51 protein-coding genes and 1 tRNA gene (1 of these 52 running past the window's edge) are annotated in these 56,726 nt (G+C 72.5%); 27 read left to right on the top strand and 25 right to left on the bottom strand.

All coding sequences use genetic code 11. The features are described 5' to 3' along the window. From AB0H82_RS20435 to AB0H82_RS20410, 6 genes are all read right to left on the bottom strand, one after another. Positions 1-269, bottom strand: partial view of an ABC transporter ATP-binding protein gene (locus tag AB0H82_RS20435; RefSeq protein ID WP_362994727.1) — the 5' end (the start) only. It extends 1,615 nt beyond the left edge of the window; only the first 269 of its 1,884 coding nucleotides appear in the window; it begins with the start codon at positions 267-269; its stop codon lies beyond the left edge, outside the window. Positions 270-304: 35 nt separating this feature from the next. Next, a complete protein-coding gene (locus AB0H82_RS20430) occupies positions 305-2,032 on the bottom strand; it encodes an ABC transporter ATP-binding protein (RefSeq protein ID WP_362994591.1) in 1,728 nt (575 codons plus the stop codon). Positions 2,033-2,158: 126 nt separating this feature from the next. Then, complete coding sequence (locus AB0H82_RS20425) at positions 2,159-2,278, bottom strand: SapB/AmfS family lanthipeptide (RefSeq protein WP_362994589.1); 120 nt, start codon at positions 2,276-2,278, stop codon at positions 2,159-2,161. A 63-nt stretch (positions 2,279-2,341) separates the two neighbouring features. Further along, positions 2,342-4,981: a class III lanthionine synthetase LanKC gene (gene lanKC / locus AB0H82_RS20420; RefSeq protein ID WP_362994587.1), complete on the bottom strand. Its 2,640-nt coding sequence runs from the start codon at positions 4,979-4,981 to the stop codon at positions 2,342-2,344. A 219-nt stretch (positions 4,982-5,200) separates the two neighbouring features. Further along, the gene (locus AB0H82_RS20415; protein ID WP_362994585.1) at positions 5,201-5,434 is read right to left on the bottom strand and encodes a ferredoxin; all 234 of its coding nucleotides are present in this window, start codon (positions 5,432-5,434) and stop codon (positions 5,201-5,203) included. Next, entirely contained in the window at positions 5,434-6,930 is a 1,497-nt protein-coding gene (locus tag AB0H82_RS20410) for an aldehyde dehydrogenase (protein ID WP_362994583.1), read from the bottom strand. Before AB0H82_RS20410 ends, AB0H82_RS20415 begins: the two co-directional genes overlap by 1 nt. A gap of 175 nt (positions 6,931-7,105) precedes the next feature. Here AB0H82_RS20410 and AB0H82_RS20405 point away from each other — a divergent pair, with 175 nt between their 5' ends. The 7 genes from AB0H82_RS20405 to AB0H82_RS20375 all read left to right on the top strand — a co-directional run bounded on the left by AB0H82_RS20405 (position 7,106) and on the right by AB0H82_RS20375 (position 15,126). Then, positions 7,106-8,167, top strand: a complete 1,062-nt coding sequence (locus AB0H82_RS20405) for an MBL fold metallo-hydrolase (protein ID WP_362994581.1) — start codon at positions 7,106-7,108, stop codon at positions 8,165-8,167. Between the two features lie 307 nt (positions 8,168-8,474). Further along, entirely contained in the window at positions 8,475-9,704 is a 1,230-nt protein-coding gene (locus AB0H82_RS20400; protein ID WP_362994579.1) for a prenyltransferase/squalene oxidase repeat-containing protein, read from the top strand. Further along, the gene (locus tag AB0H82_RS20395) at positions 9,701-10,366 is read left to right on the top strand and encodes an SCO2322 family protein (RefSeq protein WP_362994577.1); all 666 of its coding nucleotides are present in this window, start codon (positions 9,701-9,703) and stop codon (positions 10,364-10,366) included. Before AB0H82_RS20400 ends, AB0H82_RS20395 begins: the two co-directional genes overlap by 4 nt. Before the next feature lie 65 nt (positions 10,367-10,431). Further along, a complete protein-coding gene (locus AB0H82_RS20390; RefSeq protein ID WP_362994575.1) occupies positions 10,432-11,766 on the top strand; it encodes an energy-coupling factor transporter transmembrane component T in 1,335 nt (444 codons plus the stop codon). After that, on the top strand, positions 11,763-13,475 hold the full coding sequence (locus AB0H82_RS20385) for an ATP-binding cassette domain-containing protein (RefSeq protein ID WP_362994573.1): 1,713 nt from the start codon (positions 11,763-11,765) through the stop codon (positions 13,473-13,475). The genes AB0H82_RS20390 and AB0H82_RS20385 overlap by 4 nt, the downstream gene beginning before the upstream one ends. Then, complete coding sequence (locus AB0H82_RS20380; protein WP_362994571.1) at positions 13,472-14,326, top strand: ECF transporter S component; 855 nt, start codon at positions 13,472-13,474, stop codon at positions 14,324-14,326. Before AB0H82_RS20385 ends, AB0H82_RS20380 begins: the two co-directional genes overlap by 4 nt. Before the next feature lie 344 nt (positions 14,327-14,670). Further along, entirely contained in the window at positions 14,671-15,126 is a 456-nt protein-coding gene (locus AB0H82_RS20375) for a transglycosylase SLT domain-containing protein (RefSeq protein ID WP_362994569.1), read from the top strand. A 110-nt stretch (positions 15,127-15,236) separates the two neighbouring features. Here AB0H82_RS20375 and AB0H82_RS20370 read toward each other — a convergent pair whose 3' ends face one another. Continuing rightward, positions 15,237-16,406, bottom strand: coding sequence for a steroid 3-ketoacyl-CoA thiolase (locus tag AB0H82_RS20370; RefSeq protein ID WP_362994567.1), 1,170 nt, complete (start codon positions 16,404-16,406; stop codon positions 15,237-15,239). A 276-nt stretch (positions 16,407-16,682) separates the two neighbouring features. Between AB0H82_RS20370 and AB0H82_RS20365 the strand changes: the two genes are divergently transcribed. Both AB0H82_RS20365 and AB0H82_RS20360 read left to right on the top strand, forming a co-directional pair. Continuing rightward, positions 16,683-17,942, top strand: a complete 1,260-nt coding sequence (locus tag AB0H82_RS20365) for a cytochrome P450 (protein WP_362994565.1) — start codon at positions 16,683-16,685, stop codon at positions 17,940-17,942. Between the two features lie 118 nt (positions 17,943-18,060). After that, the gene (locus tag AB0H82_RS20360; protein ID WP_362994563.1) at positions 18,061-19,692 is read left to right on the top strand and encodes a hypothetical protein; all 1,632 of its coding nucleotides are present in this window, start codon (positions 18,061-18,063) and stop codon (positions 19,690-19,692) included. Here the strand turns inward: AB0H82_RS20360 and AB0H82_RS20355 are convergent. Next, positions 19,643-21,685, bottom strand: coding sequence for a bifunctional glycosyltransferase 87/phosphatase PAP2 family protein (locus AB0H82_RS20355; RefSeq protein WP_362994725.1), 2,043 nt, complete (start codon positions 21,683-21,685; stop codon positions 19,643-19,645). The two genes, AB0H82_RS20360 and AB0H82_RS20355, sit on opposite strands and share 50 nt — an antisense overlap. A 568-nt stretch (positions 21,686-22,253) precedes the next feature. Here AB0H82_RS20355 and proP point away from each other — a divergent pair. Further along, positions 22,254-23,660 carry a glycine betaine/L-proline transporter ProP gene (gene proP, locus AB0H82_RS20350; protein ID WP_362994723.1) on the top strand — a complete coding sequence of 469 codons (1,407 nt, stop codon included), beginning with the start codon at positions 22,254-22,256 and terminating at the stop codon, positions 23,658-23,660. 336 nt (positions 23,661-23,996) lie between these two features. Next, positions 23,997-24,674, top strand: a complete 678-nt coding sequence (locus tag AB0H82_RS20345; RefSeq protein WP_362994561.1) for an O-methyltransferase — start codon at positions 23,997-23,999, stop codon at positions 24,672-24,674. Between the two features lie 33 nt (positions 24,675-24,707). On the opposite strand, the gene AB0H82_RS20340 is transcribed toward AB0H82_RS20345, so the two are convergent. After that, positions 24,708-25,100 (bottom strand): FHA domain-containing protein, encoded by a 393-nt coding sequence (locus AB0H82_RS20340; RefSeq protein WP_362994721.1) that lies wholly within the window; start codon positions 25,098-25,100, stop codon positions 24,708-24,710. A gap of 237 nt (positions 25,101-25,337) precedes the next feature. On the opposite strand from AB0H82_RS20340, the gene AB0H82_RS20335 reads away from it, so the two are divergent. The 3 genes from AB0H82_RS20335 (at position 25,338) to AB0H82_RS20325 (ending at position 26,845) form a co-directional block, all read left to right on the top strand. Then, positions 25,338-25,985, top strand: coding sequence for a hypothetical protein (locus tag AB0H82_RS20335; protein ID WP_362994559.1), 648 nt, complete (start codon positions 25,338-25,340; stop codon positions 25,983-25,985). After that, positions 25,978-26,430 carry a hypothetical protein gene (locus AB0H82_RS20330; RefSeq protein WP_362994557.1) on the top strand — a complete coding sequence of 151 codons (453 nt, stop codon included), beginning with the start codon at positions 25,978-25,980 and terminating at the stop codon, positions 26,428-26,430. Before AB0H82_RS20335 ends, AB0H82_RS20330 begins: the two co-directional genes overlap by 8 nt. A gap of 88 nt (positions 26,431-26,518) precedes the next feature. Beyond that, positions 26,519-26,845, top strand: coding sequence for an antibiotic biosynthesis monooxygenase (locus AB0H82_RS20325; RefSeq protein ID WP_362994555.1), 327 nt, complete (start codon positions 26,519-26,521; stop codon positions 26,843-26,845). A gap of 177 nt (positions 26,846-27,022) precedes the next feature. Here the strand turns inward: AB0H82_RS20325 and AB0H82_RS20320 are convergent, their stop codons facing one another. Beyond that, positions 27,023-29,092, bottom strand: a complete 2,070-nt coding sequence (locus AB0H82_RS20320; protein WP_362994553.1) for an MFS transporter — start codon at positions 29,090-29,092, stop codon at positions 27,023-27,025. A gap of 422 nt (positions 29,093-29,514) precedes the next feature. Here AB0H82_RS20320 and AB0H82_RS20315 point away from each other — a divergent pair, with 422 nt between their 5' ends. Then, positions 29,515-30,399, top strand: a complete 885-nt coding sequence (locus tag AB0H82_RS20315; RefSeq protein ID WP_362994551.1) for a peptidoglycan-binding protein — start codon at positions 29,515-29,517, stop codon at positions 30,397-30,399. A gap of 76 nt (positions 30,400-30,475) precedes the next feature. On the opposite strand, the gene AB0H82_RS20310 is transcribed toward AB0H82_RS20315, so the two are convergent. Both AB0H82_RS20310 and AB0H82_RS20305 read right to left on the bottom strand, forming a co-directional pair. After that, positions 30,476-31,159, bottom strand: a complete 684-nt coding sequence (locus AB0H82_RS20310; protein ID WP_362994549.1) for an HAD-IA family hydrolase — start codon at positions 31,157-31,159, stop codon at positions 30,476-30,478. 226 nt (positions 31,160-31,385) lie between these two features. Next, positions 31,386-31,964 (bottom strand): TMEM165/GDT1 family protein, encoded by a 579-nt coding sequence (locus AB0H82_RS20305; RefSeq protein WP_362994547.1) that lies wholly within the window; start codon positions 31,962-31,964, stop codon positions 31,386-31,388. A 507-nt stretch (positions 31,965-32,471) separates the two neighbouring features. Here AB0H82_RS20305 and AB0H82_RS20300 point away from each other — a divergent pair. From AB0H82_RS20300 to AB0H82_RS20285, 4 genes are all read left to right on the top strand, one after another. Continuing rightward, on the top strand, positions 32,472-33,125 hold the full coding sequence (locus AB0H82_RS20300) for an HNH endonuclease family protein (RefSeq protein ID WP_362994545.1): 654 nt from the start codon (positions 32,472-32,474) through the stop codon (positions 33,123-33,125). A gap of 112 nt (positions 33,126-33,237) precedes the next feature. Continuing rightward, entirely contained in the window at positions 33,238-34,899 is a 1,662-nt protein-coding gene (locus AB0H82_RS20295; protein WP_362994543.1) for an alkaline phosphatase D family protein, read from the top strand. A gap of 272 nt (positions 34,900-35,171) precedes the next feature. Beyond that, on the top strand, positions 35,172-37,061 hold the full coding sequence (locus AB0H82_RS20290; protein ID WP_362994719.1) for an FAD/NAD(P)-binding protein: 1,890 nt from the start codon (positions 35,172-35,174) through the stop codon (positions 37,059-37,061). 79 nt (positions 37,062-37,140) lie between these two features. Beyond that, a complete protein-coding gene (locus AB0H82_RS20285) occupies positions 37,141-37,599 on the top strand; it encodes a DoxX family protein (RefSeq protein ID WP_362994541.1) in 459 nt (152 codons plus the stop codon). 87 nt (positions 37,600-37,686) lie between these two features. On the opposite strand, the gene AB0H82_RS20280 is transcribed toward AB0H82_RS20285, so the two are convergent. Continuing rightward, entirely contained in the window at positions 37,687-38,268 is a 582-nt protein-coding gene (locus tag AB0H82_RS20280) for a superoxide dismutase family protein (RefSeq protein ID WP_362994539.1), read from the bottom strand. 258 nt (positions 38,269-38,526) lie between these two features. On the opposite strand from AB0H82_RS20280, the gene AB0H82_RS20275 reads away from it, so the two are divergent. Further along, entirely contained in the window at positions 38,527-39,150 is a 624-nt protein-coding gene (locus AB0H82_RS20275; RefSeq protein ID WP_362994537.1) for a VTT domain-containing protein, read from the top strand. 621 nt (positions 39,151-39,771) lie between these two features. Here the strand turns inward: AB0H82_RS20275 and AB0H82_RS20270 are convergent. Further along, positions 39,772-39,993 (bottom strand): DUF2277 domain-containing protein, encoded by a 222-nt coding sequence (locus AB0H82_RS20270; RefSeq protein ID WP_362994535.1) that lies wholly within the window; start codon positions 39,991-39,993, stop codon positions 39,772-39,774. Positions 39,994-40,110: 117 nt separating this feature from the next. On the opposite strand from AB0H82_RS20270, the gene AB0H82_RS20265 reads away from it, so the two are divergent. Beyond that, a complete protein-coding gene (locus AB0H82_RS20265) occupies positions 40,111-40,461 on the top strand; it encodes a hypothetical protein (RefSeq protein ID WP_362994533.1) in 351 nt (116 codons plus the stop codon). 83 nt (positions 40,462-40,544) lie between these two features. Next, complete coding sequence (locus AB0H82_RS20260; protein WP_362994531.1) at positions 40,545-40,844, top strand: hypothetical protein; 300 nt, start codon at positions 40,545-40,547, stop codon at positions 40,842-40,844. Between the two features lie 152 nt (positions 40,845-40,996). Here the strand turns inward: AB0H82_RS20260 and AB0H82_RS20255 are convergent, their stop codons facing one another. After that, positions 40,997-41,860: a PRC and DUF2382 domain-containing protein gene (locus tag AB0H82_RS20255; protein WP_362994529.1), complete on the bottom strand. Its 864-nt coding sequence runs from the start codon at positions 41,858-41,860 to the stop codon at positions 40,997-40,999. A gap of 286 nt (positions 41,861-42,146) precedes the next feature. Beyond that, positions 42,147-42,218 (bottom strand) — tRNA-Val (locus AB0H82_RS20250). A gap of 175 nt (positions 42,219-42,393) precedes the next feature. Between AB0H82_RS20250 and AB0H82_RS20245 the strand changes: the two genes are divergently transcribed. The 4 genes from AB0H82_RS20245 to AB0H82_RS20230 all read left to right on the top strand — a co-directional run bounded on the left by AB0H82_RS20245 (position 42,394) and on the right by AB0H82_RS20230 (position 46,487). Beyond that, positions 42,394-43,206: a DUF4097 family beta strand repeat-containing protein gene (locus AB0H82_RS20245; protein WP_362994527.1), complete on the top strand. Its 813-nt coding sequence runs from the start codon at positions 42,394-42,396 to the stop codon at positions 43,204-43,206. A 260-nt stretch (positions 43,207-43,466) separates the two neighbouring features. Beyond that, positions 43,467-44,750 carry a hypothetical protein gene (locus tag AB0H82_RS20240; RefSeq protein WP_362994717.1) on the top strand — a complete coding sequence of 428 codons (1,284 nt, stop codon included), beginning with the start codon at positions 43,467-43,469 and terminating at the stop codon, positions 44,748-44,750. A gap of 100 nt (positions 44,751-44,850) precedes the next feature. Then, the gene (locus AB0H82_RS20235; RefSeq protein WP_362994526.1) at positions 44,851-45,483 is read left to right on the top strand and encodes a bifunctional 4-hydroxy-2-oxoglutarate aldolase/2-dehydro-3-deoxy-phosphogluconate aldolase; all 633 of its coding nucleotides are present in this window, start codon (positions 44,851-44,853) and stop codon (positions 45,481-45,483) included. Beyond that, positions 45,483-46,487: a sugar kinase gene (locus AB0H82_RS20230; RefSeq protein ID WP_362994524.1), complete on the top strand. Its 1,005-nt coding sequence runs from the start codon at positions 45,483-45,485 to the stop codon at positions 46,485-46,487. The genes AB0H82_RS20235 and AB0H82_RS20230 overlap by 1 nt, the downstream gene beginning before the upstream one ends. A gap of 165 nt (positions 46,488-46,652) precedes the next feature. Here AB0H82_RS20230 and AB0H82_RS20225 read toward each other — a convergent pair whose 3' ends face one another. The 4 genes from AB0H82_RS20225 to AB0H82_RS20210 are packed head-to-tail and all read right to left on the bottom strand — an operon-like array spanning position 46,653 to position 51,395. Beyond that, positions 46,653-46,871, bottom strand: coding sequence for a zinc ribbon domain-containing protein (locus tag AB0H82_RS20225; protein WP_362994522.1), 219 nt, complete (start codon positions 46,869-46,871; stop codon positions 46,653-46,655). Positions 46,872-46,880: 9 nt separating this feature from the next. After that, the gene (locus AB0H82_RS20220) at positions 46,881-47,693 is read right to left on the bottom strand and encodes an HAD family hydrolase (RefSeq protein WP_362994520.1); all 813 of its coding nucleotides are present in this window, start codon (positions 47,691-47,693) and stop codon (positions 46,881-46,883) included. Next, entirely contained in the window at positions 47,690-50,152 is a 2,463-nt protein-coding gene (locus AB0H82_RS20215; RefSeq protein ID WP_362994518.1) for a phosphoribosyltransferase, read from the bottom strand. The genes AB0H82_RS20220 and AB0H82_RS20215 overlap by 4 nt, the downstream gene beginning before the upstream one ends. Before the next feature lie 58 nt (positions 50,153-50,210). After that, positions 50,211-51,395 (bottom strand): HpcH/HpaI aldolase/citrate lyase family protein, encoded by a 1,185-nt coding sequence (locus tag AB0H82_RS20210; RefSeq protein WP_362994516.1) that lies wholly within the window; start codon positions 51,393-51,395, stop codon positions 50,211-50,213. A 247-nt stretch (positions 51,396-51,642) separates the two neighbouring features. Here AB0H82_RS20210 and AB0H82_RS20205 point away from each other — a divergent pair, with 247 nt between their 5' ends. Next, a complete protein-coding gene (locus AB0H82_RS20205) occupies positions 51,643-52,518 on the top strand; it encodes a TerD family protein (RefSeq protein ID WP_362994514.1) in 876 nt (291 codons plus the stop codon). A 33-nt stretch (positions 52,519-52,551) separates the two neighbouring features. Here AB0H82_RS20205 and AB0H82_RS20200 read toward each other — a convergent pair whose 3' ends face one another. From AB0H82_RS20200 to AB0H82_RS20180, 5 genes are all read right to left on the bottom strand, one after another. Next, on the bottom strand, positions 52,552-53,292 hold the full coding sequence (locus AB0H82_RS20200; protein ID WP_362994512.1) for a Tellurium resistance: 741 nt from the start codon (positions 53,290-53,292) through the stop codon (positions 52,552-52,554). Between the two features lie 186 nt (positions 53,293-53,478). Further along, positions 53,479-54,621, bottom strand: a complete 1,143-nt coding sequence (locus tag AB0H82_RS20195; protein WP_362994510.1) for a DUF475 domain-containing protein — start codon at positions 54,619-54,621, stop codon at positions 53,479-53,481. A gap of 64 nt (positions 54,622-54,685) precedes the next feature. Beyond that, entirely contained in the window at positions 54,686-55,261 is a 576-nt protein-coding gene (locus AB0H82_RS20190; RefSeq protein WP_362994508.1) for a TerD family protein, read from the bottom strand. 130 nt (positions 55,262-55,391) lie between these two features. Beyond that, positions 55,392-55,967: a TerD family protein gene (locus tag AB0H82_RS20185; RefSeq protein WP_362994506.1), complete on the bottom strand. Its 576-nt coding sequence runs from the start codon at positions 55,965-55,967 to the stop codon at positions 55,392-55,394. A gap of 113 nt (positions 55,968-56,080) precedes the next feature. Next, positions 56,081-56,539 (bottom strand): peroxiredoxin, encoded by a 459-nt coding sequence (locus tag AB0H82_RS20180; RefSeq protein WP_362994504.1) that lies wholly within the window; start codon positions 56,537-56,539, stop codon positions 56,081-56,083. Positions 56,540-56,726 lie beyond the last annotated feature (187 nt).

Raw genomic sequence — 56,726 nt, 5'->3', positions numbered from 1 at the left:
ACCAGGTCGGCGACGGCACGGTACACCTGCCCCGTGCCGTACGCGGCGACGAGGACCCCGAGCGCGGCCGCGCCGAGCCAGCCGAGGCCGACCGCCTCGCGCCCGTCGAGGAAGCCGTCGTCCAGGGCGCGGGCGAGGGCGTACCCGGTGAGGAAGGTCTGGCCGGTCTCCAGGACGGACCAGATCGCGAGCCGCACCACCACCGGCCACCTGCGCCGCAGGAAGCGGACGCCTCGGCGGTACGGGCCGCGCGCGGGCGGCGCGGGCACCTTCCCGGAACTCCTGCGCTCACCGGAAGACGGCCTCACGCGCCGAACACCTCCCGGTACTCCGGCCGCTCCCACAGCTCCGCGTGGGTGCCCACCGCCCGTATCCGTCCTTCGTGCAGCCAGGCCACCGCGTCCGCGCGGGCCGCCGTCGCCGCCCGGTGGGCGATGATCAGCCGGCTGCGGTGCGGGGTGTGGCGGAGCAGGGCCTCGGCGATGTGGTGTTCCGTCACCGTGTCCAGGCTGGACATGGCGTCGTCGAGGATCAGCAGGCGGCCGCCGCGCGCGAACGCCCTTGCCAGGCCGAGGCGTTGGGCCTCGCCGCCGGAGAGCGGCGCCTCGGCGCAGGGGGTGGCGTAGCCGTCGGGGAGGCGGGTGATGAAGGTGTCGGCGCGGGCCGCGCGGGCCGCGTCGCGGATGCGTTCCGGCGAAGGGCGCGGGGCTCCGAGACCGATCGTGTCCTCCAGGGTTTCGCCGAGCAGCGCGGGCCGCTCGAAGGCGTAGCCGACCTCGCGGCGCAGTTCCTCGCGGCCGAGCGCGTCCAGCGGGACCCCGTCGAGGCGTACGACGCCTTCGTCGGGGTCGGCGAGGCGTCCCGCGAGGGAGGCGAGCAGCGACTTGCCCGCGCCGGACCGGCCGACCACGGCGACCGTGGCGCCCGCGGGCACGGTCAGGTCGATGCCGTCGAGGACGGCGCGTCCGCCGCGCGATGCCTTGACCCCGCGCAGCTCCAGGAGGCCGCCCGCGGGCGGGAGCCGGTCGGTTCCGTACGGGGTCGCCGGTTCGTCGAGGACCTCGGCCAGGCGGCGTGCGGCGGCCCTCGCCCGTACCAGGCCGCTCAGTTGGCCGACGAGCATGCCGATGCCGGTGGCGAGGACCGCGTACCGGGTCGCGGCCAGCAGGTCGCCGACGCTGATGCGCTGGTCGAGCACGAGGTGGCCCGCCACCGCGGCGACCGCGAGCTGCAGGAGCGGCGCGACGGCGACGGCCTGCGCCTGGGAGCGGCCCTGGACCCGCCACATCCGGTGGCCCTGGCGGGAGAGTTCGGGGAGGGTCCGCAGGACGCGGGTCTCCTCCTTGTCCTCGGTGTGCGCGGCCGCGATGGTCCGCGCCCCGCCGATGGCCTCGCTGAGGCGGCCGGCGATGTCCCCCTGGACCCGCTGGTAGCGGGCCACGCAGTCGGAGGACACGCGGACGAACGCCCGCAGGAGCAGGAAGAGGACGGGTGCGCCGACGACGAACACCACGGCGAGCCAGCCGTCGATCAGGGCGAGGGCGACCACCGCGCCGACGGGGGTGACCAGGGCGGCGAGGAGCGCGGCGAAGGTGGCGGGTGCGATGCCCGCGTGTGCCGCGTTGTCGACGATGCGCGCCACCAGGTCGCCGGGGGCGAAGCGGGCGGTGGTCCGCGGTCCGACGGCCAGCACGTGGCGCGTGACGCGGCCGCGCAGCCAGGCCGTGGTGCGCGCGTTGGTGGTGCCGGTGAGGACGCCGTCGACGGCGTCGAGGAGGGCGCTCGCGCCGATCAGCGCCGCGCACACGAGGATCCAGCGGGTGGTGTCGGGGTCGCCGCCGCCGGTGAGGTGCCCGGTGAGGACGGCGTCCAGGGCGCGGCCGATCGCGAGCGGCAGGAGCAGGGTGACGCCGGACCCGGCGACGGCGCAGAGCGCCAGGATCGTGCAGCGGGCGGCGCTGTACCGGGTCGCCGCGCCCAGCAGGCGGGTGTCGGCGGCGGGTCGGTGGGGACGGGTGGTCGTCGTCGCCATGCGGTCCTGGTCTCCGTCGCCTCGTCTCCGGTGTTCCGTGGCGGTGGCACCGGTGGACCCGGGCGGTCCCCCTCGCGGGGTACCGCCCGGGCCTCGGATGCCATGCCGCTCAGATGCGGTCAGATATCAGAGACACAGGACGATGCTGGCGTCGCTCCAGCAGAGGAGCAGGCTGGCGTTGCTGCCGCCACCGCCGCCACCGGTCATCTCGTCGGATTCCATGCTCTGCAGGTCGAGAAGTGCCATGGTCTTGCCTCTCCTTTAGGGGGATGTGCTCTTTTCTGTACTGGTTGTGCCGTGCTGGTTGTGTCACGACCCCGCTGTGACGCGGGACCGGCTCTGGGGCCGCCGCAGGGGCGGCAGGAAGGGGACGTGCGCGCTGCCGTCGCCGAGCGCGCCGGCGAGTGCGAGGAGGCAGCCCGCCGTCCCGGTGTGGAGGTCCATGGACAGGCGCAGCATCTGGTTTCCGGGGAAGGCGAGCTGGCCCGCGTACGACATGGCGAACCAGCCGAGTTCCTCGACCTGCGCGGCGACGTCCTCGGGGGTGATGCCCGGGGTGGTGGTCCGGTTGACGTGCAGCAGCAGTCCGGCCCGCCCCTGGACGAGGCCCGGCTGCACGCAGAAGCGGGAGCGGGCGGCGGCGAGGATGGCCGGCCGTACCTCTTCGAACGCGGCGTCGTCCCGGTGCGCGAGGTAGTCGTCGATGACCATGCCGATGCCGACGCTGCCTTCGCCGAGGTAGGGCATGGTGCGCCAGCCCTCGTTCACGGCCAGGCTGCCGTCCCGCTCCTGGGTCACGCACTGGGCGAGGTCCGTGCGCAGGGCCCTGGCCGCCAGGTCGAGGAGCGCGGGGTCGCCGTTGCGCTCGTGGAGCCGCAGGAAGAGGAGGGCGGGGCCGGTGGCGCCGCGCAGCAGTCCGGCGCGGCGCCGGCCGGGTTTCGCGGTGGCGTCGGCGGTCTCGGCGGTGAGGCGTTCGCCGAGCAGTTCGGCGGCCCGTTCCGCGTGGCGGGCGAAGGTGCTCTCGCCCGTGCTGTGTGCGAGGGCGTCGAGGGCGAGGCCGAGTCCGGCGAGGCCGCCGTACAGGTCGGAGGGGAGCCGCTGCCAGTTCTCCCGGAGGATCGCTTCCACGAGGTCGAGGGCGCGGGTGCGGTGGCCGAGCCGGTCGAGGACGTGGGCGACGCCGGCGAGACCGTCGTGGAGGCCGAGGGGGGTGCCGATGGGGGCGGGCTCGGTGTGTTTCAGGAGCCAGCGTTCGCCTTCTTCGTAGCGTTCGGCGCCGCTCTCGGCGAGGGCGAGCAGCACGCCGGCCGCGCCGTGCGCGAGGCTGAGGCCGCCGCCCTCGGTGAACTGCGCGATGTCGCCGGGGAAGAGCCGGTCGTCGCGTTCCGGGGTGGCGGTGGCGAGGATGGCCTTGACCATCGAGTCCCGGCTGTGCGGCCAGTCGCCGGGGTCGACCAGGGGCGTGGCCGTCACTGCCGTGTGCCCGGCGGTGCCCGTCGTGCCGCGGCCGCCGTGCTCGATCTCGGCGACCGCCTCGGCCAGGAACTCCTCGGGTACGTCGGGGAATTCGGCGGCGATCACCTGGGCGAAGTGGGCCGCTTTGCCGCGGTCGATGGAGAGCAGCGAGGTGATCGGCAGGAAGAGGGCGAGCCGCAGACAGGCGAGGGCGTAGCGGTCGACGTCGGTGCCCCTGCGGTCCTGCGGTGCGAGGAACCCGGGGTGGGCGACGACCTGGCGGCCCGCGTCGCCCACGGCGGTCGCCGCCTCGAAGTCGAGGAGGGAGACGGACTTCTCGTCGGGCGCGACCATGATGTTGAAGAGGTGCAGGTCGTTGAAGACGACGCCCCGCTCGTGGACGGCGGCGACGGCCTCCTCGACGGCGTGGTGCATGCGCAGCGCCCAGGCCGTGTACTCGGAGATGGCGGCGGGGTCGGGTTCGCTGGTGCACAGCGGGTGCCGGTGGGCGAAGAACGAGTTGAGGGTGGACCCTTCGAGGAAGTCCATGACGAGGAAGCGGTGGCCGTCGAGGAGGAACCAGTCGCGCACCTCGGGGGCGACGCCGAGTCCGGAGAGCTTCTCCAGGGCGTCCCTCTCGCGTTCGAGCCGGGCCACGGCGTCGGCGCCGTCGGCGGCGAGCCCCGCGTGCGGGCGGCCCTCCTTGAGGACGACCTTGCGGCCGTCGCGGGTGTCGGTGCCGGCGTAGACACCGCCGCCGTTGGAGAAGTGCAGGGCCTTCTCGATGCGGTACGGCAGGTCGGCGAGGGTCGTCGTGTTGCGGGCCGCGAGCGCCGGTTCGAGGAAGGGCGGCAGGGTCACCCACGCGGGGACCTTGAAGGCGGGGTCGCGCGGGTCGGGTACGAGCTGTCCTTCGCCGTTCTCGATGGCGGGCACCAGGGTGCCCTTGCCGTTGTCGCACATGCGGCGGGTGAACGCGCCGTACCTGACGTAGAGCGGGCCCTGCCGCCAGCGCAGGTCGGTGAGGATGTACGGCCCTTCGGAACCGTCGAGCAGGGCCCCCAACTCGCTCAATATTCGCTCTAGTTGTGCTTCGTCGGCCGGGTAGACGGTGACGGCCTTGCCGCTGTGGTCGCGTCCGGCGTACTTGCTGTTGCGCAGGTGCAGCAGGTGTTTGGCCGGCACGAACTTGAAGGGGATGCCGCGGGGCACGCAGTAGTCCCACACCGTCGTCGTGACGTGGTCGGCGTTCTCCAGGGTGGCGGAGACGTGGATCTTCCAGCCCTGCTGGGGGCCGGGGAGCGAGGTTCCGCCGTCGTCCACGGGGACGAGGGAGAGCCAGTCGCCGATGCGTCCCGAGCGCCAGCCGGCGGGGACGGGGCGGCCTGCCGCGGGGAGCTCCGGGGCGCTCGAAGCGCCCTTGGACGACAACCGGTCCGGGGTCTCGTAGAAGTGCCTGTCGGCCAGACAGTAGACCTCGTACCGCTTGTCCATGGTGTCCCCTCTCCGCCGGGTGTGGCAGAGACATTTCCAGGACGCAAAGAGGCGGAACAGTCACGAGTGTCATCGATTGACCGTGCGGAACGCATGCGTAAAGTCGCGTTCGCTCTTGTTCGAGAGCACAGAGTATCCGTCGACCGGACAAAAGGCGACGCCCGCGCCTTGATCAGGATGAACAGGGCGCGGGCGCAAAGGGTTTGGGGCGTTTCCGGGCTACTCCTCCGGCGGGAAGACGATCTCGCCGCCGTCGGCGAGGGTGATCGTGATCGCCTCGACCGGGCAGCCCTCCGCGGCCTCCAGGACCTTTTCGTCGGCGTCGGTCTCGGGTGCGGTGGGGTGTGACTGGCGGGCGGTGTCCAGCTCGAAGCCGCCGGGCGCGGTGAGCACGCACATCCCGGAGCCGATGCAGACCGACCGGTCGACCTCGACGCGCCAGCGGTCGCCCATCAGGCGCCACTCCCCTCGTGTGCCGCCCCTTCGTGTCCCGCCCCTTCGTATCCCGCGGGGAGGTGGATCATCTTGTGCTCGAAGTACTCGCCGTACCCCTCGGGGCCGAACTCGCGGCCGAGGCCGGAGTTCTTGTAGCCGCCGAAGGGGCCGAGCATGTCGAGGCTGAAGGTGTTCACGGAGTACGTTCCCGTGCGCACCTGCCGCGCGATGTCGATGCCGCGCTCGACGTCGGCGGTCCAGACGCTGCCGCTGAGTCCGTAGTCGGAGTCGTTGGCGATCCGCACCGCCTCGCTCTCGTCGCCGTACGGCAGCAGGCAGATGACGGGTCCGAAGATCTCCTCGCGGGCGATGCGCATGGAGTTGTCGACGCCGCCGAACAGGGTCGGCTCGACGTACCAGCCCTGGTCGAGGCCGGGCGGCCGGCCGCCGCCCGCGAGGATCTTGGCGCCCTCCTCCTGGCCGATGCGGATGTAGTCGAGGGACCGCTGCTGCTGGCGCCGGGCGACGAGCGGGCCGAGTTCGGTGGCGGGGTCGAGGGGGTCGCCGACCTTGAGGGCGGACGCGGCGGCGGCGAAGGCCTCGGCGAACTCGTCGTAGCGGGTGCGCGGCACGAGGATGCGGGTCTGGGCCACGCACGCCTGGCCGTTGATCATCCAGGCGAACGGCGTGATGCCCGCGACCGCGCTCGCCGCGTCGGCGTCCGGCAGGACGACGGCGGCCGACTTGCCGCCCAGCTCCAGCGTCACGCGTGTGAGGTTGCGGGCTGCGACCTCCATGACGCGCTTGCCCGCGGCGACGGACCCGGTGAAGGAGACCTTGTCGACGTCGGGATGCCCGACGAGGTACTCGCTCACCTCGCGGTCGGCGGAGAGGATCGAGAGGACTCCCTCGGGCAGCCCGGCCTCGGCGGCCAGCTCGGCGAGGATGTACGCGTCGAGGGGCGCCTCCGGGGAGGTCTTGAGGATCACCGGGCAGCCGGCGAGCAGCGCGGGCGCCAGCTTGGCGGCAGCGGTGAACTGCGGGACGTTCCACGGCACGACGGCCGCGACGACGCCCATCGGCTCGCGCCGGACGAGGATCCTGCCGAGGACTCCGTCGCGCGCCTCCTCGTACCGGAAGTCGCGGGCGACGGTGATCGCCGCGTCCCACACCATCATCGCGGCGAGCGCCTGCACCATCACGCTGGAGGTGTAGGGGGTGCCGTTCTCGGTGCTGATGACGCGGGCGATCTCCTCGTGGCGTACCGCGAAGCCGTCCTTGATCCTGCTGATGACCTCGATGCGCTCGTCCAGGCTCATCCGCGGCCACGGCCCGTGCTCGAAGGCCCTGCGGGCGGCGGCGACGGCGCGGTCGACATCGGCGGGGGCCGCGTGCGGCACGCGTGCGAAGACCTCGCCGGTGTGCGGGGAGACGACGTCGATGGTGTCCTTGCCGAGCGGGTCCACCAACTCCCCGCCGATGAACAGCTGTCCGTGTTCCACGAGCTCGGTCATGGCTGACTGCCTCCTGCGGGGCGGTTCCTGACGCTGTTTCAGAACTGATATCAGTTCTAGTTGGAGGAGTCCACGGAAGGAAGGGACAACTCGCTTCCAGGTCGGTCGACTTGGGCGACCATTGAAACTAGTTCTAGTTATAGTGGCGGCACCCGGCGACGAGAGACGAGGCCCCATGACCCCGACCCCGCAGGTGACCGAGCCGCCGGTGATCGAGCACGGCGGCGGCGTCCGGAGCATCAAGGTCCCGATCCCCGACAACCCCCTCGGCTTCACCCTCGTCCACCTCCTCGACACCGACGCGGGGCCCGTCCTCATCGACACCGGCTGGGACGACCCGACGTCGTGGGACACCCTCACCGCCGGGCTCGCCGCGTGCGGCGTCGCGGCCGGTGACGTGCACGGCGTCGTCATCACCCACCACCACCCCGACCACCACGGGCTCTCCCAGCGGGTCCGGGACACCTCCGGCGCGTGGATCGCCATGCACGAGGCCGACGCGGCCGTGGTCCGCCGCACCCGCTCCAGCCCCCCGGACCGCTGGTACGCGTACCTGGTCGACAAGCTCACGGCCGCCGGCGCCCCCGCCGACCACATCGCCCCGCTCGTCCGCGCCAGGGACGAGGGCCGCCCCCGCAAGCTCCCCGGCCTGGCGCCCGCCCTCCCCGACCGCTCCATCACCCCCGGCGAACTCCTCGCCCTGCCCGGCCGCAGGCTGCGCGCGATCTGGACGCCCGGCCACACACCGGGCCACGTCTGCCTGCACCTGGAGGAGGACCACCCCACGGGTCTGCCCGGCCACGGCCGCCTCTTCTCCGGCGACCACCTGCTGCCCGGCATCACCCCGCACATCGGCCTGTACGAGGACCCCGACGCCGAGACGGCGACCGACCCCCTCGGTGACTACCTGGACTCCCTGGAGCGCGTCGGCCGCCTCGCCCCGGCCGAGATCCTCCCCGCCCACCAGCGCGCCTTCACCGACGCCCCCGCCCGCGTCCGCGCACTCCTGGCCCACCACGAGGACCGCCTGACCGGCCTCCTCACCCTGCTCGCCGAGCCCCTCACCCCCTGGCAGATCGCCGCCCGCATGGAGTGGAACCGCCCCTGGGCCGAGATCCCCTACGGCTCGCGCAACATCGCGGTCTCGGAGGCCGAGGCGCATGTGCGGCGCCTGGTGAAGCTGGGCCGCGCGGAGGCCGTGGCGGGGAGCGACCCGGTCACGTTCGTGGCGGTGTGACCGGAGGCGCGCGCCGACCGGCCGGTAGAGTGGGCGAGTCGTCCTCACGTCCGCGCAGGGGGAAGCCGGTGCGAATCCGGCGCTGACCCTTCCCCGAGCTCTCGGCTTCGCCCGAGCGGGGGAGGCCCCAATCGCATGCCACTGCGCGTGGCAAGCCGGAATGCCCGGTGCGGAACGTGACCGGCTCGCTTCATCGGACCCCGATGAGCGGCACCGTCGAGGTATACGGAGCCGGAGCCGCCCGGCAGCCGTGCTCGCACGCGCCGCGCCGCCCCGCTCCCCGCAGGGAGAGGCAACCCGCCGCATCATGAACGTTCGCCGCAGCGCCGCGGTCCTGGCCGCCGTAGCCGTGTTCGGCTCGGTGGCAGCACCGGCCGCCTTCGCGGACGACGGGAAGCCGTCGCCCTCGACCGCCCTCCCCTCGGGCCTCTACGGCAAGAGCGACCCCAAGTTCGACGGCGTCTTCCGCCAGTCGTACGCCCTGCTCGCCCAGCACAGCCAGGGCGTCGAGCCCGCCGCGAAGGCCGTCGACTGGCTGACCGGGCAGCAGTGCGCGAGCGGCGGCTTCGCGGCGTACCGCGCGGACTCGACCGAGCCGTGCAACTCCAAGACGGCGGTCGACAGCAACTCCACGGCCGCCGCCGTGCAGGCCCTCGCCGCGCTCGGCCACCAGGACGCGGCGGTCAAGAAGGGCGTCGACTGGCTGAAGTCCGTGCAGAACAAGGACGGCGGCTGGGGCTACAACCCGGGCCTGCCCACCGACGCGAACTCCACCGGCATCGTGATCGGCGCCCTCGCCGCCGCGGGCCGCAACCCCGCGGACATCAAGTCCCAGGACGGCAAGTCCGCCTACGACGCGCTGCCGAAGCTCGCCATGGACTGCGCCAAGGGGAACGGCGCCTTCGGCCTCGCCGACGCCAAGTCCGGCAAGCTCACGCCGAACGCCGACGCCACCGCGGCCGGCGTGCTCGGCAGCCTCGGCAAGGGCGTCCTCGTGACGCCCCCCAAGAAGCGGGAGACCGCCGCGCCCAAGTGCGCGAAGCCGGACACCGCCGCGCAGGCCGCGAGCAACGGCACCGGCTATCTCCTCGACACCCTCGGCAAGACCGACGACCACCTGATGTCGTCGATGCCGGGCTCCACGGACCAGCCGGACTTCGGCAACACCGCCGACGCCGTGCTCGCCGTCGCCGCCGCCGGGCAGCAGGAGCGTGCCGAGAAGTCCGCCGAGTGGCTCGCGGAGAACTCCGCGGACTGGGCGAAGCAGTCCGGCCCCGCCGCCTACTCCCAGCTGATCTTCGCCGCGAACGCCGCGGGCATGGACCCCCGCGACTTCGGCGGCGCCGACCTCGTCAAGCAGCTGAACGCCCAGGGCCCGGCCCCGCAGTCCGCGAAGTCCCCGGCCGCCTCCGACGCGGACGAGAAGAAGGACGACGACGGCGGCGTCAGCATCTGGTGGATCATCGGCGTCGGCATGGTCGCCGGCATCGGCATCGGCTTCCTGTACAGCGGCAACCGCAAGAAGCAGCAGCCGTGACGCGCGGCCTGGTGCGGCGCGGCCGGCTGGTGGCGGGGGCGCTCCTCGGGGCCCTGCTCGGCCTCCTCCTCGCCGCGCCCGCCCAGGCCGTCGGCTACCGCTACTGGTCGTTCTGGGAGCGGGACGGCGACCAGTGGACGTACGCCAGCCAGGGGCCGGGCACCGCGCGCCCCGACGACGGTGACGTGCAGGGGTTCCGCTTCTCCGTCTCCGACGACTCCAAGGACTCCGCCCGGCCCCGCGGCCCCGCCGGCTTCGAGGACATCTGCGCGAGCACGCCCGCCGAGGACGGCCGCAAGCGGGTCGCGCTGGTCATCGACTTCGGCCTGCCGAAGGACGCCCCCAAGGGCGAGACGCCGCCCGCGCCCCGGACGGCCTGCGCGCGGGTCGCCTCCGACGCCACCAGCGCGGACGCCCTCGCCTCGGTCGCCAAGCCGCTGCGCTACGACACCAAGGCGCTGCTCTGCGCCATCGACGGCTACCCGAAGTCGGGCTGCGGCGAGCAGGTCAACGGATCCGTCACCACCGAGGCGCGCCCGAAGACGGACTCGGACACCGCGCAGGACGACGGCGGGCCGTCCCTCGGCCTGGTCGCCGGGATCGCCGCCGTCGCGCTGCTCGGCGGTGCCGCGATCTGGCAGGCCCGGCGCCGCCGCGGCTGACGCGGCCCCGGCCGACGCGGCCCCGGACCGACACGGACTGACACGGACACGGACAGCAGAGCACCATGACCGACCACGGCAGCAGTGCGCCCGGCCCACTCCGGCGCCGCCTCGCCGCCCCCGAGGCGCACCGGGGCAACGCCCTGCACCCGGGCGCCTGGTGGGTGTGGGCCATCGGCCTGGGCACCGCGGCGTCCCGCACGACCAATCCGCTGCTGCTCGGCATGCTGATCTGCGTCGCCGGCTATGTGGTGGCGGCGCGGCGGACGTCGGCGCCGTGGGCGAAGTCGTACGGCGCGTTCGTGAAGCTGGGCCTGGTGGTCATCGCGATCCGTCTCGTCTTCGCGATCGTGCTCGGCTCGCCGATCCCCGGCACGCACACCGTCGTCACGCTGCCCGAGGTGCCGCTGCCCGACTGGGCGAAGGGGGTGCGGATCGGCGGCCGCGTCACGGCCGAGGGCCTGACCTTCGCGCTCTACGACGGGATCCGTCTCGCCGGCCTGCTGATCTGCGTCGGCGCCGCGAACGCGCTGGCGAGCCCGGCGCGGCTGCTGAAGTCGCTGCCGGGCGCGCTGTACGAGGTGGGAGTCGCCGTCGTCGTGGCGATGACGTTCGCCCCGAACCTCATCGTCGACGTGCAGCGGCTGCGCGCGGCGCGCCGACTGCGCGGCCGTCCGGACAGTGGCATCCGCGGACTCCTCCAGGTCGGCCTCCCCGTCCTGGAGGGCGCCCTGGAGCGGTCGGTGGCGCTGGCCGCCGCGATGGACGCGCGCGGCTTCGGCCGCACCGCCCCCGTGCCCGCCGCGGTGCGCAGGGCGACGGCTGTGCTGACGCTCGGGGGCCTGATGGGTGTCTGCGTGGGGACGTACGGACTGCTGACCGCGCAAGGCGCCTCGTACGGCCTGGTCTGCCTGCTCGTCGGCCTGCTCGCCGCGCTGGCGGGGCTGCGGCTCGGCGGCCGCCGCTCGGTACGCACCCGCTACCGGCCCGACCCGTGGGGCCCCCGCGCCTGGCTGGTCTCCGCGTCCGGAATCGCGGTGGCGGGCCTGACGATCTGGTCCGCCTCCCACGACCCGTCGGCCCTGCTGCACCCCGGCGTCGTCCCCCTGACCGCCCCCACACTGCCGCTGTGGCCGGCGGCGGCGACACTGCTGGGCTTGCTCCCGGCGTTGGTGGCCCCGGCCCCGGCCGGGGACGCGTCCCGCACGGGCGGGGCCTCCGGTGCGGGCGGGCCCTCCCGTACGGGCGGGGCCTCCGCCCCCGCGCAACAGCCCTCCCCCGCCGCATGGCGGACCGCCCCCGCTCGCCGCGACGGCGAGTCGGTGACGCCTGCTCCGGCCGTACCGCCCACGTCCCCCACGCCCCCCACAGCTCCCCCATCCCCCGAGGAGACCTCATGATCCGCTTCGAGGATGTGTCGGTGACGTATGAGGGGGCGGTGGGGCCCACCGTGCGCGGGGTCGACCTTGCCGTTCCCGAGGGGGAGCTCGTGTTGCTCGTCGGGCCGTCCGGGGTCGGGAAGTCGACGCTGCTCGGCACCGTGAGCGGGCTCGTGCCGCACTTCACGGGCGGCACCCTGCGCGGCCGCGTGACCGTGGCGGGGCGCGACACCCGTACGCACAAGCCGCGCGAGCTCGCCGACGTCGTCGGGACCGTGGGGCAGGACCCGCTGTCGCACTTCGTGACCGACACCGTCGAGGACGAGCTGGCGTACGGCATGGAGTCGCTGGGCCTCGCCCCCGAGGTGATGCGGCGGCGCGTCGAGGAGACCCTCGATCTGCTCGGCCTCGCCGACCTGCGCGACCGCCCCATCGCGACCCTCTCCGGCGGCCAGCAGCAGCGCGTCGCCATCGGCTCGGTCCTCACCCCGCACCCGCGGGTCCTCGTCCTCGACGAGCCGACGTCCGCGCTCGACCCGGCCGCCGCGGAAGAGGTCCTCGCCGTACTGCAGCGGCTGGTGCACGATCTCGGTACGACCGTCCTGATGGCCGAGCACCGCCTGGAGCGCGTGGTGCAGTACGCGGACCAGGTGCTGCTCCTCGCCGCGCCGGGCGAGGCACCCGTACTCGGCGACCCCGCCACGCTGATGGCCCGCTCCCCCGTCTTCCCCCCGGTGGTCGCGCTCGGCCGCCTCGCCGGCTGGTCGCCGCTGCCGCTGACCGTGCGGGACGCGCGACGCAGGGCGGGCGCGCTGCGGGAGCGGCTCGCGGGGGCCGGCCCGTGCCGGGAGGTGCCGCCTGCCGCGCCGGCCGCCGAGCGGGCGCCCGGCCGGTGGTCCCGGCTGCGCAAGGAACGTACGCCCCGTACACCCGAAGCAGCGCCGGCCGCCCGCGTCGAACGCCTCGCCGTGCGCCGCGGCCGCGTCGAGGCGCTGCGCCGCGTCGACCTCACCGTCACCCCCGGCGAGACCGTCGCCCTGATGGGCCGCAACGGTGCCGGGAAGTCCACTCTTCTGTCCGCCCTCGTCGGTCTGCTGGAGCCCACGTCCGGCACGGTCCTGGTGGGCGGCGCGGTCCCCCACCGCACGACACCGCGGCAGCTGATCCGGCACGTCGGCCTCGTCCCGCAGGAACCGCGCGACCTGCTGTACGCGGACACCGTGGCCGCCGAGTGCGCGGCCGCCGACCGGGACGCGGGCGCGCCGCCGGGGGCGTGCCGCGCCCTGGTGAGCGAGCTGCTGCCCGGCATCGCCGACGACACGCACCCCCGGGACCTCTCCGAGGGGCAGCGTCTCGCGCTCGCCCTGTCGATCGTCCTGGCCACGCGCCCGCCCCTGCTCCTCCTGGACGAGCCGACCCGCGGCCTCGACTACGCCGCCAAGGCGCGGCTGGTCGGGATCCTGCGGGGGCTCGCCGCCGAGGGGCACGCGATCGTGCTGGCCACGCACGACGTGGAGCTGGCCGCCGAGATCGCCCACCGCGTGGTGATCCTCGCGGACGGCGAGGTCGTCGCGGACGGTCCGACCGAGCAGATCGTCGTGTCGTCGCCGTCCTTCGCGCCGCAGGTCACGAAGGTCCTCGCGCCGCAGGAGTGGCTGACGGTGGCGCAGGTACGGCAGGCTCTCGACGCGGAGGGGGACGCGGACGGGGAGGGGGAGGGGGCGTCGTGACGGCCACACGGAAAGACCCTGTCGCGCCGGGCGGCCCGCGCCGGGTGCGGCCCATCCGCCTGGGCCTCCGCTCCGTCGCCGCCCTCGCGCTGGTCAGCGCGGTGGGCGTGGCCGCGTTCGGGTGGCCGCTGCTCGCGGACGGCGATTCGGGGCTCGGCGAGCACGCGCAGGACGCGCCGTGGCTGTTCGCCGCGCTGCTTCCGCTGCTGCTCGCCGTGGTCGTGGCGACCATCGCGGACGTCGGGCTCGACGCGAAGGCCATCGCGATGCTGGGCGTGCTGGCCGCGGCCGGTGCCGCGCTGCGGCCGCTGGGCGCGGGGACGGCGGGCATCGAGCCGATGTTCTTCCTGATGGTGCTGAGCGGACGGGTGCTCGGGCCCGGCTTCGGGTTCGTGCTCGGGGCGGTGTCGATGTTCGCGTCGGCGCTGCTGACCGGCGGCGTCGGGCCGTGGATGCCGTTCCAGATGCTGTCGATGGGCTGGGTCTGCATGGGCGCGGGGCTGCTGCCGGGGGCGGACACCTTGCGCGGACGCTGTGAGCTGTGGCTGCTCGCGGCCTATGGAGCGGTCTCCTCCGTCCTGTACGGCACGGTGATGAACCTGCAGGGGTGGCCGTATCTCGGCGGCCTGGCCACCGGTGTCTCCTTCGTGCCGGGCGACCCTCTCGCGGACAACCTCGGCCGTTTCGTCGCGTACTGCCTGGCGACCTCGCTCGGCTGGGACCTGCCGCGGGCCGTGGTCACCGTGCTGCTGAGCCTCGCGCTCGGCCCCGCCGTCCTGAAGGCGCTCCGGCGGGCCACGCGCCGGGCCGCGTTCGAGGCACCGGTCACATTCGAGGCCCCCAAGGCGTGAGCGGGCCGCTGCGTGCCGTCACATCGGGGCCTCGTATGCGTGAGGCGGCCCACAGGACCTTGGTCCACTACGAAAGAGGGCCGTAGCCCGCGGCTCTTGACGTGCATGCATCAATACCCGCTCTGACCTGCGGATTGAGAGCCAGGTCACAGAGGGACATTTGGCACGGGGTGCGGCTTCCACTAGTAAACGGGGTCATTGCGGCGAGGGCCCGGGCCTGTTTCTCTGGATGAGTCGCAAGGCGCCGACAGCCCCCCGGGCCTCGGCGCCGCCGCATGTCCCCCACACTTCCGTGTGCCACGGCGTGCCCCGCGACCGCCCCGTTCCCCACCGGAAGGTCCTCTGTGCCCGCCTCGCTCATCCGCCGCATCGCTTCCCCGAAGAAGGCCCTCACCGGCGGCCTCGTCGCCGCCGCCGCCTCCGGCATGGTCTTCGCCGCGGCCCCGGCCCAGGCAGCCACCCCGACCACCGCGAAGGCCGCAGCCCCGGCCGCCGCCCCCGCCGCAGCTCCCGCGTCCGCCAAGGCGATCGCCAAGAAGATGATCCCGGACCCGGCGCAGTACGCCGCGTTCGACAAGATCGTCTCGCACGAGAGCGGCTGGAACCCGAGCGCGACCAACTCCTCGTCCGGCGCCTACGGCCTGGTCCAGGCCCTGCCCGGCTCGAAGATGGCCTCCGCGGGCGCCGACTGGAAGACCAACCCCGAGACCCAGATCGAGTGGGGCCTCAAGTACATGAACGAGCGCTACGGCAGCCCGACCGGCGCCTGGAGCCACTGGCAGGCGAACGGCTGGTACTGAGCGTCGCGACAGGCGCCTGAACGGTCCCACTGAGCACCGCCGCATCACCGGCTCCGCCGAGTTCGTCCTCAATCGCCGGACAGGCTATTCCTGTCCGGCGATTCGTGTACCTACAGCCGCTGAATGATCGTCCCCGTCGCCACCGCCCCGCCCGCGCACATCGTGATGAGCGCGAACTCCTTGTCCCTGCGCTCCAGTTCGTGCAGGGCCGTCGCGATGAGCCGTGCCCCCGTCGCCCCGACCGGGTGGCCGAGCGCGATCGCCCCACCGTTCACGTTGACCTTCTCCAGGTCCTGCTCGAAGACCTGCGCCCAGCTCAGCACCACCGAGGCGAAGGCCTCGTTGACCTCGACCAGGTCGATGTCCTTCAGGGACATCCCGGCCTTGCCGAGCACCGCGCGCGTCGCGTCGACCGGCCCGTCCAGGTGGAAGTGCGGGTCGGCGCCGACGAGGGCCTGCGCGACGACGCGGGCCCGCGGCTTCAGCTTCAGGGCCCGCGCCATCCGCTTGGACGCCCACATGAGGGCGGCCGCGCCGTCCGAGATCTGCGAGGAGTTGCCCGCGGTGTGCACGGCGGTCGGCATGACCGGCTTGAGGCCGCCGAGGCCCTCCATCGTGGTGTCGCGCAGCCCCTCGTCGCGGTCCACGAGCCGCCACATGCCCTGACCCGCCGCCTGCTCCTCCTCCGTGGTGGGCACCTGCACGGCGAACGTCTCGCGTTTGAAGCGCTCCTCGGCCCAGGCGACGGCCGCCCGTTCCTGCGAGATGAGGCCGAGCGAGTCCACGTTCTCGCGGGTGAGGCCGCGCTTGCGGGCGATGCGCTCGGCGGCCTCGAACTGGTTGGGCAGGTCGACGTTCCACTCGTCGGGGAAGGGCTTGCCGGGGCCGTGCTTGGACCCGGAGCCGAGCGGCACCCGCGACATCGCCTCGACACCGCAGCTGATGCCGACGTCGATGACGCCGGCCGCGACCATGTTGGCGACCATGTGGCTCGCCTGCTGGGAGGAGCCGCACTGGCAGTCCACGGTGGTGGCCGCGGTCTCGTACGGCAGCCCCATGGCGAGCCAGGCCGTGCGCGCCGGGTTCATGGACTGCTCCCCGGCGTGCGTCACCGTGCCGCCGACGATCTGCTCGACGCAGTCGGCGTGGATGCCGGTGCGGCCGAGGAGTTCGCGGTAGGTCTCACCGAGCAGGTAGGCGGGGTGGAGATTGGCGAGCGCGCCTCCGCGCTTGCCGATGGGCGTGCGCACTGCTTCGACGATGACGGGTTCCGCGGCCATGGGCTCGTCCTCCCTCTCCACGTCCCGCGAGCCGTCCCGGCGGCTCGCGAGTAGAACTAGTACGCGTTCTAGTTCCGTTCAGCAGTCTGCGGAGCGGAGCCCCGGTGCCGCAAGGGTCTTGCACGCACCTTGCCCGGTATCCGCACGCAACCGGACCCGTTCTGGCCCTTGCCTCTTGTAGAACCCGTTACTACCTTGCGGGCCAAGCCTTCTGATGGACCGTCAGGACGTCGTCCGAGCGGCCCGTCGGAACCCCGTTCACGCCTGGAGTTGCCGATGCCCTGTCCAGCGCTGCCCGACGGGTTCGACTTCACCGACCCCGACCTGATCCAGGACCGGATCCCCCTGCCGGAGTTCGCACAGCTGCGGCGGACGGAGCCGGTGCGCTGGATGACCCAGCCGTACCGGATCTCCGGCTACGACGACGCGGGGTACTGGGCCGTCACACGGCACGAGGATGTCAAGTACGTCTCCACGCACCCGGAGTTGTTCTCCACCAACGTCAACACCGCGATCATCCGCTTCAACGAGTCGATGGACCGGGACCGGATCGAGGTCCAGAAACTGATCATGATCAACATGGACCCGCCCGAGCACACCCGGGTCCGGCAGATCGTGCAGCGCGGCTTCACGCCCCGCGCCATCCGCTCCCTGGAGGACGCGCTGCGCGCCCGCGCCCGCTCCATCGTCGGGACGGCGCTCGCCGGCGCGGCCGACGACGGCTCCTTCGACTTCGTGACGAACGTCGCCTCCGAGCTTCCGCTGCAGGCCATCGCCGAGCTGATCGGCGTTCCCCAGGAGGACCGCTCCAAGATCTTCGACTGGTCCAACAAGATGGCGGCGTACGACGATCCGGAGTACGCCATCACCGAGGAGATCGGCGCCGAGGCGGCCATGGAGATCGTCGCGTACGCGATGAACCTCGCCGCGGCCCGCAAGGAGTGCCCCGCCAAGGACATCGTCAGCCAGCTGGTGGCCGCCGAGGACGAGGGCAACCTCTCCGGCGACGAGTTCGGCTTCTTCGTGATCCTGCTTGCGGTGGCCGGCAACGAGACCACCCGCAACGCCATCACCCACGGCATGCACGCCTTCCTCACCCACCCGGACCAGTGGGAGCTCTACAAGCGCGAGCGCCCCGCCACGACGGCGGAGGAGATCGTGCGCTGGGCGACCCCGGTGGTCTCCTTCCAGCGCACGGCCACCCAGGACACGGAGCTCGGCGGCGCGCGGATCAGGAAGGGCGACCGGGTCGGCATCTTCTACTCCTCGGCCAACAACGACCCCGACGTGTTCGAGTCGCCCGAGAAGTTCGACATCACCCGCGACCCCAATCCGCACCTCGGCTTCGGCGGCGGCGGCCCGCACTTCTGCCTCGGCAAGTCCCTCGCCGTCCTGGAGATCAACCTCATCTTCAACGCGATCGCCGACACCATGCCCGGCCTGCGCCTGACCGGCGACCCGCGCCGGCTCCGCTCCGCCTGGCTCAACGGCGTCAAGGAGCTCCGGGTCAGCACCGGCCGCGGCGCCCGGCCATGAGCCGATAGAGCGCCATAAGGCGACCTATCAGGTCAATCACCTTTACGGAACCAACGTTTCCGTTGCATGAAGCGTCTTGAGAAGTGAACCTTGGCTTCCCTGGACACGAACGGAAACGGTGACCGTGGTCTCTGCCGACGTCTCGCTCGCCCCGTCCGGCACTGCGTCCACCGGCCGGAACCCCCCGCTCCGGCACTTCGTCCGGCGCTACCGCGTACCGCTCCTGGCCACCGTCCCCACCCTTCCTCTGTACGCCGTGTGGGTGGCGTTCCTCGCGACGGGCGGCGGCGACCTCGCGGCGCAGGAGGCCTGGGCGCGGTTCGCCTCCGAGCACGGCACGGCCGCGTACAACCTCTTCTGGTACGGCGGCATGCACACCGCCAACTACAGCCTGATCTCGCCCTATCTGATGGCCGCCCTCGGCGTGAAGACCGTGACGGCGGTGTCGGGGATCGCGGGCGCCTGGCTGGTCGCCGTCCTCATCGAGCGCACCGGCATCAGCAGACCCCTGTGGCCCGCCGTGCTCGCGTCGCTCGCCGTCTGGTGCAACGTCGCCTCGGGCCGGACGACGTTCGCGCTCGGCCTCGCCTTCGGCCTCGCCGCCTGTCTCGCCCTGGTGGGCCGCCGGCGCACGGTCGCCGCGGTGGCGTGCGCGGCCCTCGCCACCATGGGGTCCCCCGTCGCAGGGCTCTTCCTCGTCGTGGCGGGCGCCGGCTACTTCTTCGTACGCGACTGGGTGCGCTCCGCGGCGCTGATCCTGCCGCCGTTCCTCGTCGTCGCCGCGACCACGGTGCTCTTCCCGTTCACCGGTGAGCACCTGATGCCCTTCGACCGGATCTTCCCGCCCGTGCTGTTCAGCCTGGCCCTCATCGTGGCGGGGCCGCGCGAGTGGCGGGTGCTGCGGTGGGGCGCCGGGGTCTACGCGGCCGGCACCGTCCTCACATACCTCATCCCCTCCCCGATCGGCACCAACGTCGAGCGGCTCGCGGAGCTGGTCGGACCCGCCGTGCTGCTCGCCGCGCTGCTCGCCCCCGGCCTGACCCGGGCCCGCCGGATCACCCTGACGGTGGCGCTCGTGCTGTCCTCGGCCTGGGTGGTGCAGAAGACCGTCGACGACCTGAGGGTCTCCACGAAGGTGCCGAAGTGGGCGGTCGACACCCACGGCGTGGTGCGGGAGCTGGAGCGTCTTGAGGCCAACCGCACCCGCGTCGAGGTGGTGCCGACCCGCAACCACCGCGAGGCCACCGCCCTCGCCCCGTACGTGAACATGGCGCGCGGCTGGAACCGCCAGCTCGACATCGAGCGCGGCCGCCTCTTCTACGACGGGTCGTTCTCGGCGGCCAGCTACCGCAAGTGGCTCGACAAGTGGGCCGTCGGGTACGTCGTGCTGCCCGCGGGCAAGCCGGACGGCTTCGCCGAGGACGAGGCGGAGCTGGTGGCGAGCGGCCCGAAGTGGCTGGAGCCGGTGTGGAAGGACGCGCACTGGCAGATCTTCCGGGTGAAGGACCCGGTGCCGCTGGTGTCGAAGCCCGCGGCCGTCGTCCGCTCCACCGGCTCGAACGTGGTGGTGCGGGTGCCCGAGCGGGGCTCGGTGACGGTGCGCCTCGTGTACTCGCCGTGGCTCCGGGCGGAGGGCGCCTGCCTGCAGCGGCACGGCGAGTTCACGCGCCTCTCGGTGCCCGCGCCGGGCACCTACGAGATCAGCTCGGGGTACGGTCCTTCGCGGAGTCGTCCTTCGACGTGCCGGTGACGCCGGTGGCTCCGGTGGGTTCCGCCCCCGTCGCCGCCTTCAGCGGCTGCCGCACCCGGGGCCCGGACAGCAGATAGGTGAGGCCGAAGCCCGCGCCCACGACGGCCGCGCCGCCCATCGCGTCCAGGATCCAGTGGTTGCCGGTCCCCACGATCGCGCAGACCGTGAAGAACGGGTGCAGCAGGCCGAGCGCCTTCAGCCACCACCGGGGCGCGACGACCGCGATGACCAGGCCGCACCAGAGCGACCAGCCGAAGTGCAGCGAGGGCATCGCCGCGTACTGGTTGGTGAGCTGGGTCAGCGTGCCGTAGTCCGGCTGGGTGAAGTCCTGCACGCCGTGCACCGTGTCGATGAAGCCGAGCTCCGGCATCAGACGCGGCGGGGCGAGCGGGTAGGCCCAGAACCCGATGAGCGCGAGGACCGTCGCGAAGCCGAGCGCCGAGCGCGCCCAGCGGTAGTCGGCGGGGCGGCGGACGTAGAGCACGGCGAGGACGCTCAGCGGCACCAGGAAGTGGAACGACGTGTAGTAGAAGTTGAAGAACTCCTCCATCCAGCCGGTCCGCGCCGTCAGGTGGTTGAACCAGTGCTCGATGTCGATGAACAGGAACTGCTCGATCGCGTGCACCTGCTCGCCGTGGTGCTCGGCGGTGGCCCGGCCCCCGGAGATCGTGCCGCCCGTCGCCGCGAGCCTGACCTGCTGGTACGCGGAGTAGCCGACGCGGATCAGGAGCAGTTCGAGCAGCAGGTTCGGGCGGGTGACGACGCGCCGCCAGAACGGGACGAGCGGCACCCACTTCCAGCGCGCCGGGACGGGCGCCGCGTAGTCCGTGGGGATGGGGCTCCGGTACTGCGGGTGCGTCCGCGACAGGAACGGCACGACGGTGGCCGCGGCGAGCGCCGCGATCAGCACGACGTTGTCCCGGATCGGCTCGGTGACCGGCATGTTCGGCAGCATCATCTTGGCGGGCAGCGTCGACACGAGGACGACGGCCACCGGCCACATGTAGCGGTCGGAGCGGCGCTTGCCGACCCGGCCGACCACCGCGAAGAGCACCCACAGGAGCTGGTGCTGCCAGGTCGTCGGTGCGACCGCGACCGCGACACAACCGGTGATCGCGACGGCGAGGAGCAGCTGCCCGTCCTTCGCGTAGCGCACCGCGCGGCGCAGGCCGACGACGACGAGGGCCGCGCTCAGGGCCAGGAAGAGCCCGATCTCCAGCGGGCCTTCGAAGCCGAAGCGGAGCAGCATGCCGTGCAGCGACTGATTGGCGTTGGCGTCCGGGTTCGCGCCCAGGCCCGCGCCCCCGAGGTGGTGGAACCAGTACGTCGACGAATCGCTCGGCATCGCCAGCCAGGCGAGCGCGGTGCAGGCGGCGAAGCCCGCGCCGGTGGACGCGGCGGCCTTCCTGCGGCCGGTGCACCAGAGCAGCGCGGCGAAGAGCAGCATGGTCGGCTGCAGGGCCGCGCCGATGCCGATGAGGACGCCGCTGATCCGCTCGCCGCGGACCGCGAAGAGGCCGAGCAGGACGAGCAGCACGGGCAGGATGCTGGTCTGGCCGAGGTGCAGGGTGTTGCGGACCGGCAGCGACAGCATGAGCAGGCTGACCGCCACGGGGGCGGCGAGCAGGGAGGTGCGCCGGGTGACCGGCTGGGGCAGGGCGCGGGCGGCGATCAGGCCGAGCGCGACGACGAGGCCGAGCGTGCCGAAGGTCCAGGCCCAGCCGAGCGCCTGCTCGCCCGAGCGCGCGAGCGGCTTGAGGACAAGACCCGCGAAGGGGGTGCCGGTGAACTTGTCCGCGTCGTAGAAGGAGCCCTTCACGTGCAGGACGCCCTCGGGGCCGATCCAGGTCTCCAGATCGGTGAGGCGCTCGCCCGCGGGGGTGCGCAGCACGTCGGTCGCCTGCCGGATCGCGAGGACGGCGGCGAACAGCCAGAGGACGACGCGGACCGCTCCGATCCGCGAGTCCGGTCCACCGGCCGGCCCTGTGCCCAGGGCGCCGCCACTCCTGTGTTCAACGTTCGCCACGCCCCGTCGACCCTCCCGCCCCGTTCGTCCTGACCGCGGCACTGTCCAAGCTGTCTGCGGCCCTGTCCAAGCTCCTCATGTGAGACGCACGCAACCACCTTTTCACCTGGCAGCCACATCGCTTTCTATCGGCTCTTCGGGCGCCGCGCCGTGCCGCGCCCGCCGCCCGGGGCCGGGAATCGGCCCCCGACCTGCGGTTCCTGTGCCGCTCCTGTGCGGTTCGCGCACGCTTGACGTGTGTTTGGCGTGCCGTACGCGTGCGGTTCCTGGCCGGGGCGGCGACATAGATCACATACAGACCTAGTCTCCCCTACCGGGCGAAAAGCCGTTTGGCCTGGATAACGGCGGTTTCCGTGCGGAGTGCGGCCGTCCGGGCACCCACCGTAATGATGCCCCTTGCACCTATGGTCGCTTTTCGGGCCGCCCCGGTTTCCGGGTGCGGCCTTGTCCTTGTCGTCGACCGAAAGAGGCGAGCGAACCCTTGGCGAGCGCCGCACCCGTCGCACTACGCAAGCCGGAGTCCTCGCAAGGACACCTGCCCGGGCCCCGGGCCGGAACACCGGAAGAAGCAGCTCAGGACGGTACCGTCACCGTCACCGACCCCGCGATGGTCAAGCGCGCGGTGAAGGCGGCCGCCCTCGGCAACGCGATGGAGTGGTTCGACTTCGGTGTCTACAGCTACATCGCCGTCACGCTGGGCAAGGTCTTCTTCCCGTCGGGCAACCCGACGGCCCAGCTGCTCTCCACCTTCGGCGCCTTCGCCGCGGCCTTCCTGATCCGGCCGCTCGGCGGCATGGTCTTCGGCCCGCTGGGCGACCGCGTCGGCCGCCAGAAGGTCCTCGCACTGACCATGATCATGATGGCGGCGGGCACCTTCGCGATTGGCTTGATCCCTTCCTACGCGTCGATCGGCGTCTGGGCCCCGGTGCTGCTCCTCGCGGCCCGCCTGGTGCAGGGCTTCTCCACGGGCGGCGAGTACGCGGGCGCGTCCACCTTCATCGCCGAGTACGCCCCCGACAAGAAGCGCGGCTTCCTCGGCAGCTGGCTGGAGTTCGGCACGCTGGCGGGCTACATCGGCGGCGCGGGCCTCGTGACCCTGATGACCGCCCTGCTCTCCTCGGACGACCTGCTCTCCTGGGGCTGGCGCATCCCGTTCCTGATCGCGGGTCCGATGGGCCTCATCGGCCTCTACCTCCGCATGAAGCTGGAGGAGACCCCGGCCTTTGCCGCCGAGCTGGAGAAGGCCCACAAGGACGAGCAGACCCGCGCGAAGGTGCGGCTGCGCGACATGGTCACGGGCCAGTGGAAGGCGCTCCTCCTCTGCATGGGCCTGGTCCTGGTCTTCAACGTCACGGACTACATGCTGCTGTCGTACATGCCGAGCTATCTGACCAGCGAGCTCAAGTACGACGAGACGCACGGTCTCCTCGTCATCCTCGCCGTCATGGCGCTCATGATGTGCGCCCAGCCGTTCATGGGGGCGCTCACGGACCGCGTGGGCCGCCGCCCGGTGATCGCCGCGGGCTGCGCCGGCTTCTTCCTGCTCTCCGTCCCCGCCCTGCTCCTGATCCGCGACGGCTCCCTGTGGGCGATCGGGCTCGGCCTCGGCGCGCTCGGCATGCTCCTCGTCTGCTTCACGGCCTCGATGCCGTCGACGCTCCCCGCCCTCTTCCCGACCAAGGTCCGCTACGGCTCCCTCTCCATCGGCTTCAACATCTCCGTCTCGGTCTTCGGCGGCACGACCCCCCTGGTCGTCACGGCGCTGATCGGCGCGACGGGCGACAAGATGATGCCCGCGTACTACATGATGGCGGCGGCCGTGGTGGGCGGCATCGCCGTCTGGTACATGACGGAATCGGCCCGCAGCCCGCTGCCCGGGTCGCCCCCGGCGGTGGAGACGGAGGCGGAGGCGAGGGCGCTGAGGGGTTCTGGCGCCTCCTGAGGCACCAGCGCCTCCTGAGTATTTGAGCCCTCCGGTGAGTCATCCCCGCCCCTCCGGCGCTTGAGGCGCGGGGTTCGGGGCGGGGCCCCGGGGGGGGGCCGACCGCGCCATCTCGGGCAGCCACCGCTCGGCGAACCCCCGCACCGCTCCCCCGTACGCCACCACATTCCCCCCCGTCACCGGACCCGCTGATCTTCGACTCCCAGTGTGCGAGCCCCCACTGACAATCCCCTCCGCCCGCCGTAGACTCCTTAGCGAAACTAACTAGAGAGTCGAACTGTCGAACGGTCGAGCGGACGAAGTCGCAGACACAGACGAAGGGAACGTGCGAGTCGCATGAACCAGCAGCAGTGGAACGCCGTCGACGACTACTTCACCGACCTCCTCGCCCCCGCCGACGAGGCCCTGACCGCCGCCCTGCGCGACAGCGACACGGCGGGACTGCCGCACATCAACGTCGCCCCGAACCAGGGCAAGCTGCTCCACCTCCTCGCCCTGACGCAGGGCGCCCGCCGCATCCTGGAGATCGGCACCCTCGGCGGCTACAGCACCATCTGGCTGGCCCGCGCCCTGCCCGCCGACGGCCGCCTCATCACCCTCGAACACAACCCCGCGCACGCCGACGTGGCCCGCGGCAATCTCGCCCGCGCCGGACTCGACAAGCTCGTCGAGGTGCGCGTCGGCCCGGCCCTGGACTCGCTCACCGCGCTCGGCGCCGAACACACCGCGCGCCCCGAGCCCTTCGACCTCGTCTTCATCGACGCCGACAAGGTCAACAACGCGCACTACGTGGAGTGGTCGCTCAAGCTCACGCGCCCCGGCAGCCTGATCATCCTCGACAACGTCGTACGGGGCGGCGCCGTCACCGAAGCCGCCAGCACCGACCCGAGCGTGCTCGGCACCCGGGCCGCTCTCGAACTCATCGCCGAACACCCCAAGTTGAGCGGGACGGCGGTGCAGACGGTCGGCGTCAAGGGATACGACGGCTTCGCGCTGGCCCGCGTACTGGCCTGACGCCCGGCCTTCGTCAACTCAACCTTCGCGGGTTCAACCCTCGTGGTAGTAGCCGATGTTCACGCTCCGCGGCCCCGACCGGTCCTGGATGACGATCTCCCCGGAGCCGCCCCGGGAGAGCGACGCCGCCCCTCCGTAGTCGAGGGGCCGCGCCGCGCCGTCGGACACCATCCGCACCTCGGAGGCCGGATCGGGGTTCGAGCCGCGCAGCCACCGGACGGACCAGGCCCCGTCGGGCCCGCAGCGGAACTCCAGATGCGTACGCGACACGAACAGCCAGTCGTCGGGCGTCACCAGCCGGCACACGTTCCTGTCCCGCCCCACCCGCAGCACCGCACCCGGCTCGCTCGGGGTCTCGGCCATGAACATGCCCGCGGTCGCACCCGCGTCCGCCCCGGACACCGAGGCCATGGTCAGCTCCAGCACGTCGGTACGCTCCTTCGACTCGGTGCGGCACGGCCGTGGTCGGCGGCCCGCGGCCGGTATGTCGCGCTGCCGCATCCTAAGCGCCTCCCCGTGCGGGAGCGCCATCAGGCCCGACTCGCCCTCGGGGACGGCCGTTTGACGGCCCCTTTTCGGGCAACTCGATTCGGGGAACGGGTGTCGAGGCCCCCAGGGTCTCGCGCCCCAGGCCGATCCCCGAGCCGAAAAGGGCACCCACCCATGTCCACAGTCCTGCTCATCGTTCTGATCGTGGTCGCCGTCGTCCTCGTCGCCGCCGCTTTCGCCGTACTGAGCCGCAAGCGGCAGGGCGCGGGCGGCAGGCGCGGTCTCAGGCGCCGCTTCGGGCCCGAGTACGACCGCGCGGTCGCCCGGCACGACGGCGACACCAAGGCCGCCGAGCGCGACCTCGGCGAGCGTGTGAAGCGGCACGGTTCGCTGCGCACGCGGCCGCTGGCGCCCGCCGCCCGCGAGGAGTACGCGGCGCGCTGGACCGTCGCCCAGGAACGTTTCGTCGACTCCCCCCGCGAGGCCCTGATCGAGGCCGACCGGCTCATCGCCGAGGTGGCGGGGGCCCGCGGCTTCCCCGACGCGGGCCACTACGAGGACCAGGTCGACGCGCTCTCCGTGCACCACGCCCACCACGTCCACGGGTACCGCAAGGTGCACCGCGCGGCGCTCGACACGCCGGGCGCCGAGGAACACCGCGCCGGCACCGAGGAGATGCGCGCCGCCATGATCGAGGCGCGGGCCCTCTTCGACGCCCTGGTGAAGGAGCAGCACACCGACGCCGACGCCGCGCACGACGGCAGGCACGGCACCCACAAGCGTTCGACCGGCATCACCCACAAGGGAGTCCAGCATGGCTGACGGCACCGGTACCGGCACCGCTCTCTTCCCGCCCGACGCACGAGACAAGCTGACGCTGCGCCTCCAGAACGCCGTCAACGGCTTCGTCGACGAGCCGCGAGTCGCCGTCGAGAGCGCCGACCGCGTCCTGGAGGAGACGATCGCCGACCTGACACGCACCCTGGAGGAGCGCCGCCGCACCCTGCGCACGACCTGGCAGTCCCTCCCGCCGCAGGGCGCACCCGGGCAGGACGCGCCCCGGCAGGGCGCACCCGGCGAGCCCGCCCCCGCGACCATCGACGCCGCCCCGCCCGCCACCGCCCGGCCCCGCACCGGCGACACGGCCACCGGTGGTACGGCCACCGGCAATACGGCCACCGGCAATACGGCCACCGGCGACACGGAACAGCTCCGCCTGGCCCTGCGCGACTACCGCGAGACGGCAGAACGCCTGCTGCGCCTGTGACCCAGGCTCCGAGCCCCGGCGGGGACCGCTCACGTGCCCCCGCCGGGGCTCACGCCGTCCCGACACCCCGGTGCGGCAGGATGGCGGTATGAGCATCGTGAAGATCAACGCCCTCACCGTCCCCGACGAACAGCGCGAGATCCTGGAAAAGCGCTTCGCCTCCCGCGCGGGCGCGGTGGAGAACTCGGACGGCTTCGAGTGGTTCGAACTCCTGCGCCCGATCGAGGGCACGGACCAGTACCTGGTCTATACCCGCTGGCGTGACGAGGCCTCCTTCCAGGCGTGGATGGAGGGGCCCATGAAGGCGGCGCACCAGGGCGGCGGCGAGGGCGGCGACCGTCCCAAGCCCGCCGCCAGCGGGTCCTCCGTCTGGTCCTTCGAGGTCGTCCAGCAGGCCGCGCCCAAGGGCGCATAGCCTCCCGGCGGCAGACACCGTGCCCCGTACCCGGAGCGCTTCGGGTACGGGGCACGGCCGTGCCCGGAGCGACCCGGACCACGGCCCGTCCCCTTTCCTCTTTCCTCGCCCCGTCGCCCTGGGGCGCCGGGCAGCCACCACGGCTGCTGCCGCCCGGGCCGGCAAGGGCCGGTCACGTCACGCCGCCCGCGCCACCGTCGAGCCGTTGTGCGGGCGCTCCGACTCCGAGCCGCACAGTTCGGAGCTGAGTTCCTTGACCAGTTGGGCCAGGTCGGTCGGGCGGTGGGGGCCCCACCAGTCGCCGAGCAGTTCGGACAGGGACTCCTCGCGGGCCGTGGCCAGTTCGGCGGCGACCTCGCGGCCCCGGTCGGTGAGGACCATCTCCAGGCCCCGGCGTTCGGCCAGGCGGCGTTCCTCGACCTGGCGGGCGGCCGCCGTGATGACGGTCAGCGGCACCGTGGTGCGTTCGGCGAGCACGCCGGGCTCGACGGAGCCGTGCCGGGCGACGCGCAGGAGCAGCCAGCTCGACGCGGGCAGCAGGTCGTGGCCGGCCCGCTCCGTGATCCTCTCGTAGATCTTGCGCCGCCCCTCGCGCGTCCCGAGCACCGAGAGCGCCCGCGCGCACTCGTCGTACGACGAACGCTCCACGGGGTTGCTGGCGAGCGTCTGTGTCGGGTCGGGTGCCGTCACCGAGGCGCGCAGCTTGTCCTCGCGCAGGAACCAGGCGAGGAGGAAGGCCACCAGGGCGACCGGCGCCGCGTAGAGGAAGACGTCGGTGATCGAAGAGGCGTACGCGTGCAGGGCGCTGGGGCGCAGGTCGGCGGGGAGCCGGGCGATGCCGCGCGGGTCGGCCTCCAGGGTGCTGACGCTCAGGCCGGGCGGCAGCTGCTGTCCGGCGAGGGCGTCGGTGAGTTTGTCGCCGAGCCGGTTGGTGAAGACGGTGCCGAAGATCGCGACGCCGAAGGAGGCGCCGATGGAGCGGAAGAACGTCGCGCCGGACGTGGCGACGCCGAGGTCCTCGTAGCTGACGGCGTTCTGCACGATGAGGACGAGCACCTGCATGACCAGGCCGAGGCCCAGGCCGAAGACGAAGAAGTACGCGCTCATCTCGCCGGTGCCGCTGTTCTCGTTCAGCTGGTGGAGCAGGAGCAGTCCGAGCGTGGTGATGGCCGTACCGGCGATCGGGAAGACCTTCCAGCGGCCCGTACGGCTGACGATCTGGCCGGAGGCGGTCGTCGACAGGAGCATGCCGGCCACCATCGGCAGCATGTGCACGCCCGACATCGTCGGCGAGACCCCCTGCACGACCTGGAGGAACGTCGGCAGATAGGTCATCGCCCCGAACATCGCGAAGCCCACGATGAAGCTGATGACGGCGGAGAGCGTGAAGGTCCGGATCCGGAACAGCTTCAGCGGGATCACCGGCTCCGCCGCCCTGCGCTCCACCGCCACGAAGGCCCCGGCCAGGACCACGCCGAGCACCGCGAGCCCGATGATCTGCGGCGAGCCCCAGGCCCACGTGGTGCCGCCGAGCGAGGCGACAAGGACCAGGCAGGTGGCGACAGACGCGATGAGGAACGTGCCGAGGTAGTCGATGGTGTGCCGGGTCCTGCGCACCGGGATGTGCAGCGTGGTGGCGATGACCGCGAGCGCGATCACGCCGATGGGCAGATTGATGTAGAAGACCCAGCGCCAGGAGAGGTGTTCGGTGAAGAGTCCGCCGAGCAGCGGCCCGAGGACGCTGGTCGCGCCGAAGACGGCGCCGAAGAGCCCTTGGTACTTGCCGCGTTCGCGCGGTGACACGAGGTCGCCGACGATCGCCATGGACAGCACCATGAGCCCGCCGCCGCCGAGGCCCTGCAGCGCGCGGAACCCGATGAGCTGCGGCATGTTCTGCGCCATGCCGCACAGCGCCGAGCCGACCAGGAAGATCACGATCGCGGTCTGGAACAGCTTCTTGCGGCCGTACTGGTCGCCGAGCTTGCCCCAGAGCGGAGTCGCGGCGGTCGCCGCCAGCATGTACGCGGTGACGACCCACGACAGGTGATCCATGCCCCCGAGCTCGCTGACGATCGTCGGCAGAGCGGTGGAGACGATGGTCTGGTCGAGGGCCGCGAGGAGCATGCCGAGCAGCAGTGCGCCGATGGAGATCAGTACGTTTCCGGGGGGATGCCCGTTGCCGCCGGCGTGTGTCGGGGCGGGGCCGGGTCCCTCTCCTGCGGAGCGGGCGCTGACGTCCTGCGACATGGACACCTCCTGGGAGTCCGTCGGGGCCGCGGAGGAGCCACGGGGTCAGCTGATTCCGCCGGGGCAGCTGTTCTCGGCGGGTCCGCCGGGCCTGCCGGGCCTGTCGGGTCTGTTGTGTCCCGTGAGTCCCGTGAGTCCGTTGAGCCCGTGGAGTCCGTGGAGTCCGTTGCGGCCTTCCCTTTCCATCCTGGTCCGTGTCTCCCGTTATGGCCTGTTGAAGCGAGGGTCTGCATAATCGCTGGAGCTCTCGGGGCGGGCGGGGCGCAGGAGGGGAGGAACGGCCGGTGGCCGGACAGGACGAACGGCACGAGGGGTTACGGGGCGGGCGGGGCCAGTGGGGCGGGCGGCGGTGCCCCGCGTGCGGAGCCGGGCCTCGTGAGCCCGGGGACGGTGCGTCCACGGCGTGCGGTTGCGCGGCGGACGTGGCCGGCGCGGCAGGCGTGGTCGACGCCGTGGACCGGGCCCGCGCCCGGTCGGCGGCGGCTTCCGCCGCGGAGGACTTCGATCCGCTGCGCATACGTCCCTACGTCTCGCTGCCGGACCCCGACACGACCACCCCGGCGGAACGTACCCAGCGTGCAGAGCGTGCAGAGTGTGCGGGGGCGGATACGGCACCCCTGCCGGCCCGGTCGGCCCACCTGACCCAGCCGCCCCTCCCCTTCCAGGACGCGGAGCCCGCGCCCGAATCCGCCCCGCCCGAGAAGTCGGCCCGCAACCGGCGCTTGGCGCTGCTCGCCGGGGCGGGTGCGGGGGCGGCAGCAGCCGTGGTGGCCGCCGGCGTCTTCGCGGTGGGGCTCCTCTCCTCGGCCACGGACGGGCCGACCCGGGACCGGGCGCTGCCGGGCGACCCGGCGTCGGCGTACGCGGACCCGACGAAGCCCGCGCCGCCGTCGGCGAGACGGTCCGTGTCGGCGTCCCTCTCGCGCACGCCCTCCGTCGCCCCGAGCACACCTCGCGTGCACCTGCCGCCCTCGGCCACGCCCACCCGCTCGGCTCCGTCGGCACCCTCGGCGCCGCCCTCGACGGCGCGGGCGACGGGCTCGGCCGGGCCGTCTGCGTCGGCGCCGCCCCGCGAGGCGGCCGACGCCACGCTGCGGCAGGGCGACAAGGGGGCGCGCGTCGCCGAACTGCAGGGGCGGCTGGCGCAGCTCTATCTGTACGTGGGTGAGCGGGACGGCGTCTACACGTCCCGGGTCACCGACGCGGTGGCCCGCTACCAGTGGGCCCGTGGCCTCACGGACGACGCCCGGGGCGAGTACGGCCGCGAGACGCGTCGCAGCCTGGAATCGGAGACCTCGGAACCCTGAACCACCCGCCGGCCGACCTACCTGGGCCCCACTCGCCCCACCCGTACGGCGCCGTCAGCCGGACGACTGCCGAAGGTCAGGCGAACGTCAGCCTGATCGACCCGTCCCCCGCGTCCGCGACCCCCACGCCCGCCAGGTCGTCCACATGTACGGTAGGGCCGAACTGCGCGGCCCGGGGGCCGACGCCCACGACCCTCATGCCGGCCGCCTGCCCCGCGCGTATGCCCGCCTCGGAGTCCTCGAAGACCACGCAGTCCGCCGGGTCAAAACCGAGCGCCGCCGCCCCCTTGAGGAATCCCTCGGGGTCCGGCTTGCTCGCGCCCACGCTCTCCGCGGTCACCCGTACGTCGGGCAGCGCGAGCCCGGCCGCGGCCATGCGTCCGGTGGACAGGGGCACGTTCGCGGAGGTCACGAGTGCGTGCGGCAGCCGGAGGCCGGCCAGCGCGGCCATGAAGGCGGGCGCGCCCGGCACGGGCACGACGCCCTCCATGTCGGCGGTCTCGGCGGCGAGCATCTCGCGGTTCTCCGCGTAGTTCTCCTCCATGGGCCGCTCCGGCAGCAGCACCGCCATGGACGCGTATCCCTGCCGCCCGTGGACGACCTTGATGACCTCGTCGAAGTCGAGCCCGTGCCGGACGGCCCAGCGCCGCCAGCAGCGCTCGACGACGGCGTCGGAGTTCACGAGGGTGCCGTCCATGTCGAGGAGAACGGCCCGGGCGGTCAGAACGGGTGCGACAGGGTCGGCGGTCGTCGCCGTCATCGGGTGCTCCAGAGCGCAGTGGCAGCGGAAGATCGGGGCAGCGAAAGATCAAGGCAGCCCCGCCCGCCGGTCAGGGAGTACGGGCGGAGCCACTTTGTTCCTGCACGGTACAAAAACCGGGCCCCAAAAGCCAACGCCGCAGGTCAGACCGGTCAAGGCCCGCAAAAAGGACCGCCAGGGGTCACTTTCAGAGATCCGACAGCCGACCCCGCCCACAGGGCCGGCCTCAGGCGATCGCCTCGTACAGGCTCCACACCCCGAGCCCCAGCATCAGGAGCGCCGCGATCTTCGTGATGAGCGCCAGCGGCACCCGCTTCATCAGCGCCTTTCCGCCGACGATGCCGAGTCCGGCGACCGCCCACAGCGCGAGCACCGCACCGAGGCCGACGGAGAGCGGGTCGTCGTAGCGCGCCGCCATGTTCGCGGTCATGATCTGCGTCAGATCGCCGAACTCGGCGACCAGGATGAGCATGAAGCCCGCCCCGGAGACCTTCCAGAAGCTCTGGTCCTCGGGCTGCTTGACCTCTTCCTCCTCGCCGCCGCCCTTCAGGAGCAGCATCGCGGCGCCGCCGAGGAAGAGGACGCCCGTCAGCGCGTGGACCAGCTGCTGCGGCAGCAGGGTCAGGACGCTGCCCGCCGCGACGGCGAGCACCACGTGGACGGTGAAGGCGGCCGCGACGCCGGCGAACACGTACGAGGCGCGGTAGCGCGTGCCGAGGACGAGTCCGGCAAGCGCCGTCTTGTCCGGCAGCTCGGCAAGGAAGACGACGCCGAAGACGAGCGCCATCACGCTGAAGCTGATCAAGGGTTCCTCAATCGGTCGGGGCCGCCCCACCGAGAGTGTTCCACCGTTTCGCGTACGACACCTCGGCACGGCAGCGCACACGGACGTACACGGATGTGGACGTCTGGACGTACACGGGGTGCGTACGTCGGGCACTGCTTGCCGAAGGTCTCGCTGGCCTGCCCCGTGGGGCCTGCCTCCGGGCGCCGGCTCAGACGAGCTGAGCAGTATGTCGACGGTCCGGCGAAGAGCTACTCCCCTTCTGCGCCGTCCATCGTACGGGACGGCGCACGGGTCGCGACCAGGGACTTTCGGTCCGCGCCGGAGTGACCTGGATCACGGGAGCGCGCCGATGTGCGCGGAAATGCAACTTCCGTACCGCCCAATGCACTTGACGCGGCGCCAGAACCCTTGAAGTCGGCACCTCTTTGACGCGACCCTGTCACTACACGCACATCCAGCCGTAACCACGACCCGCAACTCTGACCGCCCCACCGGTCAACCGCCCCCCACATCAAGGGAGTTCGCATGCCCGCTGTCTACGCGCGTCGAAACGTCCGGCCCGCCTTCGCCGCCGCGGCCGTCGCCCTGGCCTCCGCCGCCACGCTCCTCACCGGCACCCCCGCCCAGGCTGCTCCGCCGGCCCCGGTCGGCGCCGCCACGGCCCGCACCTACCTCGGCGAGCTCACCGTCAAGGCCGAGGGCTCCTCCGACGGCTACAGCCGCGACAAGTTCCCGCACTGGAAGACGCAGTCCGGCGCCTGCAACACCCGCGAGGTCGTCCTCAAGCGCGACGGCACGAACGTCCAGCAGGATGCCAGCTGCGCCGCCACCTCCGGCACCTGGAAGTCCCCCTACGACGGCGGCACCTGGACCGCCGCGTCCGACGTCGACATCGACCACGTCGTGCCGCTCTCCGAGGCGTGGAAGTCCGGCGCGAGCGGCTGGACCACCGCGCAGCGCGAGGGCTTCGCCAACGACCTGGCCCAGCCACAGCTGATCGCCGTCACCGACAACGTCAACCAGGCCAAGGGCGACCAGGACCCGGCGGAGTGGCTGCCGCCCACCGCCTCGTACCACTGCTACTACGCCCGGATGTGGGTGGACGTGAAGCACCACTACAAGCTGTCGGTGAACACCGAGGAGAAGAGCGCCCTGTCCTCCCTGCTCAACCGCTGCTGAAACGATTCCTGACCGCCCGCGGGCCGACCGGGTCCGACGGGTTGTCCCGGAACCGGCCCGCCCTCCTCCGTCGTTCCGTACCGTACGGGGCGACGGAGGAGGGTGATCACCTGTGGCACGGCTGCGCCTGGGTCCACTGTTGAGGTACGTCGACGGCGCCACGGCGACCGTCTGGGTCGAGGCCGACCGGCCCTGCACCGCCGAGGTGCGGTGCGCGGACGGCGCGCGCGGCTCGGCACGCACCTTCCAGATCGCCGGCCATCACTACGCGCTCGTCCCGGTCACCGGCCTGACCCCCGGCACGGAGACGGCGTACGAGGTGCGGCTCGGCGAAGGCGAGGGGGCCGTCGTCTGGCCCCTGCCCGCATCGCCGTACCCCGCGAGCACCATCCGCACGCCGGCGGCGCCCGGCGGCACCGGCGCCGGCGAGCTGCGCGTCACCTTCGGCTCCTGCCGGTGGGCCGCGCCGCCGTCCGGCGAGCACGATCCCGTGGGGCCCGACGCCCTGGACACCCTCGCCGCCCGCATCGCCGCAGGCCCGACCGCCGAGCGCCCGGACGTCCTGCTGCTCCTGGGCGACCAGGTCTACGCGGACCAGACCTCCAAGGCCACCCAGCGCTGGCTGGCCGCCCGCCGCGACCTCGCCGACCCGCCGGGCGCCCAGGTCGCGGACTACGAGGAGTACACCCACCTCTACTACGAGTCCTGGCTCGACCCGGAGATCCGCTGGCTGCTGTCCACCGTGCCGAGCAACATGATCTTCGACGACCACGACATCGTCGACGACTGGAACACCAGTGCGGCCTGGCTAGCCGAGATACGGGCCACGCCCTGGTGGCGCGAGCGCCTGCTGAGCGGCCTGATGTCGTACTGGGTCTACCAGCACCTCGGCAACCTGCCGCCCGAGGAGCTGGCGCGCGACGCCCTCTACGCCTCCGTGCGCGCGACCCCGGACGGCACGGACGCGCTGCGCGCCTTCGCCGCCGCGGCCGACGCGGACCCCACCACCGCCCGCTGGAGCTACCGGCGGGACTTCGGCCGCGTACGCCTGCTGATGGTCGACACCCGCGCGGCCCGCGTCCTCGACGAGGGCGAGCGCGCCATGCTCGACGCCGACGAGGCCGACTGGCTGCGCAAGCAGGCGCTGGCGGATCCGGGCGCGTACGACCATCTCCTCATCGGCACCTCCCTGCCCTGGCTCCTCCCCCACCTCATCCACGACGCCGAGGGGTGGAACGCCGCGCTGTGCCGCGGCGAGCGCGGCGACCGCTGGGCCCGCTTCGGCGAGAACCTGCGAAGACGCTCGGACCTGGAGCACTGGGCCGCCTTCCCCGCCTCCTTCGAAGCGCTCACCGCGCTGATCACGGCGGCGGGTTCGGGTCCGCGGGCCCCCGCGACGGTGTGCGTGCTCTCCGGCGACGTCCACCACGCCTACATCGCCGAGCCGAGCTGGCCCGCGGGCGAAGGCCCCGAGGCCCGGGTCCTCCAGCTCACCTGCTCCCCCGTGCACAACTCCATCCCCGCCTCCATAAAGCTCGGCTTCCGCTTCGGCTGGAGCCGGGTGGGGCGCGCGCTGGGACGGCGCTTCGCCCGGCATGCCGGGGTGACGCAGGCGGGCATCGACTGGCGCAGGACGGGCGGGCCCTGGTTCGGCAACCAGCTGATGACCCTGACGCTGCGCGGCCGTTCGGCCCTGCTCCGGCTCGACCAGGCGCGGGCGGTGCGCGGCGGGAGCGTGCGCCTGGAGACGGCGGAGTCGACGCAGCTCTCGTGAGGGCGGCCCGGGTGTGACGCGACCCACAGCCGGAAGCGGATCCTCCGGCGGGGGTTCGGCATCAGGGCCGCCGACGGCATGATGATGCGGACCGATGCGGACCGTCCGGTTCCAGCGCTCCGGCGCTCCGGCGCTCCGGCGCTCCGGCGCTCCGGCATTTCGGCGTTCCAGCGTTCTCTATATGCCCGGGAGTCACGCTTTTGTCTGCACCTGTACCCGCGCCGCTCCCACCCGCGCCACCCCGGCCCGCACCGCACGATGCCGCCCTCGCCCTGGTCGGCGCGGGCCCCCGCGGCACCAGCGTGCTCGAACGGCTCTGCGCGTCGGCGGCCGAACTCCTCGCGCCGGGGACACGTCTGACGGTCCACGTCGTCGACCCCGCCCCGCCGGGCGCGGGCCGCGTCTGGCGCACCGCGCAGCCCGCCGAGCTCCTGATGAACACCGTCGCGTCCCAGGTGACCCTCTTCACGGACGAGAGCGTCGACTGCTCGGGGCCGATACGACCGGGCCCGAGCCTGTACGAATGGGCGGCCGCCGGGCACGTGCCGGGGCTCGGGCCCGACGACTATCCGACCCGCGCCTGCTACGGCCGCTACCTGGAGTGGGTCTTCGCCGAAACGGTGCGCGGCGCCCCCGGCGCGGTCCGCGTCCAGGTGCACGCGGCGCGCGCCGTGCGGCTGACCGGGGCGGCCGACGGGGCGCAGACCCTCGTACTGGACGACGGCCTCGAACTGTCCGGCCTCGCGGCGGTCGTGCTCGCGCAGGGCCACCTGCCGACGGCCGGCACGCCGGAGCAGCGGCGCCTGACGGACCACGCGGCGCGGCACGGCCTGCGCCACTTCCCGCCCGCCAACCCCGCCGACCTGGACCTGTCCCGTGTCGCCCCGGGCGAGCGGGTGCTGCTGCGCGGGCTCGGCCTCAACTTCTTCGACCACATGGCGCTGCTCACCGAGGGCCGCGGCGGCCGGTACGTGCGAACGCCCGGCGGCGCGCTGCGATATCGGCCGTCGGGCCGCGAGCCTCTGCTGTACGCGGGTTCGCGGCGCGGCGTCCCGTACCAGGCGCGCGGCGACAACGCGAAGGGCCCGTACGGGCGGCACGAGCCCGCCGTCCTGACCGGTGACGTGGTGGCACGCTTCCGCAAGCGCGCGGAGAGCGGGGACGCCCCCGACTTCCTCGACGAGATATGGCCGTTGATCGCGAAGGAGGTGGAGACGGTCTATTACGCGGCGCTCCTTGCGGGCCGGGGCGGCGGTCCGGCAGAGGTGAGCGACTTCCGTGGACGGTTTCTCGCCACCGGTCACCGCAGCCCTCAAGAGGCCTGCGTGCTGGGCGAGTTCGGCATCGGGGACGCCGACCGCTGGTCCTGGGACCGGCTCTCCAGGCCGCACCCGCCGCGCCCCTTCGCCTCCGCGGGTGCCCACCGCGAGTGGCTTCTGGACCGGCTGCGCGAGGACGCCGCGCAGGCCGCGCTCGGCAATGTCGCCGGACCGCTGAAGGCCGCGCTCGACGTGCTCCGCGACCTGCGCAACGAGCTCCGCGCCATCGTCGACCACGGCGGTCTCCCCGGCACCTCGCGCCGCGACCACCTCGACCGCTGGTACACGCCGCTCAACGCCTTCCTGTCCATCGGCCCGCCGCGCCGCCGCATCGAGGAGATGGCGGCGCTGATCGAGGCGGGGGTCCTGGAGGTGCTCGGCCCGCGGCTGACCGTGCGGCCCGACGGCGGGGCGTTCCTCGCCCACTCCCCCGACGTGCCGGACTCGGCCGTACGGGTCACCACGCTGATCGAGGCCCGGCTGCCCGAGCCGGACCTGCGCCGCACCGGCGACGCGCTGCTCGGCGAGCTCCTGGCGAGCGGCGGGTGCAGGCCCCATGTGGTCGACGGCTACGAAACCGGAGGCCTGGACGTGACGCCCCGGCCCTATCACCTGATTGACCGTCAAGGGCGCGCCCAGGCACGGAGGTTCGCGTTCGGAGTGCCCACCGAAGGGGTCCACTGGGTGACCGCGGCCGGTGCCAGGCCGGGCGTCGATTCCGTCACCCTGTCGGACGCGGACGCGGTGGCGCGGGCCGTGCTCCGCCTGGCCGCCTGGGCCGGCGAGCCACTGCCCGGCCCCCGGACGGAGCCGAAGCGGAATCTCCGACTGACCGAATGTTGAACTTGCAAGCACTAATTAGGTTCGCCTAATCTTGGGCCTCCGCTCGGTTACCGTCCCCCAACCGAAGGAGTCCCCCACCATGACTGGACGTCTCAACAGCGCCCAGCCCTATGCCCTCGGCCTGTTCCGCATAGTGATCGGCCTGCTCTTCGCCTGCCACGGAGCCGCCTCGCTCTTCGGAGTCCTCGGCGGCGCGGCCGGCGGCGGCACGATCGACGCCGGCACCTGGCCCGGCTGGTACGCGGCCGTCATCCAGCTCGTCGGCGGCGCGCTGGTCCTGCTGGGCCTCGGCACCCGGGCCGCCGCGTTCGTCTCGTCCGGCTCGATGGCGTACGCCTACTTCAAGGTCCACCAGCCGGAGGCGCTGTGGCCCATGGAGAACGGCGGCGAGGCCGCGGCGATCTTCTGCTGGGCGATGCTGCTGCTCGTCTTCACCGGGTCCGGCGCGTTCGGCCTGGACCGGTTCTTCGCCTCGCGGAGCGAGAGCGGGGCCGACGGGCAGGACGCGGGCTCGAAGCGCGCGCCGGTCGCGGCCTGACCCGCGACCTCCGTTCACGGGGCGGCGCCCCTTCCCTCGTGCCTCGCGGTACGGGGAAGGGGCGCCGCCCTTCGTCTATGAGCCGTCCTACGCGCCATCGGCCTTCGCGTGCGCCCGGGGCGCGAACGGCACCGTGAAGCAGGCGGCCCTGTCACCCGTACCGCCGGGCTCGTGGTGCAGGACCACGGAGGCGGCCTCGCCGGGCCTGAACCCCCAGCCGTGCACCGCGCTCGCCGACCCGGAGCCGTCCGCTCCGGCGGTGAAGTCCAGCCACACCTCGTTCTCCGGGTTGAGGTAGGCCGGGTCCTTCGACGGCTGCACCGGGTCGACGCGGTGCTGATAGTGGCCGCCCGCCGCCTCCGGTTCCACGCCGCACGGCTTGCGGTGCACGTGCACGCCGTACGCGTGCCCCGGCTTCATGCCCCTGACCCGCAGGGTGACGGTCATGCCGTCCCCGACGCCGCGCTGCACGACCTCGATCCACGACGCCGCGGGGACCAGTCCCTGGTCGTACGTCACCGCAGGCGAGGGGATGAACGCCGTGGGCGGCGCGAACCGCCCCTCGGCCCGCACCCAGGGGGTTTCGGCGACCGCGCCACCGCTCACGGCCAGTGCGGCCGCGACGGCCCCGATCCCGACCCCAACCCCGGCCAGCACCCCTGACACCATCGCCCGCTCCGTCCCTGATGTCGTTCACGTCCCACTCGGGCGCTGACTCGTTCGTACGGGACTTCGGTGCCGTACGCCGCATCGGGGGAGGCAGCCGGGTGAACGTGACGTAGGGAACATCTAAACCCCCAGTGGATCTCGCGCCCCTCACGCGGCGTACGCTGTACAGCTGTCACCAGGCCGCCCCTGCCGTTCCCCGCGACAACAGCGGCAACGCGCTGCCAACCGGTGAGTAACGGGGAGTAACGGGGAGTTGCGGTGCTTGAGAGTGTGGGGGCGTTGACCGGCAGTCCGTGGATTTACGCGGTCGTCGCCCTGTCCGTCCTGTTCGACGTGTTCGTTCCTGTGCTGCCGAGCGGCGTCCTCGTCATCATGTCGGCCACGGCGGCCGCGGCGGCGGGAACCGGTGCGGGGCAGGTGCCGCACGGCGTCCCCGACATCCTCGTGCTCACCCTCTGCGCGGCGACGGCCTCCGTGCTCGGCGACATGGTCGCCTTCCGGCTTGCCTGGCGCGGCGGCGAACGTCTCGACCGCGCCATCGCCCGCTCCCGGCGCCTGACCACCGCGCAGGAACGACTCGGCACGGCGCTCGCGCGGGGCGGCGGCATCCTCGTCGTCATCGCGCGCTTCGCACCGGCGGGCCGCTCGATCGTCTCCCTCGGCGCGGGCGCGGCCCACCGCAAGCTGCGCGAGTTCCTGCCCTGGTCGGCCCTGGCCGGCCTGGCCTGGGCCGGCTACAGCGTCGCCCTCGGCTACTTCGGCGGCCAGTGGCTCGGCGCGACGTGGCTCGCCACGGGCGTCTCCCTCCTCGCCCTGTTCGCGGCAGGCGCGGGCGCGGCATTCCTGGTCCGCCGCCCAACCCCGGACACAGCAAAGGCATAGCCACCCCGCACGCCCCGTCCGGACCCCTGGCCCGCCCCTCGAAAAGCCACCCACACACCTGCCCCCGCGTTCGCACCGGTCGCGCCCGACGGCATTTCTGGTCCGGCGCCCGGAATCGGACGCGACGAAGACGCAGAACCCGGCGCACCCGCACGGGCCCCCGGGAGCCCCTGGAAGGCCTCCCAGGCACCTGTCCCTGCGTTCCGTCCGCGCGCCGGTCGCGCCCGGCGGCGTTCCTGACCCGGCGCCCGGAACCGAACGCGGCAAAGCCGCAAGGCCCGGCGCACCCGCACGAGCCCCGTGCCCCCTCGGAATGCCGCCCGCGCCGGTCGCACCCAGAGGCATGCCTGGTCCGGCACCCGGAACCGAACGCGGCGAAGGCATCGAGCGGCACGCGGCCCGCACCGCCTCCCGGGCCCCGGGCTCCCCGGAAAATCGCCCATACACCCGCCCTGCGGGCCTAGGCCGCCGCCGTTGCGGAGTCTGCACGGCGCCGCGCTCTGCGGCGTGCCCCGTGCGGCCGCGAAGGTGCCGCTCGGGTCCGTCTGCCGCGTCCGGGGCCGGCCGAGCGCCAACGTCGTCACCCTCTCGCCCCGCGGCCGGGGCAGCAGCAGGGCACGGCTATGACGTGCGTGCCCCGCGTACTTCCAGGTCCGCCAGCAGCTCCGCCGTCGCCTCCGCCACCGCGTCCACAGCCCGTTCGAACACCTCGCGGTTGTGCGCGGCCGGGGCGCGGAAGCCGGAGACCTTGCGTACGTACTGAAGCGCGGCGGCCCGGATCTCCTCCTCGGTGGCGTCCTCGGGGATGGCGGGCGGACGGAGCGTCTTGATGCTTCGGCACATGCCTCCAGCTTGCCACCGCCGGGTCGCCATCGGGCCAGTGCCGCAGTGGTCCCGTCGGCCGGATCCCACCCCCCGGATCACTCGCACACGTAATTCGAACAGGAGTACCATTACCGCGTGCCTGCCACCCCAGCCCATAACTTCCCGAGCGACCTCCTCGCCGGCCAGGAGGAACTGCACCAGGTCCGCTCCACGCTCCTGGCGCTGCTCAAACGCCTGCCCTGGTCGGTCGAGCCCCTCGACGGCTTCAGCGACACGGGCGGCTGGCGCAGAGTGGAACGCCCCGCCTCCCCCGGCTGGACCCCCGACGAACAGGCCGAGGTCGAGAAACTACGTACGCGCGAAAGGGAGTTGGCGGTCTTCGTGACCTGCCACCGCTACTGGGAGCAGGTCTCAGGACCGGACGTCGTCGCCGCGCGGGCCCGCCTCAAGCACGCCCACGACACGCCCGACGACTCCCTCCCGTAAAGCCATTGACACGCGCTGACAGCGGGCGTTGACTCCCTACCAGCCGCGCACAAGAGCCCCCTTCGAGCCACGGAGGTGCAGCCATGAACGTCCTGATAGTCGTCGCGATCCTGGCCCTCTTCGGCCTGGGCTTCAATCAGCCTCTGCTCTGGCTGGCCGCAGCGGCACTCGCCTTCTACCTGGTGCGCTTCTACGAGGGCGGTTCGGCCGACAAGAAGAGCGGTTCCGGGAGCGGCGGCAGTGGCGGAAGCGGTGCGGGCGGGGGAGGCGGCGCAGGTGGCGGCGGCTACCCCAAGACGTACCGCGACTACCGCATCCGCAAGGAACGCCAGGAGCGTTGGGACCGCAGGTACCGCAGGACGCACCCGGGATCCGGCCGCTGAGGTCCCGCCCGGGACAGCCGGAGAAAGAACAGCGCCACCACGCGAAGGCCCCCCGTCGACAGTCGACTGTCGACGGGGGGCCTTCGCCGCTACTGGCATCCAGTTGCCGGCACGCAACTATCGGCAGCAGCGAGCCGGCACCCGGAGCCGCGTCAGTGACGCGGGCCCTGCTTCCGGTCACGCCAGTCATCGCCCTTCGCGCCGCCGCGCTCACGCTCGCCCTTGCCGCGCTCGAACTCGATCTGCTCCTTGCGCACCGAGTCGGAGACCTCCTGCGTCTCGGTGACCTTCTCGGTCTCCAGACGCACGCGCTCGACCGGCACCGACTCCTTGCTGACCACGGGCCGCTCGGCGTGCAGGGTCACCTCGGTCTCGGCCTCGCCGATGTCGGCGCGGGTCCGGTCCCCCTCGCGGATCGGCTCGCGGACCACACGGACCTCCTCGTGGGAGAGGGGTACGGACGTCTTCACGTCCTCGGTGACGACCACCTTGCGCAGGCGGGCCCGGCCGACCACTTCCTCTTCCTTCCCCACCCGCAGCCGCTCCTCGGAGCGCACCATGTCCTCGGCCTTGCCGGTGTCGGCCGCACCGGCCCGGGTCGCGAACTCACGCGAGCCGCCGGCACCCGCGCCGGCCATACCGGCGGCGGTACGGGTCTGGTTGCCGCCCGCCGTGCCACGCGTCGTGGCGTCGGGGCGGGCGAGCCCGTAGTGGGCGTAGAGCTCGTGCTCCTCGCCCGGCTCTATGTGCTGGTCGGCGTCGATGCGGGGAGCGTCCTTGACGGCCTCCTTCGTCGTCGCCACGTGCAGCTGGTCATCCTGACGGCGGGCTCCGGCCAGCGGGACGAAGCTCTGCTTCATACCGAACAGCCCGGTCTTGACGGTGATCCACTCGGGACGGCCGGTGCGGTCGTCGAGGTAGACCTGCTCGACACTGCCGATCTTCTCGCCGGTGCGGTCGTAGGCCGTCAGGCCCGCAAGCCCGTCGGGGTTGGTGAAGGCCTCGCCCTGCGTCATGGGTGATCACTCCCTTGCAGCGCGCGACAGGCGAAAATCGACTTTCGCCTCGGAGGACGCACGCCTCCCCTCCATCGCGCTCCGCCCGACGGCATACCGCAACCAGGAAAGTCACGCACCGTGCGCGGCCGCCCCGGCAGAAGCCGCTCACCGGCACTCCTGAGGCGATCGGGCCGATCTGGCCCACCACCCCCCGATTAACCCATTCGGGTGACCACGCGAAGAAGCCCCCCAGCCATGACGACTGGGGGGCCACGAGCAGGATCACACCTGCTTCTCCACCCGGTGGGCGCGGACGGTTTCGAACCGCCGACATCCTCCTTGTAAGGGAGGCGCTCTACCCCTGAGCTACGCGCCCGGGACGAGTGGACAGCCTACCTTGCCGCAGCCAGTGCCCCGCAAACCCCTTCTTGTCACCGGGCGGCCGGGGGTTAACCCCACCCCTGATCCGGTGGCCGGCGGGATCCTCCCGGCTCGGGCGGCTCCGTAGAGTCTGGCCCGGCAGCACAAGATCACTTCAGGGGGAGCCCGTCATGACCGTCCGCACCCGTCGCCGTCCGCGCACCGCCCGCGCACTCGCCGCCGCCGGCGGGACCGCCGCCGTGGTCCTGCTGGCCGGCGCGTGCGGGGCCGACGCCACGGACGACACGGAACCGGAGCACCGGACGTTCGCCCTGGCGGGCAAGACGCTGACCGTCGAGTCCAGCGACTCCACCCTCGAACTGGTCCCCGCCGGCAGCGACGCCGAGGGCGTGCGGGTGACCCGGTGGTTCGACGGGGAGACCGTCCTGGGCGGCGACCCCAAGGTGACGTGGACGATGGAAGGGGACCGGCTGAAGCTCGACATGGAGTGCTCCGGAGTCATCGCCAACTGTTCGGCCAGGCACCGGGTCGAGGTGCCGCGCGGGGTCGCGGTGACCGTCGAGAACAAGGACGGCCGGGTCACGGCGAGCGGGTTCCAGGACCCGCTGAAGGTACGTTCGAAGGACGGCCCGGTCACCGTCGAGAACATCGGCGCGCCTCTTGACCTGCGCAGCTCCGACGGCTCCGTCACCGCGCGCCGCATCACGTCGCGGCAGGTTGCCGTCGACTCCAAGGACGGTTCCGTACGGCTGGAACTGGCCGCCGTGCCCGACCGCGTCGAGGCCCGGAGCAAGGACGGCTCCGTCGACATAGCGGTGCCCGACAGGAAGGGCGGGAAGGGCGGGAAGGAGGTCGCGTACGACGTACGGACCGACGTCTCCGACGGCTCCGTCGACGTGGCGGTGCCGCGCGACCGCAACAGCGCTCACCACGTGTCCGTCCGCAGCGCCGACGGCAAAGTCACCGTGCGCAGCGCGAACTAACCGGCCCGTGTATTCGTCCTTAACCGGTGGGAGAATGTGACACCGGGCAGGGCGGATGACAGCACGGGAGAGGGATAGTGACGGCGACACCTTCGCAGCCGTACACACCGGACAGAACCGAGGCCGAGAGCACCACAGCAGCGACAGCGACAGTCACGGGCCCCCGGCCCCGGACCCGGACCGGCGGGAGCGCGCGCCGCGGCGGCCCCCTCCGTGACGCCCTCGACACCCTCGCCCTCGTCACCGCCGTCACCCTCTCCCTGCCGCTGCTCGCCGCCGCCGTACCGGCCGCGTTCGCGGGCGGCGGCACCCGCCGGTGGTTCGGCGGCCGCGGCGAGAGCCTGCGCGCCGAGGCGCAGGCCGCGAAGGACGCCGCTGCCGCCGCCTTCTACGAACTGGACACCGCCCAGCGCGACCTCCGCATCTCCATAGAGACGATCGTCGCCGTGGACTCCTCGCCCGCGGCCCAGCGCGCCGTCTCGGACTTCGAGGCGATGGGGCGGCGCATCGACGAGGTCAGCCACCAGTACATCAGCGCGGTGGACGCCCACGACCTCGACCGGGACGACCTGGAGTCCTCCGTCGCGGCTCGCGCCAAGACCGAACTCACCGCCGCCACAACCGAGCTGGGCAGGACGAAGCAGGACCTGGAGCGCTTCCAGCAGGGCCTCGGCCCGCTGCTCGACAAGGCGGAGACCCAGCTGGCGCGGCTCGCCCCCGCCGTGGAGCGGGCCCGTCAGACACTGCTCGCCGCCAGCAACGCCCTCGACGCCGTGCGGGCCGCGGGCCTCAAGGCCGACGACCTCGCCGCCCGGCTCGCCGCCCTCGGCCCCGAGCTGACCAAGCTCAACCAGGGCGCGGGCCGGCACGGCGTACCGGAGACGCTGCAGCGGGCCGACCGCGTCCTGCGCGACGCCGAGGCCGTGCGCGCCGAGGCCGAGCGGCTGCCCGAGCGCGCCGCCGAGATCGACCGGCGCCTCGTGTCGCTGCGCACCCGCGCGCAGGCGCTCACCACGCGCAGCGGCCAGGTCGACCCCGTCCTCAGCGAGCTGCGGCGCCGGTTCTCCGCCGCCTGCTGGCAGGACCTGCAGCACGTCCCCGACCAGGCCGCGGAGCATGTGCGCCAGGCCGAGGCCAAGCTCGCGGAGGCGCGGCAGGCCCGTGCGGAGCAGCGCTGGCCCGACGCCACCGCGCGGCTCTCCACGGTCCGCGCGCTGCTGAACTCCACGGACGAGGCGGTCTCGGCGGCCGGTGACCGCCTCCAGCGGCTGAACGCGGTGTCGAAGGACCCGCAGCAGGAGATCGACCGCACCCGCTTCGCGATCCGGGACGCACAGCGCCTGGCGATGGCGGGCCGCCAGACCCCCGAGCCGCGCCACGCCCGCCCGCTGGACGACTCCGTGGCCCGCCTGGACCGCGCGGTGGCCTCCCTGGAGGGCCGCCACCCCGACTACTGGCACTTCCTGACCGAGACCGAGGCGGTCCGCACGACCGTGGCGCGCGTGGTCGCGCAGATCCGGGAGGAGCGGGGGCAGGGGGCCTGAGCCGCCGGTCCGGCCACACCTGGCGGGGAGGCGCCCCGGCACGTAGCCGGAAAGGTGCCCCCGGCCGCGACGGCCTGAACCCCTGTGCGAACGTGGGGAGATGCGTGACTTCCCCACGGATCTCCGGGCGCGGCGCCTCGTCGCCATCGTGCGCGGCACCGATCCCGACGCCTCCTTCCGTACGGTCATGACGCTGGTGGAGTCCGGCGTTCCGCTGGTCGAGGTCTCCCTCAGCGGCGCCGACGCCCTGGGCGTGCTGCGCCGGGCGCGGGCCGATCTGGGCGCGGACGCCTGGCTCGGCGCGGGCACGGTCCGCACCGCCGACGACGCGCGCCGGGCCGCCGACGCGGGTGCCAACCTCATCGTCACGCCCGGGCTCGGCGCGGGGGTCGACGAGGCGGTGCGCCTCGGGCTTCCGGTGCTCGGCGGTGTCCTCACGCCCACCGAGGTCATCGCGGCCGAGGCGGCGGGCGTGACGGCGCTGAAGGTCTTCCCCGCGTCGGCGATGGGCGGCCCCACGTATCTCAAGGCGCTGCACGCCCCCTTCCCCGACACGGCCTTCGTGCCGGTCGGCGGGGTGGACGCGGTGGCCGCCGAGGCGTATCTGGCGTTCGGCGCGGTGGCGGTGGGCGTGGGCTCACCGCTGGTCGGTGACGCGGCGGACGGCGGCGATCTGGGCGCGCTGCGCGCACGGGCGGCGGAGTTCGTGGAGACCACGGCGGTGACGCTCTGATGCGCACGCCACCGTCACTGCCTCCGAGCCCGACCCCGTCCCCGGCCCCGACCTCGTCCCCGGCTCCCTGCGACGTCCTCACCCTCGGCGAGACCATGGTCGCCCTGCGCGGCAGCGGCCCCCTCAAGCTGGGCGGCTCGATGGACGTGTCGGTCGCGGGCGCCGAGAGCAATGTCGCCATCGGCCTGTCCCGGCTCGGCCACACCGTCCGCTGGGCGGGCGCGGTCGGCGACGACGAGGCCGGTGAGCTGGTTCTGCGCACGCTGCGCGCGGAGGGCGTCGACGTCACCGCGGCCACGCGCGACCCGCTGGCCCCGACGGGCCTCGTCCTCTTCGAGCCGCGGCTGCCGGAGGTGACCCGCGTGCACTACTACCGGGCGGGGTCGGCGGGTTCACGGCTCGCCCCGGACGCGGTCGAGGCGGCCTTCGCCACCGCCCGGCCCCCGCGCGTCCTGCATCTCACGGGCATCACGCCGGCGCTCGGCCCGTCGGCGGCCGAGGCGTGCCGGCGCGCCCTGCGCCTCGCCCGTGAGCACGGCACACAGGTCTGCCTGGACGTGAACTTCCGCGCCCGCCTGTGGAGCCCGGAGCAGGCGGCGACGGAGCTGCGCGGGTGGCTCCCGTACGTCGACGTCCTCATCGCCTCCGACGACGAACTGCCGCTGTGCCTGCCGTCGGGCACCGCGGAGAAGTGCCTCATCGACCGGGGCGTCCGCGAGGTCGTGGTCAAGCTCGGCGCGCAGGGCGCCACGGCCCACACCGCCGAGGGCGAACTCCACGCTCCCGCACGCGAGGTGCGGGCCGTGGACGCGGTGGGCGCGGGCGACGCGTTCGTCGCCGGCTATCTGTCGGCCCTGCTCGACGGCACGGACGTACGGGCCCGCCTGACCCGCGCGGTCACGACGGGCGCGTTCGCGGTGACGACCCCCGGCGACTGGGAAGGCGCACCGACACGGGCGGAGCTGAACCTCCTCGACACAGCCGAGGGAACGGTGCTCCGCTAACGCCTACCGACACCCGCTGGGCGGGGGCCGTCCGCCACGGGCCCCGCCAGGGAGCCGCCCCGGGGAAAGCGCCCGCCAGGGCAGCTTTCAGGGGCGCGGGGAACTGCGCGACCAGCCACATCCAACCCGCAGACGAACCCCACCCCGTCCCCCAACGGCGCGCCCTCAGCCGCAGCAACCCCCACCACAACAACCGCCACCGCCACCGCCGCCGGTGCCGCCGGCAGGCGCCGCGGCCGACCCGCCGACGGCCACGGCGGAAAGCAACTTCACCGTGTCCTCGTGCCCGCCGGGGCACACCGCCGGGTCGGCCGACTCGGCCATCGGACGGCTCAGTTCGAAGGTCTCACCACAGGACCGGCACCGGTACTCGTATCGAGGCATGGCCCCAGGTTAACGGGGCCCCACCGCCTCCAGGAACGCCCTGGCGATCTCCTCCCCCGCCGCGACCCCGCGCTCGGCAAGCACCGTGAGGCCCGGCGCGACGAACCCCGTGTCGGCGAGCTCCCCGTGGCCGGGCCGCCAGGAGCGGTCCGCCGCGAGCAGCAGGTCGGCGTCGAGCAGCGAGTCCCCCGCCGCGAGGACCTCCGTCGCGCCGGCCCGCCGCGCGACCTCCCGTACCGCCGCGCTCTTGGTGAGCGGCTTCGGCACGGCGTAGAGCTTGCGCCCCTGCAACGAGACGGTCCACCCGCGCTCCTCGGCCCAGACGGCGAGCTCCTTCACCCACTCCCCGGGCAGCAGCGCGCGCTCGACGACGAGGTACGCGAAGAGGTCCTCGGCGACGCGTTCCTTGAGCAGCCAGGCCGGGTCGGCGGTGCGCACGAGGTGGGCGCGGACCTCGTCGAGCGTGGCGCACTCGGCGGCGAGGCGGCGGTCGACCGCGGCCCGCCAGTCGGGGTCGGAGACGCCGTCGACGAGCAGGTGTCCGCCGTTGGCGCAGATCGCGAACTTCGGTGCGGGGCCGGGGAGATGGATGCGCCCGTACTGTTCGCGGGTCCGGGTCGTGGTCGGCACGAAGACGGCGGTGCGGCCCAGCTCGTCGAGGAGCCCGGCGGCGGTCTCGGTGACGTACGACAGCGGCTTGCCCTCGTACACCTCGACGCAGAGCAGGCGCGGCGCCTCGGCGTCGGGCATGGCCAGGCCGAGGGCGGCGGTGGAGTAGATGAGGGTGCGGTCGAGATCGCTGGCGATCACCAGGGTGCTCACTTGGCGGTCACCGCCCTGCCGTCCGCGCCCGTCGCGCCGCGCGTGTACTTGGGGTGGATCAACCCGACGCAGGTATACGGGAGTTCACCGACCTCCTCGACGGGGACGCCCCGCTGCTCGGCGAGCAGCCGTACGTGGTCGAGGTCGGCCCCGGCGCCCGCGCGGGCCAGGATCTTCCAGGGGACGCGGCGCAGCAGCACACGGGTCGTCTCGCCGACGCCCGGCTTGACGAGGTTCACGTCGTGGATGCCGTACTCCTCGCTGATGCGCTCGACAGCGGCCCAGCCTTCCCAGGTCGGCGTGCGGTCGGCGGAGAGCGCCTCCTTGACCTGCGCGTCCACCGCGTCGCCGACGTCCGTGAAGCGTGCGGCGATCGCGTCGACGAAGTCGCCGGACACGTCGGCTCCGGCGAGCTCGCGGTAGAACTTCGCGCCGTGGAAGTCGTCCGGGCCGACCAGGTCGGCGCGGAGCACGGTGCGCGAAATGAGCCCGGAGACCGTGGAGTTGAGGCAGGCGGAGGGGATGAGGAAGTCCTCGCGGGTGCCGTAGGTGCGGACGCACGAGCCGGGGTCGGCGAGCACGGCGATCTCCGGGCTGAACCCGGCGGCGCCGCCCGCCGCCTCGAACTCCTCGACGGCGTCGGCCAGTTCGCGGGTGATCGCGCCCTTGCCGGTCCAGCCGTCGACGAAGACGATGTCGGCCGGGTCGTGGTGGGCGGCGAGCCAGCGCAGCGCGTTGGCGTCGATGCCGCGGCCGCGGACGATCGACACGGCGTAGTGCGGCAGGTCGAGGCCGTGCCGGTGGGCGGCCCAGCGGCGCATCAGGACGCCGACGGGGGTGCCCGCGCGGGCCAGGGAGACCAGGACCGGGCGCGGGGACCTCTCCGCGAGCACGGTCTCGGTGACGGTGCCGACGGCCTGCGCGATGCGGGCGGCGGACGTGTCGAGCGCGGCGCGGAACAGCTCCTGGTAGCGCTCGCTCGGCTGATACTCGACGGGCAGCGACTCGGCGTAGTGCGCGCCACCGCTCTGTATCGCCTCCTCGCGCTCCTCCGTGGGGGCTTCGAGCGTCACGTCCGAGAGGTCCTGGAGCAGCCAGCCGACGTCTTCGGGTGCGTACGAGGAGAAGGCGGGGCCGCGAAGGGGCTCGGGGAGCATGCGGGACCTTTCGGGGACGTACGAGGGGACGACGGCCAGCAGGACGTGTCCGGTGTGTGCGGAAAGCTGCGCCAACAGCCCGTCCGCGGCGTGCAGTTGAGGCGTGTCCGCGACCGAGTCCACGACGGCGACGACCGCGTCGAAGCCGCCGCCCGCGACGTTGTACGCGTACCGCGTGCCGGGGCCGTCGGCGGGGTCGTCGTGCGCGGGGAAGGCGAGGCGGGTGCGTATCGCGTAGCCGGGGTCGTCCACGGCGAGCACGGGCGAACGCGTCGTGGTGGAGAACCGCACCTCGCGGCCAGTGCGGCGCTCCAGCTCCACGCCCACCGCGAGCGGCGCGTACATCAGCTCCTCGAAACCGAGGACGAGCACGCGCCGCGCCCCGTCCGGCAGGGCCTTCTCGATCTCGGCCGCCATGTCCGGCAGCGCCGCGTCCAGGGCGACCCGGTGCGCGGGCGTGAAGCCGTGCCGTCCGCCGTCGGGGACGCCCGCGGGCCAGCCGAGCTCGACGCGCGTGACGGGACCGGGGCCGGGACCGTGTTCCCCGCCGGGCGGCGGGACGGCGCGCGTCTCGTACTCGGCGACCAGCGCCTGCCCCTTCTCCAGGACGCCGTCGGGCAGCCGCACCGTGCCGGACGCCGTGGCGATGAGGTCGACGCGCGCGCCGATCTCGCGGGCGAAGTCGGCGAGCCGCCCCCGGTCCGCGGGCGAGCGCATGTCGACCAGCGCCACTATCACGTACCGCTCGCGGGGGAAGCGCTCGTGCAGGGCGCGGATGGTGTTGAGGACGGTGTTGCCGGTGGAGAACTCGTCGTCGACGAGTACCAGGGGTCCTTCGCCGGCGAGCAGCCGCGGGTCCTCGGGCAGCAGCAGGTGCGAGGTGGCGTGCGAGTGGGACTCCTCGAAGCCGCCCGCGCGCTCGACGCCGTCGACGGGGCGCCGGGTGGAGTGCAGGTAGGGCGCGAGGGCGACGCCGTCGGCGACCGCGTGGCCGAGGCCCGTCGCGGTCTCCGCGTAGCCGAGGACGACGGCGCGCCGGGCCTCGTCGTCGCCGAGCAGCTCCCGCACGCGGACGCCGAGGCCGCGCCCGGCCGCGTACACGACCGAGGGGCGCTGGGGGACGTGCTTGCCCAGGACGTTCGACACCAGGAGGTGGGCCCGCTTGGGGTTGCGGCGCAGGGCGAGGCCGAGCAGGCCGCGCAGCGACGGGTCGCCGTCGAGCCCGACCCCGAGCCGCTCGGCGACCCAGCTCCCCGACCACACCGTCGACTCCGGTATCGCGTCTTCAGTCACGTACGTCATGTCCTTACGTTCGTCGGCCGGGCGACCGGCACCTTCATCGGCCGGGGGGTCCGGCCTTTCAAGCGGGAAGTCCCGCGGTGAGCAGCTCCACGAAGCCGATGTCCGCCCTGGCCACGCCGAAGACCTCGGCGCGCCGCAGGGTCCGCTCGGCCCAGGCGCGGTGCGGCTTCACCTCGTTCATCTTGTTCGTGTACGAGGAGCGCAGCACCCCGCCGCCGCCCCGCTCGGGCCTGAGGATGTCCTCGGCGTCGCTGAACTCCTCGTGGCTGACCACGGAGAGCGCGTGCACGGGCAGCACGTGCGAGGGGTGGATGCAGGTCTTGCCGAGCAGGCCGTTGGCGCGGTCGAGCTCGATCTCGCGGAGCAGCCCGTCCATGTCGTGCTCGATGAGGGCCTGGCGGAGTTCCTCGGCCCGGCTCTCCAGGAAGGGGCTGCGGCGCAGCTGCGGCTTGAACATCCGCTCCTGGACGCGGAAGTACTCCCACACGGGCCCGGTCACGGTGAAGCCCGTGCCGTCGGCCCTGCCCAGCACGTTGACGACGTCGGCGATGACGGAGGCGACGATCTGCACGTCGTACGCGGTCATGTCCGGCGGTCTGCGCAGTCCGTACGCCGAGCAGAAGTCGGTGACGCCGAGGCGCAGCGCGAGGACCCGGTCGCGGTACTTGTCGACGGTGCGGGCGATGCCGGCGAGGGTCTCGGCGCGGCTCTCCAGGTGCATCAGCTCGGGCGACTCCAGGACGGGCATGGCGAAGAGCCGCCGGCCGGGGCCCGTGGGTCCCGCCGGGAGCGCCGCCTCCGCGGCCGCCACCGCCTCCAGGAACGGGACGCCCCGCTCCTCGGTGAATTTGGGCAGTACGAATCCGGACAACAGCCGGACGCTCGTCCCGAGCCTGCGGACGAGGTCGGTTATCTGCCCGGCGGCACGGACCCGGATGAAGAGCAGCGGCGGCTCCACGTCCCGCTCCGCCAGGTCGGCGAACTGCCGGACCAGGTTCTCCTCGGCGTCGGCCACCTCCGCGTCGTCGATGGAATCCTCCAGGCAGACCACCATGGAGGTCACGCCGCGCGCGGCCTGCTTCATGATGTCGTCCGCGAGGCGGGGGCGGGTGGCCGGGCTGTAGAGGGTGGCGCCCAGGGCGGACGCGAGCAGGTGGGGCGGGGAGTCCGCGGTGAAGGCACACGGCTCCCGGTGGAAGAGGCGCTGACGCACCTCTGGGGCGATGTGCCCGAAATGACGCATGTGACTCCCTTGCTATCGCCTGTTCCGTCGACGTGGGCCGTTTGGAGGTGGCCGGTAATAGTACGTAGAGACGGGTGCCGGGGGTTCCCTCCGGGCATGAACTTCAGGTAACCCGGCCATGTCACACATGCCCACCACACCACCGTCGCACGTTCGCGGCACCCGCAGGTCAGGAGGCTGATGACGCGACCGGGAGCTTCGGCCCCCCGTGTTGTCCCACTCGTGCGGGGGAAGGCAGGATGACCGTATGACGCACGCGATGTTGAAGGGGTCGAACGTCCCTCTCGAAGCCTCGGCCGTCCGCGCCGTGCTGCGCTGGGCCCCGGGACAGGGCGTCCCCGACGTCGACGCGTCGGCACTGCTGCTCGGCGGCGACGGCCGGGTCCGCTCCGACGAGGACTTCGTCTTCTACAACCAGCCCCGTCACCCCGGCGGCAAGGTCTGGCGGCTCGGCAAGAAGCGGGTCGCCGAGGGGCTCACCGACACCATCCAGACGGATCTGGCGGGCCTGGATCCGGCCGTGGACCGGGTGCTCCTCGCCGCGTCGGCCGAGGGCGTCTCCTTCGAGCATGTGCCCGCGCTGCGGATCCTGCTCTTCGACGCGGCGGTCGCCGAGGGCGAGCCGCTGGCCTACTTCGACATCACGCCGCAGACCGGCGAGGAGACCGCGCTGATCTGCGGGGAGCTCTACCGCCGCGGTGAGGGCTGGAAGTTCCGCGCGCTCGGCGAGGGGTACTCCAACGGCCTGGAGGGGCTCGCCTCCGACTTCGGGATCTCCGTGGACGACTCGGACTCCGGCGCCCCGGAGCCCGCGCCCACCCCCTCGACGTACTTCCCGCTGCCGCCCCAGCAGCCCGTGCCGCAGCACCCCCAGCCGTCCGCCGCCCAGCCGGCCCCGCAGACGCCCCCGCAGCCCGCGTACGGCTATCCGCCCGAGCCACCGCGCCACCCGGCGCCCCAGCCCGCGTACGGCTATCCGCCGGCGGCGGCCACCCAGCCCGCCCCGATGGCGCCGCCGCCCCCGGTCGCCCAGCCGTCGTACGGCTATCCGCAGCCGGCGACGCCGATGCCGGACCCGAACTTCCGGCTGCCGCCGCAGGGGCCGCAGTTCCTGCCCCGCTGAGGGCGCGGACCGGCCCGGCGACGCACACGGGGCTCAGCCCACCTTGGTCTTGTAGCCCCGGCCCCACTGCAGTCCCCAGCCGTACAGCCGGTCGAGCTCGGCCTGGAAGCCGTAGACGAACTTCACCTCGCGGCGCACGATCAGCTCGTTCTTCACGTTCTCGATGGAGACGACCGCGCAGGAGCGGGCCTGCGGCTGCCGCTCGTCCAGGTCGATCTCGATCCGCGGGCCGTTGCTGGGGTAGAGCGTGACCTTGGCCTGCGTACGGTCGAAGGCGGGTGTCTGGTCGTAGATGTACGCGAAGACCAGGAGCCGCTTGATGGACTCGCGGTGGTCGAGGTTGACGTAGATCGTCTCTCCGGACGGTGAGCCGAACCGGTCGTCGCCGCTGAGCTTCACGAACGGCGGGCCGTTCAGGTCCCCGAAGAAGCTGCCGAGGGGTTGCACGACGCCCTTGGTGCCGTCCATGAGCTCGTACAGGCAGCCGATGTCGAGGTCGACGTTGACCACGCCCTGCGTGTGCGCCTGGACCACGTCGGGCTGGAACAGCTTGAAGGGGTGCCGCAGCAGGCCGCCGCTCCGGGGCGGCTTGCCGATCAGGTCGGACGTACGCATCTGCCAGGACAGGTTGACGCGCAGGTTGCCGGTGGCCGCGCCCTGTTTGGAGAGCGAGACCGTCGGGTGCCGTTTGGTGAGTTCGATGGAGTTGCTGGCGGCGCTGCCCGATTCGAAGTCCATCGAGCGCCCGCGCCACAGACCGTCCCAGAAGGACATGCCGCCCCCAAGTGCCCTTGTGTGCCGTTGTGTGTCCGCGTGTGTCCCTGTGCTGCCTACGAAACCGACGGGGCGGCCGTGAGGACATCTCCTCGACGGCCGCCCCGCACAGAGCGTTCCTCACCCGGGCCGTCATCACACTCCGGAAACCGGAATCGGACAGCTCGGTGAGCGATTCAGTCAGTCTCAGACCCCTGACGACACCTGCGTCTTGTCACCGCTCGCGTTCCCCTCGGCCGCCGCGAGGCGCCGGTTGCGCAGCACGGACGAGACGAACGACCAGGCGATGAGGATGACGCCGACGGAGCCGGTGATGACCTCGTGGATCTCGTACTGGATGGTGATCAGGAGGATCACGGCGAGGGCGCCGATCGCGTAGTGCGCGCCGTGCTCCAGGTAGACGTAGTCGTCGAGGGTGCCCTGGCGGACCAGGTAGACGGTGAGGGACCGGACGTACATCGCGCCGATACCGAGACCCAGCGCCATCAGCACGATGTCGTTGGTGACGGCGAAGGCGCCGATGACACCGTCGAAGGAGAAGGACGCGTCAAGGACCTCAAGGTAGAGGAACATGAAGAACGCGGCCTTGCCGGCCATCACGACGGCAGGAACCTTCTTGCCGGACCGCTTGGCCTCTTCCTCCTGCTCGTGCTCGCGCTCCTCTTCCTCCTCCAGCTTGTTCTCGAAGTAGCCGGAGAGACCGCCGACGACGAGATAGGTGATCAGACCCGCGATACCGGAGATGAGGACCGTCTGTGCCTTGTCCACGTGGGTGCCACCGTGCTGGTGGGCCTGGGTGGCGAAGGTCATCGCGGTGACCATGAGCACGATGAGCGCGATGCAGACCGACAGCATGTCGACCTTGCCCAGCTTGGCGAGCGGGCGCTCCAGCCAGCCGAGCCACTTGATGTCACGGTCCTCGAAGATGAAGTCGAGGAAGATCATCAGCAGGAACATGCCACCGAAGGCGGCGATCGACGGGTGAGCGTCGGTGACCAGCTGCTGGTACTGGTCCTTGTCGTTGAGGGCGAGGCGGACCGCCTCGATCGGACCGGTCTTGGCACTGATGGCCACGATCACGACGGGGAAGACCAGTCGCATGCCGAAGACCGCGATCAGGACACCGACGGTGAGGAAGATCTTCTGCCAGAAGGCACTCATCTTCTTCAGGATTCCGGCGTTGACCACCGCGTTGTCGAAGGACAGCGAGATCTCGAGGATGGACAGGATCGCCACGACTCCGAAGCCGGTCCACCCCCCGTAGAGCACCGCGGCGACCAGGCCGAGCGCGGTCACCGCGAACGACCAGCCGAAGGTTTTCAGAATCACTGGTTACCCAATCGTGTGTGTACGGGCTCCCGTTTAGCGGTCTCCCCCGCGCCGGTCCCCTGCTTTACGAAACGTTGACCCCGAAGTCTAGAGCGATACCACGCAGGCCAGACGCGTACCCCTGCCCGACGGCACGGAACTTCCACTCTCCGCCGTACCGGTACACCTCGCCGAAGATCATCGCGGTCTCCGTGGAGGCGTCCTCGCTGAGGTCGTAGCGCGCGAGCTCCTGGCCGTCCGCCTGGTTGACGACGCGGATGAACGCGTTGCTGACCTGGCCGAACGTCTGCCCTCTGTTGTCCGCGTCATGGATCGAGACCGGGAAGATGATCTTGTCGCAGTCGGCCGGCACCTTGGAGAGGTCGATCAGCACCGACTCGTCGTCGCCGTCACCCTCACCCGTGAGGTTGTCACCGGTGTGCTCGACGGAGCCGTCGGGGCTCTTCAGATTGTTGTAGAAGACGAACCACTCGTCGCCCAGGACCCGGCCCGCGTTGCACAGCAGGGCGCTGGCGTCGAGGTCGAAGGGGGCGCCGGTGGTGGAGCGCGCGTCCCAGCCGAGGCCCACGAGGACCTGGGTGAGATCGGGTGCGGCCTTGGAGAGGGAGACATTGCCTCCCTTGGCGAGCGTGACGCCCATGGTGCTGGTCCTCCCCGTGGTGACGAGAGCCGTGCGCCCGCGGTGACGGGCGCACCAGGTGGTTGAGCACGTCCGGCGCCGCACCTCTGCGTGTGCGGCGCCGGACGGATGGCGCGGGGGCGTGCTCGGCTCAGACGTTGACGCCGAAGTCCTGCGCGATGCCGCGCAGGCCCGAGGCGTAGCCCTGGCCGACCGCGCGGAACTTCCACTCGGCGCCGTGGCGGTAGAGCTCGCCGAAGACCATGGCGGTCTCCGTCGAGGCGTCCTCGGAGAGGTCGTACCGCGCGATCTCGGCGCCGCCCGCCTGGTTCACGACGCGGATGAACGCGTTGCGGACCTGGCCGAACGACTGCTGGCGGTTCTCGGCGTCGTAGATCGAGACGGGGAAGACGACCTTCTCGACGTCGGCGGGGACCGCGGCCAGGTCGACCTTGATCACCTCGTCGTCGCCCTCGCCCTCACCGGTGGTGTTGTCACCGGTGTGCTCGACGGAGCCGTCGGGGCTCTTCAGGTTGTTGAAGAAGACGAAGTTCTGGTCGCTGCTGACCTTGCCCTCCGCGTTCGTCAGGATCGCGCTGGCGTCGAGGTCGAAGTCCGTACCGGTGGTGGTGCGGACGTCCCAGCCGAGGCCGACCAGAACCGCGGTCAGGCCCGGTGCCTCCTTGCTCAGCGATACGTTGCCGCCCTTGCTGAGGCTGACTCCCACGAGTCCTCCCAATTGGTGTCCAGGGGCGGGGAGCCCCAAGCGTTGCGTTGCCATCGGATCAACGTGTGGATCCTAGTGACCGGTTCCCGGCCGCGAGCGAAAACGGGGCTTGCTCAGAGCGTTTCGAGGGCCTTGACGTACTCATTCAGGTCACGGGCGTCCGGCAGGCCGTTGACGACGCTCCAGCGCACCACGCCCTCCTTGTCGATGATGAAGGTGCCGCGCACCGCGCAGCCCTTCTCCTCGTCGAAGACGCCGTACGCGCGGGAGACCTCGCCGTGCGGCCAGAAGTCGGAGACCAGCGGGTACTCCAGGCCCTCCTGCTCGGCGAAGACGCGCAGCGTGTGGATGGAGTCGTTGGAGACGGCGAGCAGCTGGGTGTCGTCGTTGACGAACTTCGGCAGCTCGTCGCGGAGCGCGCAGAGCTCGCCGGTGCAGACGCCGGTGAACGCGAACGGGTAGAAGAGCAGCACCACGTTCTTCTCGCCGCGGAAGTCGAAGAGCCGCACGGTCCTGCCGTGGTTGTCCTTCAGCTCGAATTCCGGGGCCTCGGTGCCCACCTCGATCGCCATGAATACGCATCCCTTCGACGGGGCCCCTCGGCTGGGGCCGTTCGGGTGACACCCACCCTACTTGCGGGGATCTACGCCTTTCGGGGGCTCGGCACATGCGTGAGGCCCCCGCCGACGGATGGTCGTCGGCGGCCCAGCGCCGGGACGAACGGGAGACCAGCTGGAGGCCGCGCCCGCCCTCGTCGTC

The organism is Streptomyces sp. NPDC050732, assembly GCF_040654255.1.
GTDB lineage: Bacteria > Actinomycetota > Actinomycetes > Streptomycetales > Streptomycetaceae > Streptomyces.
The sequence above is the reverse complement of the archived record's forward strand: the minus strand, read 5'-3'. Positions and strand labels throughout refer to the sequence as shown.

Bases quoted from the DNA above. Each gene is read 5' to 3' on its own strand.
- AB0H82_RS20210 (WP_362994516.1), bottom strand. From the start codon at position 51,395: ATGCGTCATTTCGGGCACATCGCCCCAGAGGTGCGTCAGCGCCTCTTC.
- AB0H82_RS20325 (WP_362994555.1), top strand. From the start codon at position 26,519: ATGAGCATCGTGAAGATCAACGCCCTCACCGTCCCCGACGAACAGCGC.
- AB0H82_RS20415 (WP_362994585.1), bottom strand. From the start codon at position 5,434: ATGGGCGACCGCTGGCGCGTCGAGGTCGACCGGTCGGTCTGCATCGGC.
- AB0H82_RS20335 (WP_362994559.1), top strand. From the start codon at position 25,338: ATGTCCACAGTCCTGCTCATCGTTCTGATCGTGGTCGCCGTCGTCCTC.
- AB0H82_RS20320 (WP_362994553.1), bottom strand. From the start codon at position 29,092: ATGTCGCAGGACGTCAGCGCCCGCTCCGCAGGAGAGGGACCCGGCCCC.
- AB0H82_RS20205 (WP_362994514.1), top strand. From the start codon at position 51,643: ATGACGCACGCGATGTTGAAGGGGTCGAACGTCCCTCTCGAAGCCTCG.
- AB0H82_RS20200 (WP_362994512.1), bottom strand. From the start codon at position 53,292: ATGTCCTTCTGGGACGGTCTGTGGCGCGGGCGCTCGATGGACTTCGAA.
- AB0H82_RS20405 (WP_362994581.1), top strand. From the start codon at position 7,106: ATGACCCCGACCCCGCAGGTGACCGAGCCGCCGGTGATCGAGCACGGC.
- AB0H82_RS20300 (WP_362994545.1), top strand. From the start codon at position 32,472: ATGCCCGCTGTCTACGCGCGTCGAAACGTCCGGCCCGCCTTCGCCGCC.
- AB0H82_RS20245 (WP_362994527.1), top strand. From the start codon at position 42,394: ATGACCGTCCGCACCCGTCGCCGTCCGCGCACCGCCCGCGCACTCGCC.
- AB0H82_RS20230 (WP_362994524.1), top strand. From the start codon at position 45,483: ATGCGCACGCCACCGTCACTGCCTCCGAGCCCGACCCCGTCCCCGGCC.
- AB0H82_RS20180 (WP_362994504.1), bottom strand. From the start codon at position 56,539: ATGGCGATCGAGGTGGGCACCGAGGCCCCGGAATTCGAGCTGAAGGAC.
- AB0H82_RS20270 (WP_362994535.1), bottom strand. From the start codon at position 39,993: ATGTGCCGAAGCATCAAGACGCTCCGTCCGCCCGCCATCCCCGAGGAC.
- AB0H82_RS20190 (WP_362994508.1), bottom strand. From the start codon at position 55,261: ATGGGCGTCACGCTCGCCAAGGGAGGCAATGTCTCCCTCTCCAAGGCC.
- AB0H82_RS20425 (WP_362994589.1), bottom strand. From the start codon at position 2,278: ATGGCACTTCTCGACCTGCAGAGCATGGAATCCGACGAGATGACCGGT.
- AB0H82_RS20345 (WP_362994561.1), top strand. From the start codon at position 23,997: ATGAACCAGCAGCAGTGGAACGCCGTCGACGACTACTTCACCGACCTC.
- AB0H82_RS20255 (WP_362994529.1), bottom strand. From the start codon at position 41,860: ATGACGCAGGGCGAGGCCTTCACCAACCCCGACGGGCTTGCGGGCCTG.
- AB0H82_RS20215 (WP_362994518.1), bottom strand. From the start codon at position 50,152: ATGACGTACGTGACTGAAGACGCGATACCGGAGTCGACGGTGTGGTCG.
- AB0H82_RS20370 (WP_362994567.1), bottom strand. From the start codon at position 16,406: ATGGCCGCGGAACCCGTCATCGTCGAAGCAGTGCGCACGCCCATCGGC.
- AB0H82_RS20285 (WP_362994541.1), top strand. From the start codon at position 37,141: ATGACTGGACGTCTCAACAGCGCCCAGCCCTATGCCCTCGGCCTGTTC.
- AB0H82_RS20225 (WP_362994522.1), bottom strand. From the start codon at position 46,871: ATGCCTCGATACGAGTACCGGTGCCGGTCCTGTGGTGAGACCTTCGAA.
- AB0H82_RS20235 (WP_362994526.1), top strand. From the start codon at position 44,851: ATGCGTGACTTCCCCACGGATCTCCGGGCGCGGCGCCTCGTCGCCATC.
- AB0H82_RS20330 (WP_362994557.1), top strand. From the start codon at position 25,978: ATGGCTGACGGCACCGGTACCGGCACCGCTCTCTTCCCGCCCGACGCA.
- AB0H82_RS20390 (WP_362994575.1), top strand. From the start codon at position 10,432: ATGACCGACCACGGCAGCAGTGCGCCCGGCCCACTCCGGCGCCGCCTC.
- AB0H82_RS20310 (WP_362994549.1), bottom strand. From the start codon at position 31,159: ATGACGGCGACGACCGCCGACCCTGTCGCACCCGTTCTGACCGCCCGG.
- AB0H82_RS20385 (WP_362994573.1), top strand. From the start codon at position 11,763: ATGATCCGCTTCGAGGATGTGTCGGTGACGTATGAGGGGGCGGTGGGG.
- AB0H82_RS20280 (WP_362994539.1), bottom strand. From the start codon at position 38,268: ATGGTGTCAGGGGTGCTGGCCGGGGTTGGGGTCGGGATCGGGGCCGTC.
- AB0H82_RS20260 (WP_362994531.1), top strand. From the start codon at position 40,545: ATGAACGTCCTGATAGTCGTCGCGATCCTGGCCCTCTTCGGCCTGGGC.
- AB0H82_RS20365 (WP_362994565.1), top strand. From the start codon at position 16,683: ATGCCCTGTCCAGCGCTGCCCGACGGGTTCGACTTCACCGACCCCGAC.
- AB0H82_RS20430 (WP_362994591.1), bottom strand. From the start codon at position 2,032: ATGGCGACGACGACCACCCGTCCCCACCGACCCGCCGCCGACACCCGC.
- AB0H82_RS20400 (WP_362994579.1), top strand. From the start codon at position 8,475: ATGAACGTTCGCCGCAGCGCCGCGGTCCTGGCCGCCGTAGCCGTGTTC.
- lanKC (WP_362994587.1), bottom strand. From the start codon at position 4,981: ATGGACAAGCGGTACGAGGTCTACTGTCTGGCCGACAGGCACTTCTAC.
- AB0H82_RS20410 (WP_362994583.1), bottom strand. From the start codon at position 6,930: ATGACCGAGCTCGTGGAACACGGACAGCTGTTCATCGGCGGGGAGTTG.